Source organism: Paenibacillus sp. GQ49, assembly GCF_059759055.1.
Genome location: NZ_JCAXEL010000017.1, coordinates 1 through 57,671 on the forward strand (window position 1 = coordinate 1; position 57,671 = coordinate 57,671).

General features: G+C 46.5%; 53 protein-coding genes and 2 pseudogenes (1 of these 55 running past the window's edge). 26 read left to right on the forward strand and 29 right to left on the reverse strand.

The features are described from left to right. Positions 1-206 precede the first annotated feature (206 nt). Positions 207-1,241, reverse strand: coding sequence for an NADH:flavin oxidoreductase/NADH oxidase (locus tag AC6CIF_RS23660; RefSeq protein ID WP_100528202.1), 1,035 nt, complete (start codon positions 1,239-1,241; stop codon positions 207-209). 48 nt (positions 1,242-1,289) lie between these two features. Further along, the gene (locus AC6CIF_RS23665) at positions 1,290-1,481 is read right to left on the reverse strand and encodes a tautomerase family protein (protein WP_017691642.1); all 192 of its coding nucleotides are present in this window, start codon (positions 1,479-1,481) and stop codon (positions 1,290-1,292) included. A 486-nt stretch (positions 1,482-1,967) separates the two neighbouring features. On the opposite strand from AC6CIF_RS23665, the gene pepT reads away from it, so the two are divergent. Further along, on the forward strand, positions 1,968-3,206 hold the full coding sequence (gene pepT / locus AC6CIF_RS23670) for a peptidase T (protein WP_498201741.1): 1,239 nt from the start codon (positions 1,968-1,970) through the stop codon (positions 3,204-3,206). A gap of 136 nt (positions 3,207-3,342) precedes the next feature. On the opposite strand, the gene AC6CIF_RS23675 is transcribed toward pepT, so the two are convergent. After that, the gene (locus tag AC6CIF_RS23675; protein WP_498201742.1) at positions 3,343-4,035 is read right to left on the reverse strand and encodes a Crp/Fnr family transcriptional regulator; all 693 of its coding nucleotides are present in this window, start codon (positions 4,033-4,035) and stop codon (positions 3,343-3,345) included. A gap of 665 nt (positions 4,036-4,700) precedes the next feature. Between AC6CIF_RS23675 and AC6CIF_RS23680 the strand changes: the two genes are divergently transcribed. Beyond that, positions 4,701-5,159, forward strand: coding sequence for a methyl-accepting chemotaxis protein (locus AC6CIF_RS23680; protein ID WP_260632679.1), 459 nt, complete (start codon positions 4,701-4,703; stop codon positions 5,157-5,159). Between the two features lie 146 nt (positions 5,160-5,305). Here AC6CIF_RS23680 and AC6CIF_RS23685 read toward each other — a convergent pair whose 3' ends face one another. Next, positions 5,306-6,742, reverse strand: a complete 1,437-nt coding sequence (locus tag AC6CIF_RS23685) for an alanine/glycine:cation symporter family protein (RefSeq protein WP_498201743.1) — start codon at positions 6,740-6,742, stop codon at positions 5,306-5,308. Positions 6,743-7,069: 327 nt separating this feature from the next. Here AC6CIF_RS23685 and AC6CIF_RS23690 point away from each other — a divergent pair, with 327 nt between their 5' ends. Beyond that, positions 7,070-7,999, forward strand: a complete 930-nt coding sequence (locus AC6CIF_RS23690) for a response regulator (RefSeq protein ID WP_076213946.1) — start codon at positions 7,070-7,072, stop codon at positions 7,997-7,999. A gap of 173 nt (positions 8,000-8,172) precedes the next feature. Here the strand turns inward: AC6CIF_RS23690 and AC6CIF_RS23695 are convergent, their stop codons facing one another. After that, on the reverse strand, positions 8,173-8,349 hold the full coding sequence (locus tag AC6CIF_RS23695; RefSeq protein WP_017691636.1) for an aspartyl-phosphate phosphatase Spo0E family protein: 177 nt from the start codon (positions 8,347-8,349) through the stop codon (positions 8,173-8,175). Between the two features lie 435 nt (positions 8,350-8,784). Here AC6CIF_RS23695 and AC6CIF_RS23700 point away from each other — a divergent pair, with 435 nt between their 5' ends. Next, positions 8,785-9,408, forward strand: coding sequence for an acetate uptake transporter (locus AC6CIF_RS23700; RefSeq protein ID WP_036671640.1), 624 nt, complete (start codon positions 8,785-8,787; stop codon positions 9,406-9,408). Positions 9,409-9,617: 209 nt separating this feature from the next. Further along, a complete protein-coding gene (locus tag AC6CIF_RS23705; protein WP_124116913.1) occupies positions 9,618-10,130 on the forward strand; it encodes an acyl-CoA thioesterase in 513 nt (170 codons plus the stop codon). Between the two features lie 41 nt (positions 10,131-10,171). Here AC6CIF_RS23705 and AC6CIF_RS23710 read toward each other — a convergent pair whose 3' ends face one another. Then, positions 10,172-11,248 carry an anthranilate phosphoribosyltransferase gene (locus AC6CIF_RS23710; protein ID WP_498201744.1) on the reverse strand — a complete coding sequence of 359 codons (1,077 nt, stop codon included), beginning with the start codon at positions 11,246-11,248 and terminating at the stop codon, positions 10,172-10,174. Between the two features lie 18 nt (positions 11,249-11,266). Then, positions 11,267-11,860, reverse strand: a complete 594-nt coding sequence (locus AC6CIF_RS23715; RefSeq protein WP_498201745.1) for an ANTAR domain-containing response regulator — start codon at positions 11,858-11,860, stop codon at positions 11,267-11,269. Between the two features lie 590 nt (positions 11,861-12,450). Between AC6CIF_RS23715 and nirB the strand changes: the two genes are divergently transcribed. From nirB to cobA, 4 genes are read left to right on the forward strand one after another with little or no spacing between them, the layout of a single operon-like run. Then, complete coding sequence (gene nirB, locus AC6CIF_RS23720) at positions 12,451-14,892, forward strand: nitrite reductase large subunit NirB (RefSeq protein WP_498201746.1); 2,442 nt, start codon at positions 12,451-12,453, stop codon at positions 14,890-14,892. Between the two features lie 16 nt (positions 14,893-14,908). Further along, positions 14,909-15,226: a nitrite reductase small subunit NirD gene (gene nirD / locus AC6CIF_RS23725; protein WP_458462208.1), complete on the forward strand. Its 318-nt coding sequence runs from the start codon at positions 14,909-14,911 to the stop codon at positions 15,224-15,226. 37 nt (positions 15,227-15,263) lie between these two features. Beyond that, positions 15,264-16,145, forward strand: coding sequence for a formate/nitrite transporter family protein (locus tag AC6CIF_RS23730; RefSeq protein ID WP_498201747.1), 882 nt, complete (start codon positions 15,264-15,266; stop codon positions 16,143-16,145). Beyond that, positions 16,142-16,912, forward strand: coding sequence for a uroporphyrinogen-III C-methyltransferase (gene cobA / locus AC6CIF_RS23735; protein ID WP_498201748.1), 771 nt, complete (start codon positions 16,142-16,144; stop codon positions 16,910-16,912). Before AC6CIF_RS23730 ends, cobA begins: the two co-directional genes overlap by 4 nt. Before the next feature lie 233 nt (positions 16,913-17,145). Here cobA and AC6CIF_RS23740 read toward each other — a convergent pair whose 3' ends face one another. After that, positions 17,146-17,784, reverse strand: a complete 639-nt coding sequence (locus AC6CIF_RS23740) for a TetR/AcrR family transcriptional regulator (protein ID WP_498201749.1) — start codon at positions 17,782-17,784, stop codon at positions 17,146-17,148. A 195-nt stretch (positions 17,785-17,979) separates the two neighbouring features. Here AC6CIF_RS23740 and AC6CIF_RS23745 point away from each other — a divergent pair, with 195 nt between their 5' ends. Beyond that, a complete protein-coding gene (locus tag AC6CIF_RS23745) occupies positions 17,980-18,747 on the forward strand; it encodes an SDR family NAD(P)-dependent oxidoreductase (RefSeq protein WP_498201750.1) in 768 nt (255 codons plus the stop codon). A gap of 459 nt (positions 18,748-19,206) precedes the next feature. Here AC6CIF_RS23745 and AC6CIF_RS23750 read toward each other — a convergent pair whose 3' ends face one another. The 3 genes from AC6CIF_RS23750 to AC6CIF_RS23760 all read right to left on the reverse strand — a co-directional run bounded on the left by AC6CIF_RS23750 (position 19,207) and on the right by AC6CIF_RS23760 (position 21,773). Next, positions 19,207-19,461, reverse strand: coding sequence for a hypothetical protein (locus AC6CIF_RS23750; protein ID WP_124116914.1), 255 nt, complete (start codon positions 19,459-19,461; stop codon positions 19,207-19,209). 285 nt (positions 19,462-19,746) lie between these two features. Beyond that, positions 19,747-21,096: a sensor histidine kinase gene (locus AC6CIF_RS23755; protein WP_498201751.1), complete on the reverse strand. Its 1,350-nt coding sequence runs from the start codon at positions 21,094-21,096 to the stop codon at positions 19,747-19,749. Continuing rightward, positions 21,096-21,773 carry a response regulator transcription factor gene (locus tag AC6CIF_RS23760; protein ID WP_047841085.1) on the reverse strand — a complete coding sequence of 226 codons (678 nt, stop codon included), beginning with the start codon at positions 21,771-21,773 and terminating at the stop codon, positions 21,096-21,098. The genes AC6CIF_RS23755 and AC6CIF_RS23760 overlap by 1 nt, the downstream gene beginning before the upstream one ends. Positions 21,774-22,214: 441 nt before the next feature. On the opposite strand from AC6CIF_RS23760, the gene AC6CIF_RS23765 reads away from it, so the two are divergent. Genes AC6CIF_RS23765 through AC6CIF_RS23775 form a run of 3 tightly spaced genes read left to right on the forward strand, consistent with a single transcriptional unit; the run spans position 22,215 to position 26,031 of the window. Next, positions 22,215-23,033: a polyphosphate polymerase domain-containing protein gene (locus AC6CIF_RS23765; protein WP_221819970.1), complete on the forward strand. Its 819-nt coding sequence runs from the start codon at positions 22,215-22,217 to the stop codon at positions 23,031-23,033. Then, the gene (locus AC6CIF_RS23770; protein WP_100528189.1) at positions 23,026-23,706 is read left to right on the forward strand and encodes a DUF4956 domain-containing protein; all 681 of its coding nucleotides are present in this window, start codon (positions 23,026-23,028) and stop codon (positions 23,704-23,706) included. Before AC6CIF_RS23765 ends, AC6CIF_RS23770 begins: the two co-directional genes overlap by 8 nt. Positions 23,707-23,733: 27 nt before the next feature. Then, complete coding sequence (locus tag AC6CIF_RS23775; RefSeq protein WP_498201752.1) at positions 23,734-26,031, forward strand: carbohydrate-binding domain-containing protein; 2,298 nt, start codon at positions 23,734-23,736, stop codon at positions 26,029-26,031. Between the two features lie 229 nt (positions 26,032-26,260). Here AC6CIF_RS23775 and AC6CIF_RS23780 read toward each other — a convergent pair whose 3' ends face one another. Beyond that, entirely contained in the window at positions 26,261-26,839 is a 579-nt protein-coding gene (locus tag AC6CIF_RS23780) for a class I SAM-dependent methyltransferase (protein ID WP_498201753.1), read from the reverse strand. Between the two features lie 26 nt (positions 26,840-26,865). Continuing rightward, positions 26,866-27,537, reverse strand: a complete 672-nt coding sequence (locus tag AC6CIF_RS23785) for an FHA domain-containing protein (RefSeq protein ID WP_036671661.1) — start codon at positions 27,535-27,537, stop codon at positions 26,866-26,868. A 234-nt stretch (positions 27,538-27,771) separates the two neighbouring features. Between AC6CIF_RS23785 and AC6CIF_RS23790 the strand changes: the two genes are divergently transcribed. The 3 genes from AC6CIF_RS23790 to AC6CIF_RS23800 all read left to right on the forward strand — a co-directional run bounded on the left by AC6CIF_RS23790 (position 27,772) and on the right by AC6CIF_RS23800 (position 29,074). Then, positions 27,772-27,927, forward strand: coding sequence for a hypothetical protein (locus AC6CIF_RS23790; protein WP_282319905.1), 156 nt, complete (start codon positions 27,772-27,774; stop codon positions 27,925-27,927). A 260-nt stretch (positions 27,928-28,187) separates the two neighbouring features. After that, positions 28,188-28,691, forward strand: coding sequence for an SMI1/KNR4 family protein (locus tag AC6CIF_RS23795; RefSeq protein WP_076213909.1), 504 nt, complete (start codon positions 28,188-28,190; stop codon positions 28,689-28,691). Between the two features lie 56 nt (positions 28,692-28,747). Continuing rightward, positions 28,748-29,074 (forward strand): hypothetical protein, encoded by a 327-nt coding sequence (locus AC6CIF_RS23800; protein WP_498201754.1) that lies wholly within the window; start codon positions 28,748-28,750, stop codon positions 29,072-29,074. 134 nt (positions 29,075-29,208) lie between these two features. Here the strand turns inward: AC6CIF_RS23800 and AC6CIF_RS23805 are convergent, their stop codons facing one another. After that, entirely contained in the window at positions 29,209-31,797 is a 2,589-nt protein-coding gene (locus AC6CIF_RS23805) for a DUF2339 domain-containing protein (RefSeq protein ID WP_498201755.1), read from the reverse strand. 188 nt (positions 31,798-31,985) lie between these two features. Next, positions 31,986-33,029 (reverse strand): LCP family protein, encoded by a 1,044-nt coding sequence (locus AC6CIF_RS23810; protein ID WP_498201756.1) that lies wholly within the window; start codon positions 33,027-33,029, stop codon positions 31,986-31,988. A 295-nt stretch (positions 33,030-33,324) separates the two neighbouring features. On the opposite strand from AC6CIF_RS23810, the gene AC6CIF_RS23815 reads away from it, so the two are divergent. Beyond that, a complete protein-coding gene (locus AC6CIF_RS23815; protein WP_498201824.1) occupies positions 33,325-34,299 on the forward strand; it encodes an aldo/keto reductase in 975 nt (324 codons plus the stop codon). A gap of 144 nt (positions 34,300-34,443) precedes the next feature. Here AC6CIF_RS23815 and AC6CIF_RS23820 read toward each other — a convergent pair whose 3' ends face one another. The 3 genes from AC6CIF_RS23820 to AC6CIF_RS23830 all read right to left on the reverse strand — a co-directional run bounded on the left by AC6CIF_RS23820 (position 34,444) and on the right by AC6CIF_RS23830 (position 36,109). Further along, positions 34,444-34,905 (reverse strand): MarR family winged helix-turn-helix transcriptional regulator, encoded by a 462-nt coding sequence (locus tag AC6CIF_RS23820; RefSeq protein ID WP_076213897.1) that lies wholly within the window; start codon positions 34,903-34,905, stop codon positions 34,444-34,446. A 134-nt stretch (positions 34,906-35,039) separates the two neighbouring features. Then, positions 35,040-35,717 (reverse strand): TIGR00266 family protein, encoded by a 678-nt coding sequence (locus tag AC6CIF_RS23825; protein ID WP_017691614.1) that lies wholly within the window; start codon positions 35,715-35,717, stop codon positions 35,040-35,042. Further along, the gene (locus AC6CIF_RS23830) at positions 35,714-36,109 is read right to left on the reverse strand and encodes a winged helix-turn-helix transcriptional regulator (protein ID WP_017691613.1); all 396 of its coding nucleotides are present in this window, start codon (positions 36,107-36,109) and stop codon (positions 35,714-35,716) included. Before AC6CIF_RS23830 ends, AC6CIF_RS23825 begins: the two co-directional genes overlap by 4 nt. A 164-nt stretch (positions 36,110-36,273) precedes the next feature. On the opposite strand from AC6CIF_RS23830, the gene AC6CIF_RS23835 reads away from it, so the two are divergent. The 7 genes from AC6CIF_RS23835 (at position 36,274) to AC6CIF_RS23865 (ending at position 44,681) form a co-directional block, all read left to right on the forward strand. After that, positions 36,274-37,488 (forward strand): MFS transporter, encoded by a 1,215-nt coding sequence (locus tag AC6CIF_RS23835; RefSeq protein ID WP_498201757.1) that lies wholly within the window; start codon positions 36,274-36,276, stop codon positions 37,486-37,488. A gap of 196 nt (positions 37,489-37,684) precedes the next feature. Then, positions 37,685-38,542: an aldo/keto reductase gene (locus tag AC6CIF_RS23840; RefSeq protein ID WP_498201758.1), complete on the forward strand. Its 858-nt coding sequence runs from the start codon at positions 37,685-37,687 to the stop codon at positions 38,540-38,542. A 572-nt stretch (positions 38,543-39,114) separates the two neighbouring features. Beyond that, positions 39,115-39,825: a response regulator gene (locus tag AC6CIF_RS23845; RefSeq protein ID WP_498201759.1), complete on the forward strand. Its 711-nt coding sequence runs from the start codon at positions 39,115-39,117 to the stop codon at positions 39,823-39,825. Next, positions 39,822-40,823 carry a sensor histidine kinase gene (locus AC6CIF_RS23850; RefSeq protein WP_282319900.1) on the forward strand — a complete coding sequence of 334 codons (1,002 nt, stop codon included), beginning with the start codon at positions 39,822-39,824 and terminating at the stop codon, positions 40,821-40,823. The genes AC6CIF_RS23845 and AC6CIF_RS23850 overlap by 4 nt, the downstream gene beginning before the upstream one ends. Before the next feature lie 97 nt (positions 40,824-40,920). Next, on the forward strand, positions 40,921-41,691 hold the full coding sequence (locus AC6CIF_RS23855; protein WP_221820000.1) for an ABC transporter ATP-binding protein: 771 nt from the start codon (positions 40,921-40,923) through the stop codon (positions 41,689-41,691). Beyond that, positions 41,666-43,561, forward strand: coding sequence for an FtsX-like permease family protein (locus AC6CIF_RS23860; RefSeq protein ID WP_498201760.1), 1,896 nt, complete (start codon positions 41,666-41,668; stop codon positions 43,559-43,561). The genes AC6CIF_RS23855 and AC6CIF_RS23860 overlap by 26 nt, the downstream gene beginning before the upstream one ends. A gap of 547 nt (positions 43,562-44,108) precedes the next feature. Continuing rightward, positions 44,109-44,681: an undecaprenyl-diphosphatase gene (locus AC6CIF_RS23865; protein ID WP_498201825.1), complete on the forward strand. Its 573-nt coding sequence runs from the start codon at positions 44,109-44,111 to the stop codon at positions 44,679-44,681. 309 nt (positions 44,682-44,990) lie between these two features. Here the strand turns inward: AC6CIF_RS23865 and AC6CIF_RS23870 are convergent. The 3 genes and pseudogenes from AC6CIF_RS23870 to AC6CIF_RS23880 form a co-directional block, all read right to left on the reverse strand. Beyond that, positions 44,991-45,293, reverse strand: a pseudogene (locus AC6CIF_RS23870) (ABC transporter permease); the annotation flags it as partial. A gap of 86 nt (positions 45,294-45,379) precedes the next feature. Next, a complete protein-coding gene (locus AC6CIF_RS23875; protein ID WP_498201761.1) occupies positions 45,380-46,135 on the reverse strand; it encodes a hypothetical protein in 756 nt (251 codons plus the stop codon). A gap of 77 nt (positions 46,136-46,212) precedes the next feature. Next, a complete protein-coding gene (locus AC6CIF_RS23880) occupies positions 46,213-46,959 on the reverse strand; it encodes a hypothetical protein (RefSeq protein ID WP_498201762.1) in 747 nt (248 codons plus the stop codon). Between the two features lie 105 nt (positions 46,960-47,064). On the opposite strand from AC6CIF_RS23880, the gene AC6CIF_RS23885 reads away from it, so the two are divergent. After that, positions 47,065-47,250, forward strand: a complete 186-nt coding sequence (locus AC6CIF_RS23885; RefSeq protein WP_498201764.1) for a hypothetical protein — start codon at positions 47,065-47,067, stop codon at positions 47,248-47,250. A gap of 215 nt (positions 47,251-47,465) precedes the next feature. On the opposite strand, the gene AC6CIF_RS23890 is transcribed toward AC6CIF_RS23885, so the two are convergent. Further along, positions 47,466-48,149, reverse strand: coding sequence for a hypothetical protein (locus AC6CIF_RS23890; protein WP_498201765.1), 684 nt, complete (start codon positions 48,147-48,149; stop codon positions 47,466-47,468). Between the two features lie 138 nt (positions 48,150-48,287). Here AC6CIF_RS23890 and AC6CIF_RS23895 point away from each other — a divergent pair. Then, positions 48,288-48,428: pseudogene (locus AC6CIF_RS23895) on the forward strand (aldo/keto reductase); the annotation flags it as partial. Between the two features lie 138 nt (positions 48,429-48,566). Here the strand turns inward: AC6CIF_RS23895 and AC6CIF_RS23900 are convergent. The 7 genes from AC6CIF_RS23900 to AC6CIF_RS23930 all read right to left on the reverse strand — a co-directional run. Continuing rightward, positions 48,567-48,743: an aspartyl-phosphate phosphatase Spo0E family protein gene (locus AC6CIF_RS23900; RefSeq protein WP_433748828.1), complete on the reverse strand. Its 177-nt coding sequence runs from the start codon at positions 48,741-48,743 to the stop codon at positions 48,567-48,569. A 371-nt stretch (positions 48,744-49,114) separates the two neighbouring features. After that, positions 49,115-50,524: a transcriptional regulator gene (locus AC6CIF_RS23905; RefSeq protein ID WP_498201766.1), complete on the reverse strand. Its 1,410-nt coding sequence runs from the start codon at positions 50,522-50,524 to the stop codon at positions 49,115-49,117. A 617-nt stretch (positions 50,525-51,141) separates the two neighbouring features. Further along, positions 51,142-51,636: a GNAT family N-acetyltransferase gene (locus tag AC6CIF_RS23910; protein ID WP_498201767.1), complete on the reverse strand. Its 495-nt coding sequence runs from the start codon at positions 51,634-51,636 to the stop codon at positions 51,142-51,144. 143 nt (positions 51,637-51,779) lie between these two features. Further along, positions 51,780-53,879 carry a glycosyl hydrolase family 18 protein gene (locus tag AC6CIF_RS23915; protein WP_498201768.1) on the reverse strand — a complete coding sequence of 700 codons (2,100 nt, stop codon included), beginning with the start codon at positions 53,877-53,879 and terminating at the stop codon, positions 51,780-51,782. Further along, positions 53,880-55,451 carry a chitinase gene (locus AC6CIF_RS23920; RefSeq protein WP_498201769.1) on the reverse strand — a complete coding sequence of 524 codons (1,572 nt, stop codon included), beginning with the start codon at positions 55,449-55,451 and terminating at the stop codon, positions 53,880-53,882. 371 nt (positions 55,452-55,822) lie between these two features. Continuing rightward, the gene (locus AC6CIF_RS23925) at positions 55,823-56,887 is read right to left on the reverse strand and encodes a pectinesterase family protein (RefSeq protein WP_498201770.1); all 1,065 of its coding nucleotides are present in this window, start codon (positions 56,885-56,887) and stop codon (positions 55,823-55,825) included. Then, on the reverse strand, positions 56,884-57,671 hold the 3' portion of the coding sequence (locus AC6CIF_RS23930; protein WP_498201771.1) for a glycoside hydrolase family 88/105 protein. 325 nt of this gene lie beyond the right edge of the window; 788 of the gene's 1,113 nt are visible here — the last part of the coding sequence; its start codon lies off the right edge, out of view — the gene reads right to left on this strand; it ends in the stop codon at positions 56,884-56,886. The genes AC6CIF_RS23925 and AC6CIF_RS23930 overlap by 4 nt, the downstream gene beginning before the upstream one ends.

A 57,671-nucleotide genomic window follows, 5' to 3' on the forward strand; every position in this document is an offset into this window, starting at 1 on the left:
TTTAACCATGCTGTGGCCTTTTTTTATTATATAAAATTTGCACTAACATTTACACGAAAACGAAGAGGACAGAAATAACTTGAAGAAGCGAAGCTACAAGCTTTCTGCAAGAAAGCTACATCGAAAGCATACACTTCGCCTTTATCCTCAGATCGGAAGGTTATTCTGTCATCGGAGTGGCAAGTGTAAGTATAATTTAGATCAAATTAGTATCCACGAGAATATTGCTCTGCAATGGCAGCTTGATCCTTGCTGACGCCCAGTTCCAGAGCGGCATGGTTCGCCCAGTACGGGTCACGCAACATGCCTCTGCCAACCGCAACCAGATCCGCATCGCCGTTGCCAATAACCGCCTGAGCCAATGCTGCATCCTCCAGCATACCCACTGCGATTACAGGAACGTTCAGTTCTTCACGGAAACGACGGGCAAATGGTACCTGATACCCTGGATAGTTCCCTGGTTTCCGCTGACCGGAAGGTCCTTCGCCGCCTGAACTGATATGGAACATGTCCACGCCTGCATCTTGGTAGGCACGAGCGATAGTGATGGTGTGGTCGATATCGTATCCACCATCTGCATATTCTACGGCCGAAATCCGCAAAATCAATGGCATATCTGCTGGCATTTCTTTTTTCACTGCACGAATGACTTCTACGCCAAAACGGGACAGATCCTGCCCATATACATCCTCACGATGGTTCATCAGCGGGGAATGGAACTGGTGGATCAGGTATCCATGTGCACCGTGCAGCTCAATGGTATCTACTCCAGCCTGTACTGCGCGGCGAACACCGTCTGCGAACTTCTGCACCATGGCTTCTACCTCTTCCGTACTTAACGCACGAGGCTCCTTGTACTTTTCTCCCGGGAATGTAACTACCGATGGGGCAACCGGCTGCGGTGCATCCTCTGCTTTTCGTCCTGCATGTGCGATCTGAATACCTACTTTGGAGCCGTAGGCATGGATTCCATCTACAAGTTTGGTGAAGGCAGGCACATGCTCATCTGACCATATACCCAAGTCATTATCGGTAATACGTCCATCCGGATCTACATCGGTCATCTCAATTACAATCAGTCCTGTTCCTCCAACCGCACGGCTCACATAGTGAACCTGATGCCAATCGTTCGGAATGCCGTCCTTCGCAGTGACAGAATATTGGCACATTGGTGCCATGACGACACGGTTATTTAATTGCAGGCTCTTGAATTGATAAGGGGAAAATAATTGTTCAGTCATTGATGTTACATCTCCTGTTCCATGATCATGATATATATGAACCCTTACTTATTTGTCTAAGTCCGAAAACAGTTTTCCGTTCTTGCCGTAATTGTCCTTTTCCAAATCCTCAATGAAGATAAAGACTTTGCTCGGATCAACATCCAGTGTCTCACAAGCCACCTGAGTCATACGTTCAATCAACTGACGTTTCTGCTCAACCGACTTGCCTTCCAGTACCTTAACCGTGATAAATGGCATGTCTTGAACACATCCTTTCTTCATCATTTATTATGAACCTCAGTTATAGAAATACAAGTACGTACATTTTTGTGACCTAGTACCCTTTTTGATACCTAGTCATCCTCATATTTCGGATCTGCCCCATTCTGGAAATGACTGCAAAACATGATATGATAACCGTAGAGAACCACAATAATTACTATACCCAATTTACATAAGTTGTGACTAACGGTTACACGATAACGAAGAGGGCAGAAATAACCTGTAGAAGCGGAGCTAAAAGCTTTCTGCAAGAAAGCTACTTCGAAAGCATACACTTCGCCAAAAGTTTTCTGAAAGAAAGCTGCATCGAAAGCATACGCTATCCTCAGATTTTCACCTTTGTAAAAGTGGATCAAAAAATCTGGGATAACAGCGATCAGAAGGTTATTCTGTCATCGGAGTGGATCAGTGTAAAACAAGTAGCTCAACTTATATACTACTCAAGCTAGGGAGCGATAATAGATGAAAGATATATTAATTCAAAGACTGAGTACTTATGTTCAGATGGATACCCAATCCGATGAAAATAGCGAGACATGCCCTTCCACACCCGGCCAACTGGCCTTGGGCAAACTGCTCGTTGAAGAGTGTACTTCCATTGGTCTGCAAGATGTGACGATGGATGAGAACGGTTATGTCATGGCTACATTGCCATCCAATACCGACAAGGATGTTCCTGTAATTGGTTTCCTGGCTCACCTCGATACAGCGACCGACTTTACTGGCAAAAATGTCAAACCACAGGTTATCGATAACTATGATGGTGCTGACATTGTGCTGAACTCGGAACTGGATGTCGTACTGTCCAACAAGGATTTCCCGGAGCTGCACGAGTATAAAGGCCACACCCTGATCACAACCGATGGTACAACATTGCTTGGTGCAGATAATAAAGCAGGCATAGCCGAGATTATGACCGCGATGGCCTATCTGATTGAACACCCGGAAGTGAAACACGGTAAGATTCGGGTTGCTTTTACCCCCGATGAAGAGATTGGCCGTGGACCGCACAAGTTCGATGTAGCTGCTTTTGGAGCCAAATATGCGTACACGGTCGACGGCGGGCCGCTTGGCGAGCTGGAATACGAGAGCTTTAACGCAGCTGCCGCCAAAATTACCGTACGAGGTACCAATGTGCATCCCGGAACTGCGAAGGATAAGATGGTGAACTCTCTGAAAATTGCGATGGAATTGAATCGACGCCTGCCTGTGGAGGAAGCTCCTGAATTCACGGACGGTTATGATGGTTTCTATCATCTGTTGTCTCTGGAGGGTGATGTTGAGCTGACAAAGATGAGTTACATCATCCGTGATTTCGACCGGGCGAAGTTTGAAGAGCGCAAAACAAATCTATTGAATATTGCAAACGAACTGAAGACCAAGTATGGGGAGAAAAGCATCACAATTGAATTGAATGACCAGTACTATAACATGCGCGAGAAAATTGAACCCGTACGCCAGATCGTCGACATTGCCCATGAAGCCATGACCCGACTGGACATCGAACCTGTTATTCGCCCCATCCGGGGAGGAACAGACGGTTCCCAGCTATCCTATATGGGTATGCCAACACCAAATATCTTCACTGGTGGTGAGAACTACCACGGCAAATTCGAATATGTATCGGTAGACAATATGGTGAAGGCAACCTGTGTCATTGTAGAGATCGCTCAATTGTTCGAACAACGCGGAGATATCTAATCCACTTGAAGTGCAGAGCAAAAAGAGCACCCCTCGGTATATTCGGGAGGGTGCTCTTTGTTGTGCCATATTGTATTTTATTGTGTCGCGTCATGTCGCATAGATATGCAGGCTTGGTCTTTATTTTAAAATGCCATCACTCATATATATTGCCTCCTGCGATGACACGCAACTGTTCCAGATCACAGATCACTAGCTTTCGCTGCACTTTGCGAATAATATCTCGATTACACAGATCTTGAACGACTCTATTAAGATGTCTATAGCTAGTGCCCAGCATATCGGCCAGTTCGGTGAGCTTGGAGGTCTGGATCTCTTCCGAAGAAGACTCGTCCTGGCCCATTGTGGACAACAAATAGCTGGCAAATCGGCTTTCGACCGGATATAACATATTCAGACTCGACAGGTTGGAAAAGGTATACAATTTATGCGTAACTTGACTCAGCATAAAGTGGAGAAACTTGGGGTTCTCTGCATACGTACTCTGGAGAGCGCGATAGCTGATACCCAGCAGCAAACTTTTGCTCACAGACTCTACCGTATTCATAGCCTCCTTGCCATTTACCAGTTCCAAATCTCCCACAAGCGCAAGTGGTGTACTGAAACGAAGCAACAGAGACTTGCCGTTAGGCAGGGTGGTATAGATCTTGAGCTTGCCCTGCACGAGAAAATACAATCGCTCGGGTCTTTCACCTTTCGCACATATCATCTCGCCCTTTGCAGCCTCAAGTAGTCGCAACTCAGCGAGTGCAGGCTCGTCCAGCACCTGATCCAACCCATTCTCACGGCCGAGTTGCCGCACAAGTCCAAAGTCCATAATTTCTTTCATTCCGACTTCCCCTCCGTTGTCGAATATAACGCATGCAAAAGGACATATGTCCCATAATTGATGTACATTCGTACAAATATCTTGATATAAAAATAGTTACAGCTAACACTTATATCCAGTAAATCATTTCAAATGGGAAATATTTTAAAATTTAATCATAAAATGTTCATTCTTTCATGCAAAATGCCGTTCACGAAAATCCATTTCCGTCCGATGAAAGATAGAGCATTCCATAGATCGTTAAAAATAATACATTCAAATATTGAAAGGATGGTCCTTCTTCCATGAACGTTGTAGATGCCCTGCTTAAAGTAATGCCTTATATCAGCCTGATCCTTAGAGAACCAGCTAGTTTAACTGTATATGATCACGAAAAGGTGTTAGAGGTTATTACCACTGACAAGTTTGACCTTGGTTTTGAAAAAGGAATGCCACTCTTGGAGTCGTATCAAAACTTTTCCATCTTAAAAAACGGAAGAGAAGCTACCCTCGCTACTCTCTCCAAGGACGTTTATGGTATCGAACTGGATATTTTGAACATTCCGATCTTTGATGATCACCAGAAAGTTGTTGCTGTTTTCTGTGTATCTTACGACCAATCTAACCAGAACCAACTTGAGGATATTATACAAGAAAATCAAACCATCAATGGTAACCTCGTTGATATGGTGCAGCATGTCGCTGCTCATGCCGAAGAATTGCAAGCAACCAGTGAGCAGATCTTGCAGAACACAAGACTTGCTGTTCAGAACTCTTCCCAAATCAACAAAGTAGCCGGGTTCATTCGTGAAATCTCTGAGCAAACCAACTTGCTTGGCCTGAATGCCGCTATTGAAGCCGCTCGTGTTGGTGAAGCTGGTGCTGGTTTCGGTGTGGTTGCTTCGGAAGTACGCAAACTCTCTGTGGATGCCAAACAAGCTACAAGTGATATCGATACCAGTCTGAGAGATGTACAACAGGTCATCAAACAGATGGAAGTTGAAGTCTCCCAGATTGCAGCCTCTTCACAGGAACAAGCAACGCTTGTATCCTCCTTTACGGATGTGATTGAGCAGCTTAATGAAACAGGGGAGCGAATGAAAGTTCTGTCCGAACAACTGATCAGCTATTCCGTTAAAAATTAATCAAAACATATCTTTTGATGAACTTTGGCTAGTGCAAAGATACATCTTACATGCAACAAACAGGACTCGGGTTGCCCATGATGGATAATCCAAGTCCTGTTGTTTGTTGTGCCCATTTTATATAACCAACTACTTCAGATAAAATCTTAATTGGCTACATGTTTTGATTTATCTCCAATAACTTCTTCTTCCGACTGCCAGCATTCCACTTCACCCGGAATATGAATCCGGTCCCGCGTAAAGACAGGATCACGTCCTTCAGCCTTTTGTTTCTTGTAGTCCTTCAACGCTTCGAAAGTCACCTTGGACAGCATCAGAATTGCAATCAGGTTCACCACCACCATGAGCCCCATGAACAGATCAGCCAAATCCCATACCAGCTGCACTTTGGCTACCGCACCAAACACCACCATCGCGATAACGCAAATGCGGTATACCCACATCCAAACTTTGTTGGATTTGATAAACTCAATGTTGGTTTCTCCATAGTAATAATTTCCGATTAGTGTACTGAAGGCAAACAGGAACACCATAACCGCCAGGAATCCCGATGCCCATGAACCAATATGTACACTTAAAGCAGCCTGAGTTAATTCAATGCCACCCAGATCGGAACCTTTGTATACCCCGGATAGCAAAATAATCATGGCTGTACTTGTACATATCACTAACGTATCTGTCAGCACGCCAAACGCCTGAATAAGTCCCTGTTTCACCGGATGTGTTGTATCCGCCGTTGCAGCAGCATTTGGCGCGCTACCCATTCCTGCCTCATTGGAGAACAATCCGCGTTTCACACCGTTCATCAGTGCAGCACCCAACGTTCCGCCAGCAACCTGTTCGATGCCGAAGGCATTTTTGACAATCAACGCAATCATGGCCGGAAGCTGAGTTATGTTCACCAGCACCACAAAAGCCGCCACCCCAATGTACAATACGGCCAGTACAACAACGATGTATTCCGATGCTTTTGCAATCCGCTTGACACCGCCCATGATAATTCCTGCAAATATCACAGCCATAATGATACCCACCGTTAACCGATCCGTGCCAAATGAGTTCTCAAATGCAACGGTAATCGTGTTAGACTGCACCGCATTAAAGACCAAACCGAATGAAAGCGTAATGAGAATGGCAAATAAAATCCCCATCCAGCGTTTGCCCAACCCACGTTCCATATAATATGCCGGACCCCCGCGGAATCCGCCCTTATCCTTCACTTTATAGATCTGAGCCAACGTACTCTCGACAAAACTGGAGGCTGACCCGATAATTGCAATGATCCACATCCAGAATATGGCCCCAGGTCCACCCAGTGCGATAGCCAGTGCAATACCGGTAATATTCCCCGTACCTACACGGGCCGCCATACTAATACAGAATGCCTGAAAAGGTGAAATTTTGCCCGGCACCTTGCTTTTCGGCTCTAGAAGCACCTTCACCATGTCTCCAATCATGCGGAATTGCATGAATCGGGTCTTGGTGGTGAAGTATATACCACATACTACCAATAGTATAATTAACACTTTGGACCATAGAAAATCATTGAAAATGACGACAATATCTTGTATTGTTTGCTCCATCGGTATGCCCCTTTTATGGTGTATTTCAAACACAGAGATGGTCACGTGAAAAGTTTGTACCATTCTGCACAACACTAGCCCCAGACTTCAGGATGTTACTTATACTACAAGGGCATCTACGGAAATCGACAAATACCTACATGCAATTCCTACATTTATTTTAAAATTGGGCTTTGTCGCCCAATCATTGTCATTTAACCTGACATATCAGGTTCTATGCAAGAAGGAAAGGAACGATTACACTGGAACGAGAGTTCATGGCGGAGTTAACCACCTTTACCATAGATTTATCAATCACACCATTCGCAGAGAAAGGGAATGACTGACATGCGTTATTTTATCGTGGATGATGATCCTGGCGTTCGTTCCATGTTGATGGATATTATTGAGGATGAAGGCCTTGGCGATATTGCCGGGGAAGCTGAGGACGGAGCACATATTCACGCGGAAGTGTTGGAAATGCATAAGGTGGATATCCTGCTGATTGATCTGCTGATGCCACAACGAGACGGGATCCAGACTGTGCGGGCGCTTGAAGGAAGGTTCGAGGGCAAGATCGTCATGATCTCCCAGATCGAGTCGAAAAATATGATCGGAGAAGCCTATTCACTAGGCATTGAATATTATATTACGAAGCCGATTAACCGGTTAGAGATTCTATCTGTTCTGCGGCTGGTGAACGAAAGGCTTCGGATGCAGCAATCCATCGCAGATATTCAGCGGACATTGCAGGGATTGTCCGGTTTGAATTCTATCGAACGTGCTGCGGCTCCTGTTCCGGACAAAACAATCACGACTGCAGGACATTTCCTGCTGTCCGAGATGGGCATGATCGGCGAAGCAGGCAGCAGGGATCTGCTGGACATGCTGGAATATCTGGAGCAGGTAGAGACAGATGAGCATAAGCTGTCCCCCTATACGTTCCCATCCCTCAAAGACATCTTCCAGAATGTAGCGATACGTAAACTGGGAGAAGACGCCTCTCTCGCAGAGGTGAACAAGGAGATCAAGGCATCGGAACAACGTGTTCGCAGGGCCATCTTCCAGACTCTGAGCCATGTGGTTTCTCTGGGATTAACAGACTATACACATCCCAAATTCGAGAACTATGCATCCAAATTTTTCGATTTCACTGAAATTCGCAAGAAAATGCTGGAGCTGCAAAACAATGTGGAGCCTTCCTTGTCCCAGACACGCATTAATACAAAAAAATTCGTACAAGTCCTATATTTGGAAGCCAAACGATTGCTGCATTAAATAGATGCATGATGGATACGATGCAAAAACAAACGGGCATGAATATTACGCCGGTAGGAAACCGCCTCTTCAACTGAGGCTGTCCATACCGGCTATATTCATGCCCGTTTGTACGATCAAGCGTTACAATCTATATGATTTGTTCCGTGTATAAAATTAAAATCGCTTTGGGTTCAGGCCCGTGAATGGTTTCGGCTAATTCGGTTATACTCATTAATCAATTCGTCCAATGCCATAGACTGCCGAATCACATCGGGATGCCCAAGACCACCCTTGTTATGCTCTACCAGCATATGAAGGTTATGTCTGGCCTTCTCTATTTTATTTTTCAAATCCAAACTCATAACCATGACCCCTGATACCTCCTTATTCTGTGAACCATTTTAGTTTTTCCTGTCAATCTATAGTTGGATTAACATATGGCATAGGAGACAAGGATGTTTTGTATTCTTCTCCAAATTTTGATAAAGATTATTTTATCACACAAGAGCTTATCCGAAAATGGCTGATATGACGCAATTTTAGTGGTATTATCGTGGGTTGGATTCTAGCGTCTGGCCTCACCATTCACCGCCAGAATGGATTGTGTCGTAAATGTGTATATTGAAAAAACAAAAAGTACATTGGTTCAAAAGGTAATAAAATCCCTTTCCATAACGGGGTCATTCAGGTACAATAGGGCGATGTGTGTGTCCGGACCCGGCGGATACAAATGATGTAATTTAGAGGACGGCCAACGACGGCCATTGATCCTGATTTGATATTATTGGAGGCTTATCATCACCATGCAGACCGATTCACAGACTAAAGTCAAAATTGTTAACGCCGATCCCAGCGCAATGGGATTATTTGGGTTGGCTATCGTAACCCTGGTCGCTTCTTCCCAAAAGCTTGGCATTACAGAAGGACTTAGCTACGCTATTCCTTGGGCGATCTTCCTGGGTGCCTTTGCCCAGCTATTCGCATGTATTCAAGATTCCAAACGCAACAATACCTTTGGCACAACGGCTTTTGGCGCGTACGCATTCTTCTGGTTTGCCATGGCGGCCAACTGGATGATCAAAATGGGCGTATTTGGTTCCACTCTCGCTGAACAGGCCGATGGCAAGCAGCTCGGATTTGCTTTTGCCGGATACCTCGTATTCACCCTGTTCATGACGATCGGTGCGATTGAAGCGAATAAAGTATTGCTTATCATCTTCATTCTGATTGACTTCCTGTTCCTTGGCTTGACCTTTGACGCTTTCGGCGTAGCTCCTCACATTTTCCACACCATTGCAGCATACGCTGAACTGGCGATCGGAATTGTGTCCCTGTATGGTACAGGTGCTTCGGTACTGAACGCTCACTTCGGGTATGCGTTCTTGCCGATCGGCAAACCGTCCGGCATCTTCAAGCCCAAGGCTTAATATACAGCAGTAAACCGCCAGCGCGCCGGTCCGCGCCTGGCGGTTTTTTTGCAGTCCAACTTCATTTGAATATGTATCAGACCGACACCTATACTAGGGATAATAGATCAGAAATATACCCTTCAACACCTGAAAAGAAATGTCACAGCGCCATACTGTAAGGAGGAAAAAGCATGAGAGAGATACCGAAACCAACGGAGATGGATCAGGTGGAGAAAAAATATGTACGCGAAACACGTTGTTTCAAGACGGCACGGGTGTTCCCAACCGATGTCAACAATCATAATACGCTATTCGGCGGCAAGCTGATGTCCTACATCGATGATATTGCATCCATCGCCGCTTCCAAGCTATGCCGGGTCAATACCGTAACGGCTTCAACTGACTCGGTCGATTTCCTGTACCCGATTAACCCAACGGATTCGGTTACGCTGGAATCATTCGCGTCCTGGACAGGACGCAGTTCCATGGAGATTTTTGTGAAGGTGATTCGAGAGGATCTGAAGACCGGAGAAAAGAAAATTGCGGCGACTGCATTTCTGACCTTTGTGGCCCTGGACGAAAATAATCGCAAACTGATCGTACCTCGCATTATTCCGGAGACGGAAGAAGAGAAGAAATTATACGAGACCGCTCCGGATCGGGCGGCCATGCGGAAAAGGCGGCGGGAAGAGAGCAAGAAATTCGCTGACTTCCTGACCGTTACTTATCCTTGGGAATAAAAACACGCTAAACAATAACAAGATTGAACACCAGCATTACATTATCTGGACGATGCCGGATAGATGGACACCGCTCTACTATCCGGCAGTTCGCCACCCATGGAGACACACCACTGCTGATAGATGCGATACGCTGCACCACTCTCCAGCAATCCCTGACAAGTGTATATGCCCTCTTCGATGGAATTAACACGCCCCGTTGCGTACAAGCGGAACCCTCCATTTAACAAGACCTGATTCACAAAAGCAATATGACCATCCCCACTTAACACACTTTCCGCCACTTCAAGCTGCTTGGCAGCCGTCCAGACCAGTTCCGGCACAGGCATATCCAGCTCATAAGCCGCAGGATCAATCAATTCCAGCTTCATATCGCCGTCTTCCACGGCGTATACGCGGGTTGGCCGATCAATATACAGATCCTCAGAACCTTCCATCCCCTGTACAACATAAGCACGACGATAGTTAAACCGGGTGAGCAACTTCGCAATTCGATCCAGAAAGGTATTATGAAACACACCAAACACCAAATACGGTGAATGGTTATAATCAATCAGTTTCTCTGCTGTGTTAAACACCGTTCGAAAACCCAACTCTTCCCGTAACGGACGAAGCTTACGAAGAGGTGCGCACCAATCCTCGGAGGACACGTACATGACACCCGAACGCAATGCAGCGCTCCGGGCATCTTCCCGATCCATCTTGTGTGTATCAATGCCCACTTCCTTCAAAAGTACCGACAGCGTGACGCCCCACTTGGGCGGTAAAGGATCACTCCCGTGCAAAGTCACCGGCAACCCGGCCGCCGCGAGTACAAACGCAACCGGAAACGTGGCCATGAACGACTTTGTCCGTCCATCATAAGGACCCGCACAGTCCAATCCATCCTGAAATATGGAGAAACGTTCCGCACTGTTACGACAAGAATGAACAAAAGCTTCCAGTTCCTCGACGTTTTCCATTTTCATACGTTCAGCCATAAGAAACGCAGCCGTCTGGGCAGGGGAAACCTCCTGTTTCAGGATTTTCTCTGCTACGGTCAGTGCCTCTGTATAATTCAGATCACGCGAGCCTCGTTTCCCACGTCCGACCTCTCGGAGTATCTGAGACATATCCATGGAGAATCCTCCTTCCAATTAAGACTGGAGCAGTTGATGGGCCTTCACAATCGCTGTGGCTACATCGACCATCCGTTTGCGTTCATCCATCGCTTTCTTGCGTAACAGGTCATAGGCTTCGGCCTCCGAGATCTGCTTCAAATCACTAAGGATAGCCTTCGCCATATCAATCCACTTCCGATCCTCCAGCCTGGATTGCAGCTGCTTTCGTTCCTGCTCCCACTGTTTGCGTTCCATGTAGCGCCGTGCTGCAAAGTGAAGAGTCCAGTGAATCTCGGGTCCGGTCATGGATGGAGTAAGTATCCCATCAAATGAGGTTTCGACCTCGCAGGATTCTGCGGAGGAAGTGGCTGTATCTGGCGCGCACCACCAAAGCAGCGCCGAATCCGACTTTCCCTTTCCCAGGCAGTTCACCCAGTACTCCACATCAGCCAGTGACAGATGCAAAATGGACGCTTCGGCCGCACGAGCCAGCTTCACCGCTTCCGCTTCATTGCCCGCCACCTGTACATGGTACCCGTTTGCTCCCAGCAGCCTCTCCGGTGTCAGAGGGATTGCATCGGATGAGGCAGCTATCGTTGGTTGTACACGGATGACCAATAAAGATCGCATGATGGATCAATCCCTCCCTATTACGTATAGTCAGAGTCCATAACATTTAAGATATTAACACATGAAAGCGATAAACATGTTATATTACCTAACAAAAATGAAGTAGTGACGATTATGCGTCTTATTTTTAACATTAGAATGATCTTTTCATGCCTCATCATGTTGCAATAAAAAAGGGTGAAACACTATACATGGCACCTTTTCTACAGTATTTATCGTATCCAGCATGCTAACGTTATCTAAAAGCCTTTAAACTAAGAAGATATACTCGTAAAACTTCGTCGTCCATTCGATATTCCAATAAACTCATGTAAACATAATTAACTTTAAATTTCAAATACTTTTTTATGTTAACTATATTGACATGAATAGATCGATCTTTTATAGTTAAGCCATAACAACTCCATATTTGAATCGATCACAGTTACAACGGCGTAGCTGGTTGAAACGGCAATGAAGCCTGTTTTGCAATCTCGGAGCAAGGGATGCGTATGTATATGCGCAGTCCTCCGAGGCATAACAGGCTTTTTCGATTTTAGAGACAAGGTTTTGAGGCAGTTTGCAGAATGGACCTAAGGGGGCTAATCATAATGAGTACAACGAAAAAACTGGTGCTGGTCGGCAATGGCATGGCGGGAATCCGCACAATCGAACATATCCTTAAGCTTGCTCCACACGCTTATGAAATTACAGTCTTCGGCGCAGAGCCGCATCCCAACTACAACCGGATCATGTTATCTTCCGTACTGGCTGGCGGAACATCCATCGAAGATATCGTAATCAATGAGTGGAGCTGGTACGAAGATAACGGCATTCGGGTGTACCCGGGTGACCCCGTCGTTCAGATCGATACCAAGCGCAAGGAAGTTGTATCTCAGAATGGTGTACGCGCAGCCTATGATGAGCTGATTATGGCAACCGGTTCACAGGCGTTCATCCTCCCTCTTCCCGGAGCTAACAAGGAAGGCGTGATCGGTTTCCGCGATATTAAAGACTGTGAAACGATGATGGCAGCATCACAAAAGTATCGCAAAGCTGCCGTCATTGGAGGCGGATTGCTAGGACTGGAAGCAGCGCGGGGGCTGCTCAATCTGGGCATGGATGTCACGGTCATCCATATTAACGGCCATCTGATGGACCGGAACCTGGATCTCCCGGCAGGCCTTATGCTCCAGCGTGAGCTGGAAGAACAGGGCATGAAGTTCCTTTTGAATAAACATACCGAAGAAATCACAGGCAAACAACGGGTAAAAGCCATTCGTTTCACTGATCAAACGGTACTTGAAGCGGATCTGGTTGTCATGGCTGTCGGGATTCGTCCGCAGATTGAACTGGCTCGCAATACCGGCCTAGATGTGAATCGTGGAGTCATTGTAGATGATTATATGCATACCAGCATCCCTGGTATATCTGCCGTTGGCGAATGTGCAGAACACCGCGGTATTGCCTACGGACTGGTTGCTCCATTATATGAACAAGGTATGGTGCTCGCAAAACGTCTGGCTGGTGCGGCAACCGAAGGATACGCAGGTTCAGTCACGTCCACGAAGCTCAAAGTATCTGGTGTGGACGTATTCTCTGCCGGACAATTCAAAGACGCTGCGGACACTCGCAGCATTCGTATTCAGGATGACGTTGATGGCGTGTACAAAAAGATGGTGATTAAGGATGGGCAGCTCATTGGAGCTGTATTGTTCGGGGATACCACGGATGGCGCATCGCTGTTTTCCCTCATTAAGAGTGGTGAGAACATCAGTGGCAGGGAGAAAGAAATTTTGCTCGGCGTACCTTCCGGCGGTTCAGGCTCGGGTCCATCTGTTGCAGAACGCATGGCAAGTATGCCGGATGATGAGATCGTCTGTGGTTGTAACGGTGTTACCAAAGCTTCCATCGGGGACGCTGTTCTGAATAAAGGCTGTAATACGCTCGGTGCAATCAAGTCCTGTACCAAAGCTTCCGCTTCTTGCGGTGGATGCAAACCCATTATCGAAAACCTGCTCACGTATTATGCGGGTGATAATGTAGGCGAACAGACCAAAGAAGGCATCTGTGGCTGCACATCCTATGATCGGGATGAGATTGTTGCTCAGATCAAGGAAATGGGACTCAAGAGTGTGAAGGAAGTCATGAATGTTCTCGGTTGGAATGAACCGGAAGGCTGCTCCAAGTGCCGTCCTTCCCTCAACTATTATCTCGGTATGATCTGGCCGGCTGAATACACAGATGAGCGTGTATCCAAATTCACCAATGAACGTTATCACGCCAATATCCAGAAGGACGGTACCTACTCCGTTATTCCACGGATCTATGGTGGTGTCACTTCCCCGGCCGAATTGATCAAGATTGCAACTGTCGCAGAGAAATACGATGTGCCTTTGGTGAAATTCACGGGTGGACAACGACTCGATCTGCTCGGTGTACAGAAGGAGAACCTGCCGAAGATCTGGGAGGAGCTCGATATGCCTTCCGGCTTTGGTTATGGCAAAGCGCTTCGTACGGTGAAGACTTGTGTAGGTAATACGTTCTGCCGATTCGGCACACAGGATTCCATCGAGATGGGTATTCGTCTGGAGAAAAAACTCGACAAGATGGTGGCTCCGGCCAAAGTGAAACTCGCTGTCTCCGGATGTCCGCGGAACTGTGCTGAAGCGACCATCAAGGATCTGGGTGTTGTCGCCATTGATGGCGCTTGGGAGATTCATGTTGGCGGTAACGCGGGAGTCAAGGTTCGTGCAGCCGAGTTGCTGTGTACGGTGAAGACCGATGCGGAAGTGGAAGAGTGGACTTACTCTTACCTGCAATATTATAGAGAGAACGCAAAATGGAATGAGAGAACAGCGGCTTGGATTGAACGGGTTGGTCTGGATCATGTGAAGGAAGCATTGGCGGATCGGGATGTACGTCTCGCTCTGGTTGAACGTCTGGAAGTTACACTGGGTCACACGGTTGATCCTTGGAAAGAAATCATACAAGACGAGAAATTACGTAAAAACTTCACCCCACTGTCCGGTGCCGAGCCGGTAACCCACTAGAAGAGGAGGAACAGCGATGAACAAATTCCGGATTGGACACCTTGCAGATATTGATGAAAAGGGAGCACGGACCTTCCTGATACAGGATACCGAAATTGCAGTCTTCAAACTGAGCGACGGAAGTCTGCATGCCGTCGAGAATCGCTGCCCTCACAAGGGCGGCAAGCTGTCGGAAGGCATGGTGTGCGGGACAGCGGTTCATTGTCCTTTGCATGATTGGAAGATTGATCTGCGTAACGGTAAGGTACAAGAGCCAGATGAAGGCTGCTTGAATACCTACAAAACAGAAGTGGACGGCAACAGCGGAGAAATCTACATCACAATTGCGGGTTAAAGGCTAGAGATACCCTGACATCAAGGAGGCGTGCGCTATGGATTTTGTTAAACCTGCAGAAGTGCTGCAATCGATGGTCGAAGCTGGTGAGAGCAAAGCCAGAATGAATCGGGTACAGATGCTGATCCGCGGTTTTCTGGCGGGGGCTATCCTTGCCTTTGCAACCACACTGGCATATACCGCTGTATCTCAAACTTCCGTTGGTTTGGCAGGTGCACTGATATTCCCGGCGGGATTTGTCATCATTATTCTGCTGGGTCTCGAATTGGTGACAGGAAACTTTGCGATGCTTCCACTCGCAGTGTTGAAACGCAGAGTTACATGGATGGAGATGCTCCGAAATTATTTTTGGGTGATCACAGGGCATCTAATCGGATGTGCATTCTATGCTCTCTTATACGGCCTGACCATTACCAAGATGGGTACGGATATGAGCAACCCTCTAATTCAAACGCTGATCCAGACCAGTGAAACCAAAACATTGGGATATCAGCACTTGGGTGGGGCTGGCATTGTACTGGTCACCATCAAAGCCATTCTATGTAACTGGATGGTCACACTCGGGGCAGTGATGGCACTGACGTCCACTTCTACACTGGGTAAAATCGTAGCGATGTGGCTGCCCATTACCATATTTTTCGCTCAGGGATTTGAGCATGCTGTGGTAAATATGTTTGTCATCCCGGCAGGCATGATGCTCGGTGCACAGGTCAGTCTCGCTGACTGGTGGCTATGGAATCAGATCCCGGTGTTGTTGGGTAACCTCATTGGCGGAGCTGTATTTACAGGCCTCGGTCTATATGCTGCACACCACTGGGGAAATCCAGTAAAGCTATCGACCAAACTGGCAACCATTCAGGGTGGGCGTTCAGGATTGGCAAGTTCTGATGCTGCATCCAAATTGGGGACACGATCATGAGCCGGGGCCTGGTTAGTATTGTTGGCGCTGGTCCTGGAGATCCGGATCTGATTACGGTAAAAGCCCTGAAACGTATTCAGTCCGCAGATGTCATTATGTATGATCGGCTTGTGAATGATCAATTGCTCGCCGAAGCTCGTGAAGGAGCACTCCGCATCTACTGCGGCAAGGCTCCAGGCCTTCATTCCATGAGTCAGGAGATGATTGGACGGATGCTTGCTGCACATGCGGCGGAAGGCAAACAAGTCGTACGACTCAAGGGTGGCGATCCGTTTATCTTTGGTCGTGGTGGTGAAGAAGCGCTTGTGCTGGCGGAAGCAGGGATTGCATTTGAAATCATTCCTGGCATCACTTCAGCTGTAGGTACATCCGCTTCATCCCTTATTCCGTTAACCCATCGCGGGGTTGCTTCATCCTTCGCATGTGTCACGGGAACCGGCAGTGATGGAAGTGTATCTTCGGTCCGCTGGGACCTGCTCGCCCATAGTGTAGATACATTGGTCGTCTACATGGGTATTAGCCAACTGCCCCAGATCCAACATGAATTGCTTCACCATGGCAAAAGTGGAACCACCCCCGCAGCTTTAGTCGAACGGGGAACCACTTCGGAGGAACGCATTATTACCGGCACACTTGCCGAACTCCACTCCCTCGCCAAGTCGCATAAAGTGAATAATCCCGCATTAATTATGGTCGGAGAGTCTGTCCTGATCCGCGAACAGCTGCTTCAGATGCAACAGGCGGCGAACGCCTCCATGACCGGATAATCGAATTGGATTCCTTCATCTATATCAATTGAACTAAACATTTACACAAAACGGAGAGGACAGAAACGACCTGAAGAAGCGGAGCGTTCGCCTTTATCCCCGGATTTACCCTTTATAAAAGGAATCAAAAAAATCTGGGGATAACAGCGATCGGAAGGGTGTTCTGTCATCGGAGTGTGCAGTGTAAATATTCTTTAGTTCAATTGATATAGAACAAAACTCTCATTCGACCTTTAATCCAACAGCATACGCTCGTGAATAGTCCGGCCCTTCTGCCCTGGTTCAATCAGCAGACGGGTCGGTTTGATGTTAATCAGTGCCGTCAGCTGCTCTCCCATATAATGCGCAGAATACTTGAATCCAATCTCCGCCCAATGCATAATCACGCCCACGGTAGCAGATATCAGATAACTTAACATAATGTCGTAATTAATGGTCTGCTCGCTATCTTCGGTCACCAGTACAAAATCCTCGGTTAAGTACGTTCTAAACATATTGCACAGCCGGGAACCCATATCGGAATGCATCGTCATTAATGCTCGGAAAATATCCTGATGGGCTTCTATATATTCAAATACCGGCATCGTGGATGGCAGCAATGCAGTCATATCCACTTCTTTGAGCTGTGCGTATGGTGCCGCATAAGCCTGTCCTACTCCCTGCATGAAATCATCCAGAATGAACTGCAACAACTCCGGTTTGCCGGGAAAATGTAAATAGAAAGTTCCGCGGTTGTAATCCGCCCGCTCCGTAATATCCCGGATCGTGAGGGCATCCGCTCCCTTCTCCAATATCAAAGAAACCGCCGCAGCGATGATTGCATCCTGCGTTCTTCGTGCTCTCCGGTCCTGAGGATGTTCAATGATCAACATTCTCGCCTCCTTTGTTCATTATTGTAATATAAATGAACACCGCTTACACCTCTGTCCGATAGCTGACATATGCGATGTCAATGATTATTGTCACATTGCTATGTATATCTTAACATTGAGACAGGAAAGATAGACGACAGGTTGAAACTTTTTTTGAGAAATACCTGCCAATAATGAATAAGGAGCGGATAGTTCATGAGTACATCTTATACACATACAGCCGTTATTACAGGAGCAGCTGGAGGCATTGGTAAAGAATTGGCACGCCGCCTTACTGAGCGCAAAATCAACTTGGTTCTGGTCGACCTGAATGAAGAAGCCATTCAACAGACAATTACTGATCTGAACCTCGACAAAGAGCACGTCATCGCCGTAAAAGCGAACGTATCCCAGGAAGCAGACGTGAAAAACTATGTGCAAAAAGCATTGGATGCTTTTGGCCGAATCGATTATTTTGCCAACAATGCCGGAATTGAAGGTCCTACAGGGCTGATTGAAGACCTGAGTGTTGAAGCACTGGATACGGTATATAACGTCAACATTCGCGGGGTATTCCTTGGTCTGCAAAATGTCATTCCAGTGATGAAAAAACAAAAATCCGGTGCGATTCTCAATACCTCTTCCCTCGCGGGTCTGATGGGTGCACCTGCTGTGTCTCCATATATTATGTCCAAACATGCCGTAGTTGGTCTCACGCGTACTGCTGCAAATGAACTGGCACCTTATAATATCCGGGTTAACGCTGTATTGCCAGGTACAATCAACACACGTATGATGCGCCAGATCGAAGCAAATTCCGGTAACGTGGAAGATTATCAATCAGCAACCGTGTCCAGCATTCCAATGGGCCGTTACGGTGAACCGGAAGAAGTTGCTGCTGTGATGAACTTCCTGTTGTCCGAAGAAGCATCCTATGTAACAGCTTCCCTCTACACTGTAGATGGCGGCATGATGGGTCAATAAGAAGCTGCAAACGGTAGGATTGATAAAGATTGGGTCGATAGAACTTCAAGTCCATCCTTAGAAAAGTTATACCGACGGGTATTCCCGAAGGAACGCCTGGTCGCTACAATCTAAAAAAGGCCTCAACACCACAGTATTGTGGAGTTGAGGTCTTTTTGACAGTACAATACTTGCCATGCAGAAGGCTGCATATGAAAATTTCACTTTTGAAACAGCTAGTTAACGTCTCGTTGCACCATGTGATACTCGAACGAACCTAGGGCACCTTATATCGGCTAAAATCGCTTATTTCCCAAACTAAAGAATCTCAGAGACGCTAATTCTGCATAAATGCTGCAATTGCACCGAAAATTCCTAAAATCCAGAGAATAACGCGTCTGAGATTCGTTACATTCCCAATCGAGCGAGAAATACCCTTATAAGGCGTGTGAGATTCGTTAGATTTTGCCTACACTTAACTTAATCTACGTACCCTGCGTGACCCTTGTCCATCAAGTAGTCCATCTCAGCATCCAGGATGCTTTCCACGGTCAACTCATCCAGCTTCACATCTTTGCGACTAAGGATGTAGTCAGCCAGATCATCGCCGTCAATATCCACATCGTTACCTTTAGCATTTTCATGCGCCTTGTTGATGTACGCTTGCTCATGCTTCAGCACAAGAGCGATGTTCGCCTGGCTTGCCTTCGTTTTATCTGCAATATACTGCATCATTTCTTGTTCATTAATTGCGTTTGCTTCTGCCACGTTCAGTTCATCTCCTTGATTCATACATACTGTTGCCATTGTAGCATAGGTTAACCCATTACAGGCAGAACTTATGCCTAATTGCCGATTATAGAGCCAGACTTAAGGGGTAGTGTGGAGCAGGAGCATAGAGGGGATGTTTTTCATTTAGGTGGAAATCAGATTTCGGTGCATAGTAGCGAGTAGCAATCCCCTCACTACCTATCTACGCTCTAAACTTTCATCCTACTCTACGCCAGCCCATCTCCGCCCCTACGATAACCGCACGTAAAATGTAGCGCCCTCTCCGACTACACTTCGAGCATACACCTCTCCTTTGTGCTGATCCACAATAGAACGAGCAATCGCGAGACCCAGACCATGCCCACCATGTTTTCGTGCTCTTGACGAATCCGTACGATAGAATCGATCAAAGATCCGATCCAGATGTTCGGGTGCAATGCCTTCACCTGTATTGGACACGGCCAGCATGACATCATTATTCTGTTTCTGGAGCGTAACGTTTACGGACCCTTTGGGACCGGAATACTTCACCGCATTATCGAGCAGGATCAGAATGACCTGTTTGATCTGCTCACTGTTTCCATGAACCGTAAGATTCGGCTCAATGTTGTAATCGAGGGAGATGTTTTTCTCAAAAATAACGGCCTCCATCGGCAAAATAATACTTTCTACCGCATCACTCATATTAAACTTCGCATGAATCATCGTGGAGCGTGAGTCATCCATCTGGGTCAGATAGAGCAGATCATTCGTAAGTCCAGTCATGCGCTCGGTTTCCGACTTGATATAGTGAAGCCACTTCGCCTGGTTGGCTATGGTATCCTCCTGATTCGCAAGCAGTACATCGGCATTGGTATTGATGATCGCCAGAGGTGTCTTCAGCTCATGAGAAGCATCTCCGATGAATTGTTTTTGCTTCTCAAACGCTTCCCTCACTGGTGCAATGGAACGATTGGCAAAATAACGGCTCAGGAAGTAGATCACAATCAACATGACCAGTCCAACAATAGCAAATGTATAGATCAGATTCGTCAGAATGCCTTGTTGTGCCGTCACATCAATAAATACGATCATATGCCCGTCACCGCTCGGATCAACCACATAGGCCCAGTCCGTTCCATCCAGCGCAAATTGTCCAGTCTGCCGTCCCGAATCACCAACTTTATTCTGGTCAACCTTTTGCAACGCCTCGGTGTAGAACGTATCTTCCATATCAAATCGGGAATGTGTATCCGTAATCTTCCACTGATCATCCGTCTTGATCATGAACGAAACGGAACGTGCCGGAGGTGAGTTGGGATCCCCTCCCGGGCCTCCATTATCACCACCCATGGCATTAGAGGGAAACGAATCTGAACCGGAACTTGAACCTGAGCCTGTATTACCACCTGTACCGGAACCCTGCCCTTCCCCGCGCGGCATCTTGGATGAATTATAAGGACTATGATAGAAATCAGACACCTTGTACAACTCCATATTGGTCTCACGCTGCACATTCTGATAAGTAATTGTATAGATCGTCGCAAATGCCACCAGCATCATAATAGATATGGACACCAGATTCACGATCAGGAATCGATTTCGGAGTTTCTTGAACATCAGGACGTCACCTCAAGCACATACCCCACACCCCGAATCGTGTTAATGCGGACAGCCGAGTTCAGGAAGGTTAATTTTTTGCGTAAAAAAGAGATATATACCTCCACATTGTTATACTCCACTTCCGAATCAAATCCCCACAGCTTCTCAATAATCTGCTCTTTTGAAGTAATCGCCTGTTTGCGGGCAATCAACAGCTCCAGCAGTTCATTCTCCTTCAGATTCAGCTTGATCTCCTTACCCTGTACGCTCAGCTTCAATTGAGTTGTATTCAGCTCAATGTCGCCAAACTTCAGCCCATCCTCGGGAACCACTTCGCCCTTCCGCCGTAAGGCTGCTCGAATCCGGGCCAGCAATTCCTCTGTGGCAAACGGCTTGGCGATATAATCATCGGCACCATAATCGAGCCCTGTGACTTTATCTGATAATTCACCCTTGGCAGTGAGCAGAATGACAGGCGTATGAATGCCTTCACTGCGAAGTTTCTTCAGGACGGTGATCCCGTCCATCTCCGGCATCATGATGTCGAGTAGTAACAGGTCGTATATACCGCTCTGCGCATAATCCAATCCTGATCTGCCGTCGTGGACCATGTCCACGGAGTAGTTGTTTTTTTTCAAAATCTGCGATACAGCCTCTGCCAAATGAACCTCATCTTCCGCAATTAATATTCTCATCATCTATTCATTCCTCTGCTTGAATTATTCGTCTTCATGAACCCTTTATGGTATCACCTATTCTATCAATTAAACCTTGAATCAATCTTAATATTTTTTTGTGCAGCAACTATATAAATTGAACAAAAGAATATTTACACTTGCCACTACGATGACAGAATAACCTTCCAATCGCTGTTATCCCCAGATTTTTTGATTCCCTTTTGAGAGGTGAAAATCCAGGGATAAAGGCGAACGCTCCGCTTTTTCAGGTTATTTCTGTCCTCTCCGTTCTCGTGTAAATGTTTAGTTCAATTTTTATATTATAGGAAGGTAAAAAAATGTTAACGCAATGTAAAACCATTTAAGATTCATTCAAGGTTGGGGCTCTAAGATACAGACATGGAAGCAATACACGATGCAACAAAACATACAACGCACAGACGAAAGGAATGAGTCCCAATGGCTATTGAAGTATTCAACCGATATGAGAGCAAGTATCTTCTGACGGATGAGCAGTACGCACATTTCTACAATGACCTGCTGAAATACATGGAGCTGGATGCCTACAACAAGAAACATGAGTATTACTCCATCAGCAACTTGTACTTCGACACTCCACAAGATTCGCTGATCCGCGCCAGTCTCTCCAAACCAAAATACAAGGAGAAGCTGAGACTGCGGGCTTATGGAATACCTGAAGAGAATGCCAAAGTGTATCTGGAGATCAAAAAGAAAGTCTTTGGCCTGGTGAACAAACGCAGAACAGCCTTGAAGCTGGATGAAGCTTACGAATTCGTCCGTTCGGGACAGGCGCCGGAGCTGGCCGATTACATGAATAAACAGGTTGTCGAAGAGATCAAATATTTCCTTCGGGTATACGATCTGGAACCGAAAGTATATCTGGCGTATGAGCGCAAAGCGCTCTTCGACAAGAACAGCCGGGATCTCCGCATTACCTTTGACACCAACATCCGCAGCCGCAGATACGATCTGAAGCTGGAACAGGGAGATTACGGTGAGCCGCTGGTGAAGGACGGTCGATGGCTGATGGAAGTAAAAGCCGAGAAAACCGTTCCGCTGTGGCTGTCGCAACTACTCTGTGAGCATGGTCTATACCGCACCGGATTCTCCAAATACGGTAACGAGTACAGGCATCTGGTGAGAACAACGAACCTGAATTACCAGACAGAGCGCATTCTTGTGCCAGGTACCGATTTCAACCCATCCATAGAACAAGATAAAACGATTATAGAAAGAGAGCGTGTCCTATATGCTTGATTCACTATTCAGTTCAGCCCTAACCGATACCAACCTGACGTTTAACAACGCAGTCATCACCATTGGTCTTGCCATCATTCTGGGGTTGATCATCAGCCTCACCTACATGAAGACTAACCAAAGCACATACTCCCAGAGCTTCACTTTAACGATGGTTGTCCTGCCCGTCATTGTCGCCATCATCATCCTGCTTATCGGCAGCAACATCGCTCGAGCATTCAGCTTGGCAGGTGCCTTCTCGATCATTCGTTTCCGCAGTGCACCTGGTGATCCAAAAGACATTGCTTACGTATTGTTCACGATGGCTTCCGGTCTTGCCTGCGGTGTAGGCGCTTTTGGATACGCGGTTCTGTTCACCATTATCCTGTGTGTACTGATGTTTGTCCTGAGTCGCTTTAACTTTGGCGGCAAGAAAAGTCAGCTGAAAACGCTGAAAGTCACCATTCCCGAGAACTTGAGCTATGAAGAAGCCCTTAATGAAGTGTTCCATACATTCAATGTACCATTTGATCTGAAAAAAATCAGAACGACCGAACTCGGCAGTCTGTATGAGCTGGTCTACAGTGTAACCATTCACGAAAGTGTTAGCCAAAAGGAATTCCTTGATGCGATCCGCACACGGAACGGCAACCTGGATATCTCATTAACCATGAGTCCAACAACGGAATATTAATTTGTAATTCGAAGGGAACGATCTAATATGAAGAAAAACATGATAACAGGTAGCAAACTTTGGTCCATCGCCATGATTACCAGCCTACTCGCAGCATGCAGTTCACCAGCAACCACAAGCTCAACTGCCAATGCCGCAACGTCAACGACAGGAACAACCAAAACGGTATCTGTCAGCGAACAAACTTCTGTGAAATATGCAGATCTGGTCTCTCTGGATGCTGACGATACCAACATTAGCTGGAGTGAGGCAGATTCCACAGCGATTAAGTTGAACGGTACAACTGCAACGGTAACCGGTTCGGGCGCCAAAGCAGCGAATGGCTCAGTAACCATCTCGGAAGCAGGCACTTATGTACTTAGCGGTGAGCTAACGGATGGCCAGATTGTGGTCAATGTTGCCGATAAGGGTACTGTGCATCTCGTATTAAACGGAGCAACCATCCATGATAACGACAGCGCCGCGATCTACATTCAGAAGGCTGGTAAAGCGGTGATTACACTCGAAAAAGGAACCAAGAATACCGTTTCCGATGGTAAAACATATGTGTACGCCGACGCTACGACAGATGAGCCGGATGCTGCGATCTTCAGTAAAGCGGATCTTACGTTCAACGGTGCAGGCCAATTGACCGTCACAGGTAACTATAATGAAGGTATTACAAGCAAGGATGATCTGAAAATCATTAGCGGGACCATCAGTGTCAAAGCAGCCGATGACGGCATCAAAGGTAAGGATATGGTTGCCATCCAAGCAGGTACGATTACTATTCAGGCCGAAGGCGACGGTATTAAATCAACCAATGACACAGATACCACCAAAGGTTACGTTGCTATCGCTGGAGGTACTTTCGATATCCAAAGTGGCAACGACGGTATTCAAGCCGAAACCGCACTTGTTGCGGATGGCGGCACATACAACATTGTAACGGGCGGCGGTAGCGCCAATGCACCAGCCAAAGTAGAAGAAGGTCCATTTGGCGGCGGCGGATGGGGTGGCGGCACACCTCCAACCGATATGGGCACACCACCGGATGGCGAACCTCCTGCAGATATGCCGGAGATGCCTACTAACAGCGGTACGAATGCAGGTGCTAATACAAACGGCGCAGCAGCATCCAACTCTGCCAACACAACAACAACGGATAACAATGCCGATGCAGACACAGCAACAACAGCAACCGAGTCCACAAGTGCCAAAGCACTCAAAGCAGGTACAGACCTTACGGTTAATGGTGGTACGTATACCATTGATTCCATGGATGATTCCCTGCACAGCAATAATAACGTGACAGTCAATGACGGAATATTCAACATTGAATCTGGTGATGACGGCATTCATGCAGATCAGGCCCTTACGATTAACGGCGGAACCATCACGATTGCGAAGAGTTATGAAGGACTTGAAGGTGCAATCATCACCCTGAACGATGGGGATGTAGATGTAACGGCATCCGATGATGGCGTAAATGCTGCAGGTGGCGAGACGGAAACAGCTGCGAATACAGCGGCAAGTACAGATAGCGCGACTACAGCAACCGATGCCGCTGCTACATCCAACATCTCTGTAACTGAAACGACAGGTACAACATCAACTACCGATCAGGCATCCCAGGGTACAGCTACTACTCAGCAAGGACGTGGACCGGGCGGTATGGGCGGTGCAGCAGCGAGTAATAACGAGTTCCACATTAACGGCGGCTCCCTCACTGTGAACGCAGGTGGTGACGGACTGGATTCCAATGGTTCCATTAACATGACTGGCGGAACGGTTATTGTGAACGGACCGACGGATAGCGGCAACGGAGCATTGGATTATGATGGCACATTTGAAATCAGCGGTGGATACCTCGTGGCTGCTGGCAGCTCTGGTATGGCACAAGGAACATCCGATGCATCTACGCAAAACACCATTGTGATGACATTCCCTGCCGCGCAAAAAGCTGGAACACTTGTACATGTACAAGATAGTGAAGGCAACAACATTCTGACGTTTGCACCAGCAAAAGATTATCAAACCGTGGTTGTCAGCTCACCGGATCTTGCAAAAGATGGTTCCTATGTGATCTACTCCAGTGGTACATCAACAGGTAAAGCGGTAGATGGACTCTACACAGACGGTACGTATAGCGGTGGAACTCAAGTGGTTGCCTTCCAATCGACAAGCAATGTAACTTGGGTCAATGAATCTGGTGTAACTACAGCCAATTCAGGTATGGGTGGTCCAGGAGGAGGCCGTGGTCAAGGCAGCTTCGGAGGCGGTAGAAATCGGACGCAATCCGGTACAACCTCCGACAGCACAGGCACTACCGATTCTGCAAAATAATACGTGCGGTAAGCAATAATCAAGCAATCTCTTGCCCTAGCTCAAAGGCGAGACAAAAAGGCCCCGAATCACTTCATAGTGAGTTCGGGGCCTTTTTCGCATCCGCGTTCTTACGTGGTATCTGAATCACTATGATATGGAGCACACTCTTTCATCCATTAACGTTATGGCAGAAGGTTTACAGCACTCCAGCTGAGCAAACCTGATGATCACTTTCCTGTTCTTTTCTTTAAAAGGAATACACATACACCTTGGTGCGCAAGGCATCCCGGCAAGTAATGGTACGCAGCGGTTCTTTTCCTGGCAGGGCAAAACAGATGCTAATCACCTTGGCACCCGGTGGAAGCTCTCGATTGAACTTGTCCAGAAGCCGGGTCATGGCTCCCGGGAACAGATAACAAATCACACAATCTGCATGTTCATAGGAACTGGTGTAGATGTCTCCGCGCATGAAGCGCAACCTGCCCTTGAGAGAGTGCTTGTTTCCCTTGGCTCGACGTAAGCGAACACTGAGATAGGCAATTATTTGGGAAGACCATAAGGGGATGATCGAATTCTCAATCCCGGTCAGTCTTTTACCAGGGCAGTGTCTTACAACATCCAATCCCAATGCGCCCCATCCAGAGCCCGCTTCGAGCACATCCCCGTACCCTGGAATCCGGTTTACCTCCTGAATGACCACCTGTCTGACACGACTGGATGTGGGCATCGGGGAAATCCCGTTTTTCCAACTCACGAGTACGATGGATATGACACCGATCAATGTCACCACGGCAATCAGCCATGGAATCAGGTAAATGATGAACATGAACTCATCCCTTTGTTATCACTCATTCATTCCGGCACATGAGACTTCATATATACACCTTTTTTATAAACGGACTTGATGGTAAAGTGTACACCCAGCTTACGATTCGTCCGATAGATTAGCGAGTTAATCTCGTCGATCCCTACCGCTTCGCTCTCCAGCATACTACGCTCCGGCCACACCTGTGCCACAATCTGTTCCCTTGTCACAAAGTGGTCCAGTTGACTATACAGCAGCTTGAACAGCTGATACTCCTTCTTGGACAGCGGAATCTCCACTTCGCCGATCTGTACGGTTTGCAGGTGATCCAGTAAACGTACGCCCTCACCCAGCAGATCCGACACACGATATTCCCTCGTCTCTCCAAGATCGCCTTCCGTGCGAAGCTGGATCAAGCCGTTCACCAACGTCAGGCTGTCTCCTTCGCCAAACGGATATTTCTCATAGGGAACGAGGCGCTGCCCGTTCAGTTCGGTTCCATTTTTGCTATCCAGATCCTCGATCCATAGCTGTTGCTGTACATCATAATGAATGCGGCAATGCCGCTTCGATATCATCTGATTATAAACAGACAAGTCCAATTCACTTCCGCCTGTATAACGTCCCACCGTAATGGAGCGCCCCTGGCTTACATAAGCGAATGAGCCGTCACTTTCCTGTCCTGGCGTACGAATGACGATTTTTGCCGTCTCCCGCATGTTATTCTCCCACCTTCAATGATCACTCACTCGATCTCTATAAACATTTCATAACAATAATGATAAATTCATCAGATTTGTTCCATTGTTTGCACCGCTATAGTTCAATATAGTGGTATACAGGAACGATTTATGTTCGGTTCTACTCACTCTACTATACCAGACGTTGTGCTTTTTTTCTCATGACGGCCGGATGTCTACTTTTAGCTCATTCAACAAGAGAGGTACCTTCCAATGAATAAAAAAAACATTTTCATATACGTGTTGCTCGCCTTTGCCCTGTCCATGACATTAACCGTGCTCTCCCGTATGAATGATGATCGCGGAGAATCACTGAAAGGCACATCGGCTGCCGAAACCTCATGGTTACAAATGAAGATCCAACCCTAAGTCTACTCTATTATAACGTGATCTCTGCGCAAAACGTTTCACGAATGTCATATTAGGCTGAGCCATAGACTCACATCAATAAGGCCCCAGATTGCTGTTTACAGCAGCCCGGAGCCTCATTTTGGATTGAAAAATAAAGCCGAAAGTATAGATGATTGCATGATTTCAATCATAAACTGCCCGTACGTAAAACGGGTAATATGATAAACTGATTTTACAGAAATCTGTAAAGTCAGTTTTTTTGAGGAGGAGCTATATAGATGTTAATTAAAGCATTTAAGGAATGGTCGGACCAAAATGAAGGTCAGATTGAAATACTTGCTCCTACTGGGAAAACGACTGTTATGAATAAATTCAAACCAAGTGCATCCGAAGATAAAATTAAAGAGCTTTCCGAGTATTTTTCTACTCCATTACCTCCAGATTACATAAGCTTTTTACGATTATGTAATGGAGCCTCCTTGTTCGAAGACCCCGAATATGGCGGGGAGAGCTTCTTATACTCAGCCCAAGATGTTATACATTACAATGAAGCATCAGATAATAAGATTGTGGTCGCCAATATTCTTGATGATCGAATCCTAATAGATTTAGAGCTTTGGAGTTCAGGTAATGAGCAATATCTGTTGCTTTGTGAGAGTTTATATTCTGTTGAACATACGGGATCTTTTTACAGTAACTTTGAGACATGGTTAGAACGTTTTATAATCTCTCAAGGATCGAAGTTCTGGTATTGGAAAACAAAGCGTAGTTTTGAAGAATAAAAGATATGATCAGCAGTCTGACCCGTAATTATAGCTTAATTTGCGGAGGTGTGAGTATGCTCGATGAAAGAGAGCTTCAAATTAAAGAGAGAATACAAGAAAGATACGATATTACGGAGCAAATATATTCAGCTTGGTTTACTGAAAATTCTGCAGTGCTTTTACCGAGTAATAGATTCTATCAAAAGGAAAACATAGAAAAGTACAGGGCAATTTCATATCTGCTAGACAGAGGATATATTGTTGCACAACCCGCAGAGAATGATCCGGAGACAGTTGCAGTAACTATAACCCCTGACGGGATAGACTTCTATGAGCAAGGATATCTTAATGGAAAAGCAAACGGCTTTCAAGTCGTCGAAGAGATTAAGAACAAGGAATAAAGAATTGTGAAGGAACTCTGGATATGAAACACATCCGGAGTCCTTCCATGTTAGTTCAAACAAGAACATACACCAGCAAGAACGTCCGTTCAAACCGCCCACACACATCATGGACTGGAATTAGAATCATTACATCAATCTACTTCTTCCTCCGGCACAGTCGGCTCGTCGTCAGGCTTCGCTGTCACTCTGGACTGTACTTCCTCCATCCGGCTGGACACCTTCTGATACAGGTAAGAGATCCCAAGCAATAGAACGCCGAAGCTGAAATAGGCAAAGATTTTGCTGCCTGAGGTAAGCATCCCCACATCATAGAACACCATCTTCCCCGTAGCGAACAACGTTAGGCCAAGGCCGAGACGCCGAATCATGACATATTTTCTACGGAATCCATAGGCAATATAGAGAATCGCGAGCAGCAGATAGATCAGGCTGAACATCAGCCCCACATCACCCCACTGGAACTGAATCGTCAGGAATACGGTGATGACACCGAGCAGATACACCCCTGCGATAACCGGGTACCATTCAATGCTCTTGAACTGCCCGCGGATGCCTGCAATTAGCAGATCCCTTCCTGCAAAGAATACCCCTACGTTAAAGATAATTAGCACCAGCAATCCAACAATCTCCGCCGCCGTATGCTGCTGAACCTCCGGCTGAAGCGCTGGCATGGTTAAGGTTACGGCCAGTGCAATACAGCAGCCAATGGCATGCAAGAAGGTGGTATACACTTGCACGTATCGATCACGCAGCAGCTTCACCTTGTTCAGTCCATAGGCCAATGCAATGGTGAGCGCTGCGAACATGAGCAACTTGTAGAACATGTATAACAGGAACGTCCCATCGACAGCTCTGGTATACAATTCATTCGACTCATACAGCACGTATAACCACAGATTCGCAAGGGCTACATACTTGAATCCGTTCAGGAAACCCAGCTCCAGCGCGCTGTAATTGAATCTCTCTCTGGAAGATGAGCTGCTGTGAACTGCCCAGGCATAATACAGTGTAATAAGCAAGGTTCCCAGCGTGATGCTGGTGTATTTTAACATAAAGTAAGAACGTTCCCCGATGAAGAGTAGCGTCAGCAGATCATAGTACACAAAAGTGGTTAAACATAGAAGAACAATGCCCCATCCGGCACGTTCCACCGACTTGAGTCGTTTCAGATGTCCAAGCGTAACCAACAGAACCCCTTCGATTAACCAGCCCATCGATAACCACTTGGCCCCGAACTGGAACGGAATAATCAGAATGGCGAACGTCAGGGAAGTGACATAGAAGAGTAATATCGTCTGTTTCTCCTGAGCCATATGGCGCTGGACGAATCGTGCGAGGCCCAGATACACCACGCAGAAGATTAACGCCAGCAAGCCCTGAGCATCATTCCAACCCGCCACATCAAATAACACGTATAACATCAGACAGCTGATACTCGTATTCATGGCGAGCAGAGCGAAATCCCACCAGGTTAACTTCATCCGGTGTTTGAACGGATACGCCAGTGTAATGCCCAGATATAATGCAAACGTCACAATGGAATACAACATGCCAATCTTCTCACTTGGCGACAGCCATAATAAGATGAGCATGGATGGTGTGTTAAACAGAAAACTGATATAGTGCACCACCGGCCACCGTTTGCCAAACGAAATGAACACAATAATGCCGTTTAAGAGCAGCAGGTAGATCATGGCTACATAAACAGCAGGGCCCTCAAGCCCGAACGAGAACATATAGGAGAATAACGGAAGATATCCGCCCACCAAACCTAGTGAACAGATGGTCTTCGACTGGTATCTCAAGGACAACAATACGGAGATTGCCGATACCAATACAGACAGGGCAAGTCCCGTATATAACCCGATAATATGCAGTAAAAAGTAACTATAGAAGACGGAGCCGAATAACACGGAGATCCCACCGCCGAGCAGCCCCATTGCAAACGTCTGCTTTTTGCGACGGAACAGCAACTCTCCTCCAGCGAGCATCAGAGCACCGAGCAGGAAAAAGGCTCCGCTCTTCATCTCGTCATTAAACCAGGTCGAGTACGAATATTGGAACGCTGCTCCAACGCCCAGAATGAGGAGCAGGATGGCTACTTTGTTGATCCAGCTGAGTCCAATCTTCATCTCCATGCGATTCTGCTTGATCCGGCGTTGAATAGTCTCTTCGCTCAACCCTTCCTCCGCCATATGCTCATATCCACGTTCCATGTGCCCACGCAGAGCCTCTTCTCTCTCCCGTACGGCCCGCTTGTGCGATTCAATGCGCTCATTCACCTCTGCGGCAAGGTAAGCAATCCTCTCCTTCACCTCATCGGAATCCTCTTGCAGCTCCTGTGCTGCCTGGTTGTACAGCGCGTTCAGATTGGATTTGGTTCGATGTTCATGGAATGCAATTCGATCATTATGTACTGCTGTTTTCCCTTGAAAATAGGTCTCCATCTTCTCTCGCGATACCCGGATCAGATTCAGTTTCTCATCCAGCATCTGTTCGGATAACGCCATACGAAGACGTGCATTCTCTTCTTCCATCTTGCGTGAGCGAAGTTCGAGCTGTTGCAGCTTGAGTTTGTGAGCTTCATACTGTTCCTGTAACTGTTCATTCTTAACAATCAGGTCATCGGACTGGTACTCCTGGAGCAAGGCGTGATACTCCTTCGCCAGTTGTTTCTGCTGCTCCTGAACCTGCCCAAGCCGTTCCTTAAACTCCTTCATGAGCTTCCTCCGTTGGTTGATGTTTAATCTTTTCCCTATATTTTACTATATGTATGCCATAAAAAGAGGTTTAAACATTAGATATATCTGTGCAATATTTCATCCGTAGGATCTCAACGCAAAAAAGCCGGGAAGCAACTGCTTCGCCGGACTTATATTCATATGAGCATTTGCACAAGATTGGATGCTTATGCCGCATCACTCGTCTCCGATTGTTCCGCTGACTCCGGTTCAATTATCTCGGTCGCATCCGGGTCTAGCCAACTGGCGATCATGCCACGCACATACTGCAGATCGTCCTCCGACAGATCGTAGTACCATGTGCCACTGCGCGTTGCACCCTCCCCCTTCAGCATGTAATTGCTGATCGTGGGTACACTGTCTTTCATATATAAGGACTCGGCAAATTTCACGATAAAGTCCGATGTCATGTTGGTTGTAAAATTCGATCCGGCAATCTGGATTACGTCCGGGATCTTGGTCAGATTTTTGACTTCCAGCGCACGATTCATGAAGGCACTTAGGAAAATCCGGTGACGCATCGTCCGATTGAAATCGGAATCTTCCCGGTAACGCACATATCCAAGCGCTTCTTCGCCGTTATAGATCGGTTTATTCGCTTCAACAAACAGCTTCTCATGAATTTTGAGCTTGTTCTCAATATTCTTTTTGATTGGCAGTTCCACACCGCCCACCGCATCAACAATATCCTTGAGCCCGTTAAAATTAATCGCGGCATAAAAATCCACTTTGTTCCCCAGCAAATTCTCCACCGTATCCATCGCCATCTCGGCTTCACCGTGGGCATACGCTGAGTTGATCTTCGACTTCACATCCCGGCCGACAATCTCGGTATAGGAATCACGTGGAATGGACAGCAGCAGCACTTTATTGTCTTCTGGACGCACGACGGAATAGATGATGGTATCCGAACGGCTTGGTTCGTTATCCCGTTGGTCAATCCCTAGCAGCAACAGCGAGAATGGGTCCGTATGTTCCACGACAGGGGCATCCTTATCGCCCGCTGGTACAAAGGAGTCATCCAAGGCTTCCTTCACCGTAGTTGAAGCGAACATATTAAAGGCAAACACGACGAGTTGCTTTTGATAAATAAATCCGAGTCCTCCCAGCACAAGCAGCACACTTAGGGTGATGATTAATGGCTTCTTCCATTTCTTCTTTGGTTTCTTCGGCTTCCGTCTTGTTAAATGTGCGGCACTGTTTTCCATCATATCTCCTTTAATAACGGGTTCTTAGAATCATTTAACTATATTAATAACACGTTTTCAATAGATTACGTTATAATCTGCTATACAAACGCATGTTCAAAAAGTCTGATTTTCAGTACCGAGAAGATGGAATGAAGCTAGAAATGGAGTAGCGGAGCGTAGGGAAAACTACGTGAGCAACGGACATTTCGGCTGAATTTCATATTCGATGCTGATGATGCCACCAGGCATCATTCGTAATCAAAAGTGGACTTTTTGAACTACCTCTATAAGATGTACATAAAGGGAGCGATGAATGATGGAATACCGACGTTTGGGCAATAGTGGTTTGCGTGTGTCGGCACTGGGGCTTGGCACCAATGCATTTGGCAAACGCGCGGATGAAGCGGCTTCCACCCGCATTATTCATGCAGCGATGGATCAGGGCATTAACTTTATTGATACCGCCAATATCTACGCAGGCACGGAATCGGAACGTATCATCGGACAGGCTCTCACAGGTCGACGGGAAAACGCGGTGCTTGCCACCAAGGCCGGCTTACCCCGGCATGATGGTCCTCATGGGCGGGGTTCCTCCCGCTACCATCTGCAACAAGAGCTGGAACATAGCCTGCGGCGTCTGCAAACGGATTATGTGGATCTGTACCAGATCCATACCTTTGATCCGCATACACCGCTGGATGAAACACTGCGCACACTGGACGATATGGTCACTTCCGGCAAAGTCCGTTACATCGGAGCCTCCAACTACGCAGCCTGGGAGCTGATGAAAGCTCTGGGGATCAGTGAACAGAAAGATTATGTGCGCTACATCTCCACCCAAACCAGCTACTCTCTGGCTGACCGTACACCCGAGCTTGAACTGGTACCGTTGTGTCTGGATCAGGGTGTAGGCATTATTCCGTACTTCCCGTTGGCAGGTGGTATTCTCACGGGTAAATATAACGGACAGACCCGTGTGCCTTCTGGTTCCAGAGCAGACACCGATCCGTCCTTCAACCGTTTCCTGCTGGAGCATAATATCCAACTGAGTGATCAAGTGAGTGCTAAAGCTGCCTCATATGGTTGCTCCCCGAGTGTGCTGTCACTCGCATGGCTGCTGACACGTCCAGCTGTATCCACAGTGATTGTTGGCGCTACACACACCGATCAATTGGAACATAATCTGGCTAGTCTGGACATGTCACTGCCCGATGAGCTGTTGGCCGATCTGGACCAGATCAGTGACTCTTTCCGTCGCCGCGAGCCGTTTGCGTCCTACCGAATCGATTGAGCAACCGAAACAGACCTCCCGACAAGATGAAGTCAGGAGGTCTATTTGTATTTTGCAGAGGTGCTATGATTATTAATAATCAGAAATTTTCCCAGTTCCACTACATTCTGTAGTTTAATAAATTAAAAAAAGATATATTACGGATCAACTCTCTGTTTTTTGGCGAAGAAACTCCTGCATGATCTCCATATACTCTTCCTTACGATGATCCAAAGTTTCGAAGAATGCCTTGTCCGACTCCTCGACCAGATGAATTCCCTCCACAGCCAATCGGGTTCCTTCTTCCGTTGTTGTGATAATGTTGGCACGCGTATCTGTCTGATGACGGGCGCGGGTAATTAATCCCCTTTTTTCAAGCGCACGTAGAACCTGAGAAGTTACGTTAACATCCACCTTGGCAAAATGAGCAATTTGAACCTGAGTAACTCCTTTGCCTTCCTCATCGTGTTCATTGAGCCACAAACAGGCGTGCAATAATACAAATTGAGGTTGTGTCAGTTCGAGGGGCTCCAGCACCCTGCGTACTTCCTTTTGCCACATGGATGTAACCTGCCATAACAGATATCCCGGGCTTTCTTGTGCGTTTTTATACCTTGAGCTTGTCATCTCATACCTCCATGATGTGCGACCTTATGCAACAGAATATGTACCCGTCAGTCAATGAAGTAAATCCATTATTCATATAACGATGATGGAAACATATCCGTTGCAATTCTGTGTGTTCTTTCTCAAAAAAATAATTAGCGGGCAGGAATAAACTGCTTCACCCATTGTCCGAATCCTTGCGGATTGCGGCTCTGTATAAGAATAGTTCCTTCTCCCCGGAACCGACATACCAGTCCTTCTCCACTTGTAACACTGGATAACCAGCCCTGTGAAGCTTTCTCAATACGGTAATCTACATAATGAGGCCATGCCACCAAATGGGCGTTATCGACGATCATTTCTTCACCTGCTGCCAGATTAATCGCATGGATGGCACCATAGGAAGACAGAAATACAGTTCCACGTCCGCTGATCTCAATAATGAAGAAACCTTCTCCCGAAAAGAGACCTTTCTTCAGGTTTTGCATTTTGGTATTCACCTGAATGCCCTCGGTTCCCGCCAGAAATCCGTCTTTCTGCACATAGAGTGAATAGGAACCGTCCAATTCAACAGCTTCTACATCGCCCATGCTTGAAGGTGAGAGCAGAATCTCTGCCGACCCGCCCGCAGCCGTCAGTTCCTGAAAGAAAAACTTCTCCCCGCTCAACATCCGACCGAACCCGGCAAACATCCCGCCTTCTGCTGAACCCTTCAGTTCAACCGTAGGCGTCATGGATACCATCGCACCACTCTCGGCCTTGAACCGCTCTCCCCGCTGCAAATGTACCTTGAGCATCGCAAAAGCACCATCATATAAAATCTCATAGTTCATGGTTGCACCAGCTCCCTATTGTCAGAGTTAAAATCATTGAGTCCATTATCTTCCAGAACTGCTGATTTGTCTCCGTATTCCTTCACAATATGTTGATCTCCCCAATTACAGAGCGCATTGAGAATCGGTTCAAGACTTCTCCCGTAATCACTCAATTCGTATTCTACTTTGGGAGGGACCTGATTATATACGATACGGTTTACGATTCCGTCGTTTTCAAGCTCTCTGAGTTGCTGTGTTAACATTTTCTGTGTAATTGCGGGCATAATACGCTTGAGATCACTGGTTCGTCTTTTCCCATGTGTCAGATGACAGAGAATGACGCATTTCCACTTGCCACCGATCACTTCTAAGGTCGCTTCAACCGAGATGTTATATTTTTTTCTTACCATAACTTGCTTCCTCCCTGATGAATTGGATTACCTCCGTCGCATGCTGTATAGGCACCAAAAAGTACGTAGGGTACTAAAAAGTACGTACTATTCAATCTATACCGAATAACTCATAATAGCATTTGCCGGTACGTAAATCTACATTCGGGGGAGTTGAGCATGAAATGTTACAAGATTCAAAACGCAGCACGTGGGCACTGTTAGCACTGGCCATTAGTGCATTCGCAATCGGTACCACAGAGTTTATCAGCGTTGGGCTACTGCCCCTCATTGCAGATGACCTGGGCATTTCCGTAACTACAGCGGGACTGACCGTTACTTTATATGCATTAGGCGTTACCTTTGGGGCTCCTGTTCTGACCTCACTGACGTCTACCATATCACGCAAAACGCTATTGCTTGCCATCATGATTGTCTTCATTGCGGGTAACACGATGGCTGCATTATCGACGGGCATCACCATGTTACTCATTGCACGAGTAGTGTCCGCTCTGGCACACGGGGTGTTCATGTCCATCGGCTCCACAATTGCAGCCGATTTGGTGCCTGCCACCCGTAGGGCGAGTGCTATTGCCATCATGTTCTCCGGTCTTACCATTGCCACAGTAACCGGTGTACCTCTCGGTACACTCATCGGCCAACATTGGGGCTGGCGCGCTGCCTTTATCCTGATTGTTGTGGTTGGCATCGTTGCAATGATCAGTAACCTGATACTCGTGCCATCCACGTTGAAGCGAGGAACACGGACGGCATTTCGGGATCAGCTGAAGCTCGTTACAGGTGGACGCTTGCTGCTTGCTTTTGCCATAACTGCTGTTGGGTACGGAGGAACATTTGTTATCTTTACGTATCTGTCCCCGTTGTTGCATGATATTAGCGGATATTCCGAGAAAACAGTAGCGTCCATCCTATTGTTGTACGGAATCGCCATCGCTGTTGGCAACATCATCGGCGGTAAAGCAGCCAATCGCAACCCGCTCAAGGCGCTCTTCTATATGTTCATCATTCAGACCATCATTCTCGGCGTAATGTACTTCACCGTCCCGTTTAAGTTGGCAGCACTACTCACCATTATGGGTATGGGCCTGCTCGCCTTCATGAATGTGCCTGGTCTTCAGATGTACGTTGTAACCTTGGCTGAACGATATGCACCACAGGCCAAGGATGTAGCCTCAGCCTTTAACATCGCCGCATTTAATGCAGGGATCGCTATAGGTGCCTATTTGGGTGGAGTGATCAATGATTCCATCGGTTTGATTCACACGACATGGGTCGGAGCCTTGATGGTACTCGTAGCTGTAATCCTGACCGCATGGGCTAAAACGCTGGAAAGCAAGGATCAACATGCATCAGTCGAAATGGAGAAAGTTTCGTTCTAATTTCCATTCCGACCATAGGTCTCACTCTTATATATATCAGTTCCAGCCTTGGAGGGGAACCGGTTTCACAATGTAGTTTATTATACTATAATACGTTGAACCCAATTTGATCTACTATGATTTAATTTTGTATGATAAAACAACAAAAATTCAGCTTAATATGACTGATTTTTACACACTTTAAGGAGGAAATCTCATGACAACAGCTCAAACCGCACAACATTTACAATCCACAGTAACTCTGCATAACGGTGTTTCTATGCCTTGGTTCGGACTTGGTGTATTTAAGGTAGAAGAAGGATCTGAACTGATTGAAGCCGTGAAAAATGCGATTAAACATGGCTACCGAAGCATTGATACTGCTGCAATATACGGCAATGAAGCCGGTGTTGGTCAAGCGATTGCAGAAGCTTTGCAAGAAAATAACCTGAAACGCGAAGATCTGTTTGTTACATCTAAAGTATGGAATGCAGACCTTGGATATGAAGAGACACTTGCCGCTTTTGATACCACATTGAACAAACTGGGACTGGAATACCTGGACCTGTATCTGATTCACTGGCCTAAGGCAGGCAAATACAAAGCAGCCTGGAAAGCAATCGAGGAACTGTACGCGGCTGGTCGCATTAAAGCTATTGGTGTAAGCAACTTCCAGATTCATCATCTCGAAGACCTGATGCAGGATGCCAAAGTGAAACCGATGGTCAATCAGGTGGAATACCACCCTCGCCTGACTCAGGTTGAGCTTAAAGCTTTCTGTGAGAAGCATGGTATCCAGCTTGAAGCTTGGTCGCCTCTAATGCAAGGTCAGCTGTTGGACAACCCAGTGCTCACGGCGATTGCTTCAGACAAAGGCAAATCGGTTGCACAAGTCATCCTGCGTTGGGATCTGCAAAATGGAGTCATTACGATTCCGAAGTCCACCAAGGAAAACCGGATTATCGAGAATTCCTCCATCTTCGACTTTGAACTTTCAAATGAAGAGATGGATCAAATCAGTGCTCTGAACGAAAATGTACGCGTTGGACCTGACCCGGACAACTTCGATTTCTAATTGAAGTTGTCCACATGATTCAGGGTTGATTTACAGCAAAATAAGTAGGGCAAAACCTCCAATTCTCATTATGTACGAGAGTTGGAGGTTTTTTGGCGTGGATTCACATCAAAGCCTATATTTCTATAAAGTCTGTTCTAAGCACACGCACTTTCGAATCATGTACTCCACTCCCTGTGCCTTGGATCAGAACAATGACAACTTCATCTTCCTCATCTGCATCTAAATCAACGACCGATATTTGAGGATAAAAGGAGGGATTTGCTATATTGCCCCATTTGAAGGTTTTCATTTCACCATTTATTACGATCTGCTGAATTTTAGCTGCCTCGCCTTCCAAATCCTTAAGGCTAACGTCAGTAAATTATATCCATTATAGCGAATGATGTTCGTTCTCCTATCCTTAGATTCGATGGGTTTGTAACGATTATCAGCAATTATGTTTATGTTAATATAGAGACAGTCGCTCCATTCACTACCTCGGTTGCGAGCGGGTATGCCGCGCCAGGGGCAAGTAGAGCAAACAAGCTGTGCTTCTTATGGACACGATGACGCAGAGGAGGAGAGTTGCAATGTATCGCATATGGATTGTGGAGGACGATCCGAATTTGGCTTCGCTTTTACAGGCTTATCTGGAAAAGTACAACTTAACAGCGCAGTACGCGGACGATTTTGAAGATATAATGGCGCAATTTAAGCATTACGAGCCCCATCTTGTACTGCTGGATGTCAATCTGCCGAGTTACGACGGGTATTACTGGTGCCGGCAGATCCGCAAAGTGTCTACCTGTCCGATCATCTTCATCAGCGCCCGCTCAGGCGATATGGATCAGGTAATGGCGCTGGAGTACGGAGCCGATGACTATATGACCAAGCCGTTTCACCATGAGTTGGTCATTGCCAAGGTGCGCAGCCAGTTGCGGCGGGTGTACGGTGAATATGCGGGGGATGCGCGGGAAAAAATGGTCGAGCAAGGCGGGCTCGCCCTCTATCCGGAGCGGCTGGAGCTGAAGTGGCGGGGCGCGACTGTCGCATTGGCGCGCAAGGAGGCGGATCTGCTGGACCTGCTGCTTCTACGCTACCCGCTGGTCGTTACCCGCGAAGCACTGCTGGATAGGCTGTGGGACGACCAGCAGTTCGTGGACGAGAACACACTGAACGTGAACATCGCGCGTGCCCGCAAGAAACTTCAGGAGATCGCGGTTGCGGGCAGTATCGAGACGGTGCGCGGGTCCGGATACAAGCTAGTGCTGGAAACGGACGAATTGGGTGAACCCAAATGAAGCTACTAATCCGTGAGCATTGGCCCATGTTTGTTATGCATCTTGTTCAGTTGACGCTGGTTGTGGCGATCTACTGGCTTGATGGCTATCGCAACGTGTACACCGCCCTCTATTCGATATTTCTTGGCATGGTCACCTTGCTAGTTTATACTGGTTGGCGCTATATCAGCCATCGCAAGATGTACGATCGGCTTGCGGAGCCGCTAAATGAGCTGGATAAGTCTGCGGCTGGTTCCGGCAGCAGTGCCCCCATCGCGCAGGCAGTCGACCAACTGCTGCAGGCGCAGTATGCACTGTACATGACTCGTATCACAGAGATGGAGCGGCGCCGCCGTGAGCATTCGACATTCATTACCCAATGGGTCCACCAGATGAAAACGCCGCTTTCGGTTATCCACCTGCTGACCGAAAACGAGAGCGACCGGCGGCAGGTCGACATCCGCGACGAAGCAGACCGAATCCAGTGGGGGCTAGAGACAGTACTGCACGCGACCCGGTTGGAGACGTTTGAGGAGGATTTCCAAGCGGCGCATGTGCCACTTAAGCGTGTTGTGCGAAAAACGGTCAATGAACACAAGCGGCTGTTCATTGTCAATAATCTATACCCTCAAGTTCAGATGGACGATGAACTGACGGTGCCGACCGACGAGAAGTGGATCGGGTTCGTATTGACCCAATTGCTGTCGAACGCGATCAAATACTCTGCTGGCTGCGGCCGGACCGTCGCCATTCGCGCCTGGCGGCAAGGCGCGAAGACGGTGCTGGAGGTGGCAGACGAAGGCATCGGTATTCCGCTAGCCGACTTAAAGCGGGTGACTCGGCCGTTCTACACTGGTGAGAGCGGCCGCAAGTTCAGAGAGTCGACGGGAATGGGGCTGCATCTGGCACAAGAAGTTTGCAACCGACTGGGCCACGAGCTGGAGATCGATTCTACCGTTGACGTTGGCACCCGGGTGCGGGTTTATTTCTTGACTGCGGTCAAGCTTACATCGATGTAAGCTAAATGTAATCTTCGTCGATTGGTCTGCTCGGCGAGCCCGCCGTATACTTGAGGTGGAGAACAAGAAATCACCAGCTACATGAAGGAGCGAGGATATGGAACTTCTGCGAACAACTCATCTGGGCAAGATTTACAGCGGCCAGGTCATGCACCGGGCACTCGGCGATATATCGTTCAGCGTCGAGAAGGGCGAGTTTGTCGGCATTATGGGGCCATCGGGCAGCGGCAAGACGACGCTACTACAGTTGATCGCGACGATCGACAATCCGACTTCCGGTGAAGTGCTCATCGACGGCCAGAACCCACACCAATTGGGCCACAACGCGCTCGCCCGGTTCCGCCGACAACAGCTTGGATTTATTTTTCAAGACTACAATCTGCTTAACACACTGACAATTTTAGAAAATATCGTGCTGCCACTGACGCTGGAAGGTGAGAAGGTGCGCACGATGGAGGAGAAGGCGCAGAGAATCGCTGACAGGCTTGGGATCGCCTCCATTCTGGACAAGTGGCCCTATGAAGTATCTGGCGGACAGGCGCAGAGAACGGCCATCGCCCGGGCGATCATTCACGAGCCGAAGCTGCTGCTGGCTGATGAACCGACAGGTAACCTCGACTCCAAATCATCTCGGGACGTTATGGAGACGCTGACGGCGATCAACCGGGCGGACGGGGCGACAATGCTGCTTGTCACGCATGACGCACTAGCTGCCAGCTACTGTCACCGTGTGCTGTTCATCAAGGACGGTGAACTCTACAACGAGATTCACCGCGGGGACAGCCAGCAGGCGTTCTTCCAAAAAATCATCGATGTACTGTCACTGCTTGGAGGGAATGCGCATGACCTTTCAACAATTCGCGTTTAATAACGTCATGCGCAACAAACGCCTGTACATAGCGTATTTTCTCAGCAGCGCATTTGCAGTGATGGTGTTTTTCGTCTATGGCGTTTTCGCCTTTCATCCGGGGCTAGCAACGAGAGAAATCGGCAGTCCGGTAACGATCGGATTACTAGTGGCGCAGATGCTCATCTACCTATTCTCATTCTTCTTTGTCCTTTATTCAATGAGCGCTTTTATCAAGTCGCGCAGCCGAGAGTTCGGATTGCTGGTCATGTTCGGCATCACCAATATGCAGCTCCGGAGGCTCGTATTTATCGAAAATATTGTGATTGGTTTCGGCGCCACGCTGACTGGCGTCGCGTCCGGGCTGGTACTATCCAAGATATTGTTGCTTGCGGCGGAGTCGCTGATTGGGATGGAGGAAGAGCTCCCCTTCTACATGCCGTACCGAGCGCTCGTTCTGACCTTTGCCGCGTTCATGCTGCTTTTTCTGGGGATCTCGCTATTCACGGTGCTGTTCTTTCGCGGCAACAAGCTGATTGACCTACTCAAAGGATCCACCAAGCCCCGGCCTGAGCCCCGCGCTTCGATCTGGCTGTCACTCGCGTCGCTCGCACTGATCGGTTGTGGATATGGTGTTTCGCTGGTCGTCGAAGGCTTGATGGTCGTGTATGCATTGCTGCCAGTGACAGTGGCGGTCGTCGTCGGGACGTACTTTTTGTTCACTCAATTGAGCGTATATACGATCCGCGGCTTGAAGCACAACCGGAGGCTATACTGGCGACGAACGAACTTGTTGTTTTTCAACGATCTTGCTTATCGGATGAAGGACAATGCCCGCACTTTTTTCCTTGTGACGATCCTGTCGACTGTCGCTTTCTCAGCAATCGGTGCCCTAGTCGGGTTCAAGACGATCCTTACTGAGTCGATTGAAAAACCGTTCGCCTTTGAATATATCTCGTATGCGGGGAACTCTCCGGAACAGGCCGCCTCGGCGGTGGATGTGATCGAACATAAACTTTTCGTGGAGGGAATTCCCTTCACGAAGCTACAGGCCGAGCTGCGCTCTTACAAACGAGCCGAGAGCAACGAAACGGTGATGATCGTCAGCGAGTCAATGTACAACACATTTGCCGTTGTCGCCGGGGATCAGAAGTTGAAACTAGGAGCAAACGAAGCGGCTATCGTCCAGTACAACTCAATAGACGGAAGAGGCGAATCCTTCGACGAGCAGGAGCTGGCCGTGGAAGGCGGCGGGAAACCACTGTTGATCACACAGAGCGCCTCCTTCTTAATGTCGGAGTACATGTTGAAGTACAACAAGTACTATGTCTTGAATGATGACCGCTACGAGCAGCTGCCGGAGCCGCAATCGTCCGAGGGCTACTATGTGTTCGCGGTCAGTGACTGGGAGGCAACAGAAGCAGTCGGCCAGCAGCTGGACGGTGAGATTGGCCTTTCCAAGAATGATAGCTTCTTCTCACTGGCGTTCCACATCAAGCAGTTGCTTCAGAGCTATAGCGCAGTGATGTTCGTTGGGTTGTTCATTGGCGTGGTGTTCTTTGTGGCGTCCGGCAGCTTCCTCTATTTCCGACTGTACACGGATCTGGATGATGACAAGGCGAAGTACGCTTCAATCATGAAGCTCGGGCTGACCAGCCATGAGCTGTCGAAGATTGTCACTCGCCAGATGGCTATTCTGTTCTTCCTGCCGATTGCCATCGCGATCATTCACGGTGCAGTGGCACTGACGGCACTGCAGGGCATGTTCAATTTTTCGCTCATCAAAGAGTCGATAATCGTGTTGAGTGCATTCGCGATCATTCAAATCGTGTACTTCCTGGTTATCCGCAGCGGCTATTTGCGGCAGCTTCGGTCCGGTGGAACCGGATAATCTCGTATTAAAGAACGGTTACAAGGGGACGATTTGTACGACCTTTTCATGCAAAGAGACAGAAGAGTATAGCAGATTGCTGATAGAGGACGTCCTGTAAACGTATTATTGTAACGTTGATATTCCTGTTTTTCGGGATTACGCCATGAGGCGTCATCTAACAGCTAAGAATCGCTATTATGTTGGATGAAGTTAGCTGTTTAGCTGTTTCTATTGTCGGCCCCGACGATGTTTATTACAATATGTGCAAAAAAACTAACTGCGTAAACCATTATTTTTACAGTTGTGTTTGAGATGGGGAATATAGTATCGCAAACTATGACTATAAAGCGATTTTTCCATAGTCAGTCGTACATTTGATTGCGGAGTTCCTGCATACCCTTCGTTCTATTCCTATGTGTCTCTTTATGCTGCTGCCGTTAGGACTAGTGGCAACAATAGCCTACTTTAAAAAATTGGATAATCACTGAGGTAGGCTGGTTGGAGTTCTCCATTGGAAGTTGGAAATTCAGGTGGAGGTGGGATTTTGTTTCAATGGGATATTGATATGTTCCGGACGATTAATGATCTGGGCAAACAGTTTACTTTTCTGAATCCCGCTGCTGTCTTTGTGGCGGAATATATGCTGTATGTACTAGCGTTAACAATGCTTGTTTATTGGTTCACCCGCAGCAGCCGGAATCGGATGATGGTTATCCAGGCAGGGCTTGCTTTTGTTTTGGCAGAGATCATCGGTAAATTGGCAGGCAAGTTTTATGAGCATTATCAGCCGTTCGCGGTATTGCCAAATGTCAACAAACTCCTAAATCATGATATAGATAATTCTTTTCCGAGCGATCATACGATTTTGTTTTTTTCCATCTCTGTCTCCTTCTGGCTTGTCCGGAGAAAGGGTGGGTGGCTCTGGCTGGCGCTTGCTTGTTGTGGTGCTGTCTCCCGCGTTTGGGTTGGAGTTCATTATCCAATAGATATTGCAGTGGGAGCGTTGATTGGCATCATTTCAGCTTTGTTCATCTATTGGTTGGCACCAAAGCTTGGGATTATCAGGCGGTTTCTGGCTTTATATGAAAAAATGGAACAGCGCGTATTACCTGTCCAACGTAAGTCTGGTAGTATGTAAATTCCCGCCAGTGCCAGGTTTGTTACGATATGTCGAAACAATTGCTATGTATCTGGTCTTAAACAAAAATGCGAAAAACGTAAACTGTGTAATTAAATCCAGTAAACTCATCGATTTCCGTACACTAAGGAGAAATAAGCAGATATTATCTTTAGTGGTTTGTAGCGCACAATAAAAAGCGGTAGCAGGTCTAGAACTTCTTGGTTCCTAGATTGGCTACTGCTTTTTTAACGAGTCTGTAATAAGTGGATTTATGATTTTGATCCCTATATTTTGCGAATGATTGTTCCTTTCAGCGTAGAATGATATTTATTCTGCCCCTCTCTCTTTAACGAAGAACCATAATCCAATTGCAAAGAAAAAAATAGTATAGATGTTGTCTATCATTACCGATATAGGTAAGCCAACTAATTCTGATTTATGTTGTGAAGTGCTCCACTAGACACTTAAATCATCATGATGAATGAATAGAATGTGCGTCCATGATATGGATAAGAGGATATTTCCAAATATTAACTAAAAAAAGTATAACACTAAGCTTCCGCCTCCCCCGAAAGCAGCTGATCTCGTCCATACGCCTATAAAGGATGCTAAGCTTGCATATAGGCAGCTTGACAGGAGTAAGACCACATCGAGAAAATTTGAAACAGGAACTCTATGTCAAACGATTGAGGTTATCCAAACTTTTTATATTAACTTCAAAGATCAATAGGTTTAACTTCAATTTGATCCGCAAAAAATTCATTCTCGGCACTGTCAAATTTGTAAGTGATATTGAATTCACACACATATGTGGTAGACACGCCTACCGACCCCACAAGGTTTAATTTTATTTTTTGATTCTCCAAAAAATATATGTATACACCACCAAAACCAAGGCTATCTTGCTTGTGATCCGGCACTGGATCAAATCCATAATTGAAATTGTGTTCTTTTCCTTGCGCTTTAACCGAAATCGCTAGTGTACCGTCCCCCTTTTTAGCAACATGCGTTTCAATCTGTTCAGCAACAATCTCCTCATAGCTTTGGACTTTAATTTCGGTTAAGTCCTCGGAATTCACCACATGAATATCGAAGTTATCTAAGCCTGTCCCTTTTCCAGTTTGGATGATAATTACGGCTTCTTCCTTACCATCACCCGTAAGATCAGTGTAGAATACCTGCGGTTCAGTCCCAGTATCAGGAATTTTCCAATCAAAGTCCTTCTGACTTCCACTAATATTTAAGGTTACCCCTTCGATTCCATTCTTCGTTTCTTTAATACTATAGAGTTTAACTTCTTCATTTTGCGATGCCTTAATGATTTTCAAATCATTTTCTTTCTCAGACTGTGCTGTTACTTGTTTACTGGAAGACTCCCCCGTATTTTGCATAACCATTGCAGGCTTATCTGATTCACATCCTGAAAGCAATGCGGCAATCAACACCATCACTACACCAAACTCTTTTTTCAACACTATATTCCCCTTTCCACCTACCTGCTTATCTAATTGCTGAATTAACTGATCCGCTCGACCCCGTGACACTCCAATCAGCCCGAATAATCCTTTGTCATTTCTATTTCAGAAGGTTCAAATCTCCCATTAATCAATGCATATCTAACGATAGCTTCTCCTAAGTAATGCCCTGTTGAAATCTGAATTGGTAACTCCGCAATAAGATGACTATCCTTTATCTCAAATCTCAATATATTTTGAACTGTTGGTTGTTCAAACCAATCGTTAGAATCGTTCTCACTGAATTCAAAGGAGTGCTTCCGGCCATCAACTGAAACTGTATACTGTCGAATTTCCTTATCTGCTTTTAGGTCAACTTTAATATGACTTAGAACATATTTTTTCGGATCGGAAACCGTTATTTCTGTAAAATCCGATTTAAGCACATACACTTCTGAATCATGTACTCCAGTCCCTGTGGCTTTGGTCAAAACAATAACCATTTCATCTTCTCCATCTGCATCTAAATCAATGACCGATAGTTGAGGATAAAAGGAGGGATTCGTCACATTGTTCCAAGTAAATCTTTTCGTTGCTCCGTTTATTACTACATCTAAAGATGAAAATATATCTTTTTGTGCTTTTTCCTGAACACCATAAATAGCAATTCTCTTATCTGAAGTCTCGAATAGTAGTGTATGGGAAGTCGATGTATCAAGGGTTGTTATACTTTCTTTGGGGGTGCTTTCCTCAATCTGTGGTGGACTTAAAGACTGATCATTTGCCCCACATCCAGATAACAAAATAGCTCCTACTGTTGCGACAATAATGATTTTTTTCAAAAAGTGTATCCTCCATTTCATGTTTTTTTCAGTATATATATTGTTCTAATTGTAGATTATAATGTAAATATATTCTAAATATCAGCTAACGAAAGGGTAAACTTTATGAAAAAACTAATCATTCGAAAAAGACTATTATTTGTTGGGATTCTTTTATTTGCTGCAGGATTTACTTGCTTCAATATTGAAGAACTTTATGCTTACAAATCATTAGGAATTACCTCAATCACTTTTGGGTTGATTTTACTGATCTTATCAGGTTTTATTAGAGAAAAAAGAAGCCCGGATTGAATCTCAGCTCCTTCTTTGTCAGCTTTTTTGATTAACATTGATACCCAGTCCAACCAAACCATAGATCTTTTTAGAAATACCCTTTATATAACCTTATTTTGAATCAATTTCATAACTCACTAAAATGGAGTTTTGTAACTAGATATAGGCAAATTGAACCGTTTTGATCTATATCCAGCCTTGATTGAAGCAGCTAAAGGTATTATGAAATTGATTCATTTAGCAATTAATTGCTTTGTGCTCAGATTGAGCTTGTAAAAAACAACTTTTGTATCTTCTTCAGGGGTGCCCGCACCAACGGGAGGATGAACAACCAAAGTATTATTTTCGACAATTGGCATAGGCTCAGATTCAGAATACAAAAGTTTCTCAGAAACTTGACCCTTTTTAACAATCTCTAATAGGAATGCATCTCCACTTTGTTTGGTGACCGCGAATAAATACCCTTCCAATCCATGCCCTGTTTGGTATTGTGGGGTGAGAACATAAACATCAGCTTCTTTGAAACTTACCTTTTCAAAGGTTAATGTTTTGTCAGAAGGCTGGATAAATACATAAGCTGGCAGCTCTAATAAAACGGTATCCTGGCCATCGTATCTATAGATGATAGAATAATTACTCTGGAAGGACTGATCCCCTTCTTGTCCCTGTGTACTCGATACATTTAAATGGCCTCTCTCTTCCTTACCATTGGAAACCATAAGCAAGGTTCCCTGATCCGTTAGTTCAGACTTTGGAAATACACTAGATATATCACCTGAGGAATTTTGTTCTGGAGCAGAGGAATTATAGATGGTTTCTTGATTTATATTATTGCCAGATGTAGTCGCTCCAGTGTCTTTTTGATTATTACAGGCGAGGAGCAAACTAAATAGCAATACAGATGACGTTAATAGCAAAACATATTTCTTAATTGTAAACTCCCGCTTTCATATACATATTTTCCTAACATTATACCAATTCATTTATCCAATAAGTTTAAAAAATGTATTTCTTTGTTGAAAAATACGTAACATTTTATTCGACTCTATCACCATCCGAAGTCTACCAAAGAGCGTCGCATTATCGAGAATTCGTCTATCTTCGACTTCGAATTGTCCAATGAGGAGATGGAACGCATTAGCGCTCTGAACGAAGATGTACGCGTTGGACCTGATCCAGACAACTTCGATTTCTAAAATGAATCGGAGTGCTGATGCTTCATCATATTCTAAGTTGAAATTTATTTAGAAGATTTCATCCCGTTTTTCCTCATGATCTGTTAAAATTAAAGGGCGAGTGAACCCGGCAAAAGTCTCTCGCCCAGAGTCGATTGTTTACTCAATCGGCTTTTTTTGTGTTCCTTCTTTATTGTACTGATTAATTAAATCATCCAGTATCATAGACTGTTTGATTACTGCGGGATGTTGAACCCCCCTGTGCTTTTCTGCGAGGGCGTAAAGGCGATTCCTGGCACGTTCAATACGCAATTGCATGAGCACGCTTCTTTTCATAGAACCCAATCCTCCTTTGTGATATTTTAGGATTTGCTGTCAGATAATAGAATAATATTTTAAAGGCACAAAAAAAGTATTTAGACCTTCATTCTTCCAGATCTTTTTCTGAATCAGTTTCAAATTAATCAATTAAAAGCGTCCAAGTGAAGATTCACTTGGACGCTTTTGATTGATTGCTAATTTAAGAAGTTTTTGATAATTCCCCGCTCCAATTTAAGGCATGATCTAATCCATACCGAAACCATCCTCAAAACAAGAAAAGGATGTTCCCGAAAATCAGGAACATCCTATGTCCGCATAATAATTAAGTCCCCCAACCATGTCCCATTGCAGCCAATATTATTGGTGTAGATACGACAATCGTAACACTACAGAGAGCCAGGAAGTGTAACGCTTTTTTTCGCATTGAGCCGATGCACCTCACTTGATAGTTTTTTGAACTTCTCCTTTGCTTCAATATCCGCACACTTTCTGTATTGCTCAAAAAGAGTCATGCAAGTAATAATATTTTTACTACTATTAATTATAATCGATAAATTCAAACCTTCTAACACAAGTTTTATTGCAGTGTCAGCATCCTTGCTTGCATCGAAACGATATACGGCTAGATCACTGAGGAATTGGGCGTAGCTCTCTTTTAGAATAGTTGGCTTATACTCGCCAAACTCGGTTTTGTCCGACTGATATGGTATATATGCTGCAAAACGATCCAGGATGCCATCAATATTCAACCCATATAAATTCGCTGCTTGGACCATGTGCCGTACAGCAATGAATATTTCATCTTCATGGGACGCTATGTAATCAGCATACTCGTACATTACACCCACTTCTCCGGACATTAAGCGATAGAGAAAGGTGTTTGCAATGGCCCATTCCGAAAATTGTCCAAGAATTCGTTTGGCTTCCTCATCCTTTTCATGAACCCAACTTTCTCCGCCTGCATACAGGGATACAAATTCCAATGCTCTTTTGTAGTCTCCACACTCTTCACTGGCCGTAGACCGAGCCAGATAAGCATACAGAATATAGTAATACAAAGGTCTTTCCGTCCGTTTCTGGACTTCTTCTGATCGCTCAGATCGGCGTTGTAAATCATACTGAATCGTTGCAATCCTATGCATTTCCTTGGCTAAAGCATCGACTTTTGCCCATTTGTGGACCATTCCAAATACGTGCATCAATTGCTTTAATGCTTCAAGCTGATCCGCTTCATCAAGACGATTAACGTATAACTCAAATTGAGTTGCCGCACGTACATTCTCTTCCAGGTCCTCTCCCAAATCAATTAGGAACAAACGGTAATGGCACAGCGCGAGCCTTTCAGAATGCTGATACTTCTCCGCTTCACGAACACTCCTGTATAAAATCCCCGCAGCCAAACGTTTGTTATTGGAAAATAACTCTTCAGCTATATCAAAAAGCACGGAGACATAGGAGAGATCATCCAATAGACGATTAACAATTTGTTCGACACAATCTAAACGATTTAATTCAGCGCAGCGAATAATAAACGGCCGTATGCGCCTGATAGAGATCAAAGAGGAAAAGCATTCCTCTACGTAATCATCAAAAAAGAAATCTTCGGGTAACCCCATCCCTGCGGTAATGGCGACGAGTTGGCTCATAGATATGGGTTTATTCCCCTGCAAAATACGGCTAAGTGTACCGGAATTGATACCCGATATTTCTGAAAATTGAGAATGTATAATATGATTACTTTGCATATGCTGCAAAAGTTTTTTCCGAATTGAATTTGTAGACTCCAATACAAACACCTCCCGCACAAAACCAAAAATAGGATTTCATACCTATATATAACTTATCTTAGTTAGAAATCAACCATCGGTCAACAATAAATGTATTTTGAACATATTTAAGTTTAGAAGACGTTCCTACAGAGAAATTGTAAGAGCTTTCCTCTATATTCACCCGGCATAGGTTTCTCGCAAACCGATAATGTCGGCATATATAATTATACTTAACGAACTATAAGACGACAACTATAGATCATGTCTAATAGATCGTTATAACTTCAACGTAACTCATATACAATTTTGCTATACCATGTATAAGGGGTTATAACGTGAAACTAATAGAGGCACGCGAAGCAGCAGGATATACACAAGAATCTCTAGTACTGAAAATCAACGAATTTATGAAGTGTACCCTACGACATTATCAGAATATTGAATATGGATTAAAAATCCCCAGTGTTGTCCTCGGCCTGCTTATTGCCAGATTGTGCGGGATCGATGCAAATACTGTGGATGAGTGGAAAATCAGGAAGACGAAAATATAACACAAAAAGGATCGTCAGCATCTCTGCTACGATCCTTTTTGTCAACCCTGTCGTTGGATCACAATGACTTCACCAAGGAGTCCGATATCTTCCTTACGTATAAATTTCATCGAATTCTTTATTAGTCAGGCCATATACATATTCGTCATAGTGTCGTCCCTTAGTAAAGATCATATTTCTGATTCTTCCCTCTTGAACGAAGCCTAAATGCTCATGTAATGCTGTAGAACCGTCATTAAATGCATATATATGAGCATTGACCTTTACATATCCTAATTCCTCAAAGTAATATCGCAGTAAAATTTTTATCGCATCAGATGCATAACCATTGCGCCAATGCTCACGGAATATCGATACTCCATATTTGAAATTTCCACATCGAAGATTGCAGCTATTTGTGGAAATGCTCCCAACGAGTGTCCCGTCAAGCGTTTCTATTGCCATAAAGACGTTATCACCATTAGAACTATAAGCAGATTGATTTTCAGCCCAAGCCTTCGTACCCTCTTCTGATCTTGGAAAATGGATCTCGTCACATAATCTAGCATTCTCCGAATCAAGGAGGTGGAAACCTTGCCCGAGGATCACAATTATTTGTGACTACATGGTTCTCATTCCTTTCATATATGGAAAATTATAACATTATCTTTTATTAATGCAAAATAATTTCTAAAAACTTTTCGGTAACTCACTCACCAAGTCGTTGTTTGTGTTGTAACGAAAATCCCCAACTATTGAACCTGCCACAATGCAGGGACATTGGATGGTTCCCATCCAGGCAAGGAAGTGTGGGATTGCAAACATTTATACGTCTTGCCGCTATACGTGACCAGCTGTCCTACAGTATAGGCTGTATTCGCCTGCCAGGCGGAAACGCCCGGATTTGTCGTTCCTGCTGTTGTTTTCACGGTCACCGCATTGCTCGCAGTAGAACCATTACCCGCCGCATCCTTTGCTTTTACCGTAAATGTATATGAGGTATCCGCAGCAAGCCCGCTGATGGTTGCTGTCGTTCCGGTCACGGATGTCGCCAGAGCCGCTCCATTGTACACATCATAACCCGTTACACCCACGTTATCCGTGGATGCCGCCCAGCTCAGCGTTATGCTGGATGTTGTTTGCGCCGTTGATACCAGGTTGGTTGGTGCAGTTGGCGCTTGCGTATCACCTCCCGGCTGAGTCGTAGTGCTCACGGTTACAACATTACTGGCTGCAGACAGATTGCCTGCCGCATCTTTTGCTTTGATCGTGAAAGTATAGGAAGTGCCTGCAGTAAGTCCACTGATCGTTGCTGTTGTTCCGGTGACGGATGTTGCAAGATTATTGCCATGATAGACGTTATAACCGGTAACCCCTACATTATCCGTTGAAGCATTCCACGCGAGCGTCACTGAGTTGGCCGTCACACCTGTCGAACGGGCATTACCGGGTACGCTTGGTGCCGTCGTATCTGCTGGAGGTACTGTGCCTCCGGTAGGCAGGTCGGCTTTCAGTTTATTTTGGAGTGTTTTGTTCCGGTCACCGCTAAGCTCCCAGAACATCGCTCCGCCGAGTCCTTTGCTTTTGATATAAGTGGTTTTATATCCAATTGACTCCGCATCGTCATAGCTAATAAATCGCTTGTTGGTCGCATTATAGAGATATGGCACCTTGGCAATGTCATTCCAGTAACGCGTGTACCCGTTTTTGTTAATGTAGTTGGTCTCCAGATCATAAAAATCAAAGGAGCCTGCTTCCCATGTTCCAACGGAAGAACCTCCCGCGCAGGTCTGATACTGGCCATTACTCGCCTGTGCGCATCCATCCCAGCCACGGCCATAGAACGGAACACCAAGCACAAGTTTAGCGGCTGGTACGCCTGCATTCAAATGTCCTTGTGCTCCGGCAGCCACATTAAATGTATTGGCATCTGGCACCCCAGCAGCCGAAGCCGCAGGGTCATAGTTCAACGGCGCGTTATGCGCGCTGACTTTTTGCCAGGCCCCGTTAAAATCGTATGTCATAATATTAATCCAGTCGACGATGGCAGCTATATTGGCAAGCTCAGTATTCGCAGCATAGGTCGTCGATGCACCGCTTGCAATCGTAAGCAGATACTTCTTGCCGTCCACAGCTCCGGCAGCATCCAGTTTCTCACGGATTTTGCTCAGAAGCAGTGTGTAATTCTGCTTATCCTCAGGACGTTTGCTGTTACCATCAAGCCCCCCTGATACCGGGTACTCCCAGTCCAGATCTACCCCGTCAAAATTGTATTTCCGCAGGAAATCGACGGCAGAGTTTGCAAATACCTCTCGCGTTGCAGCAGTCGCAGCTACATCGGAGAAGCGGTTGGACCATGTCCATCCTCCCACGGAGATGATTGTCTTCAGACTAGGATTGATCTGTTTCAGCTTGTTAAGCTGATTGATATTGCCTGCAATGGGCTGATCCCACGTATCCCCTGCAAATGTCTTGCCTGTATCAATCCATGGATCGCCAAGCACGATCGTGCCATTCGGTACATTGATTGTCTGGCTCTTCTCATTCTGACACGTCCAGGTCACCGGATTAGGGCCCGAAGGGTCCGGGTTTCCATGAACGCCGTTCCAGCAAATATCGGCAAAAGCATAGTTGATATGCGTGACTTTGGTTGGGTCGATATCCGTTACATTATAGTTTCTCCCATACGCAGCCCAGGACGGGTAGTAACCAACAATTTTATAAGAATCTGCTGCTGCTGCCGTAGCGGGTTGGAGTGCAAAAGAAGGAATAATGACGGATAAGAGCAGGGATAGACCCAGGAGAAACTTTGCGGTTTTCTTGAAAGCAGTGTGTTTATTTAAATATATCATCTAATACACAACCTCCTTTGTCGTTTGCGTGCTAAAACCATTCAGGAATGAACGATGTGCATTTGAGAACTGGTTGTTTGTGTATGCATCCCAGTTGATGGACCAGGTCATCATCCCTTTTATCCCCGCATAGCCCGCAGGCTGGAGCAAAGTATAGGAACCACCGTATGACACACCTTTGATCAAATAATTCAATGCCTTTTGCAAATCGGCTGGCGTTGTATAACCACCTCCCGCAGCCTGTTGGGAAGCCGGTACACCGATTGCAATCTGGTCCGGTCGCAAGGGACTAAAGAAAGGGCCTGTGCTGCCACCTACATGAAAGCCTTGAAGCAACATCTCCGCCATGGCCACATGGAAATCAGCCGTTCCTTGGGCGTAAGAGCGCCCATCCAGCCCCACCATGGAGCCCGTGTTATAGTGCTGTACATGAAGCAGGGTCAGATCATTACGCAAGGCATGGATGACTGGCAAGTATGCTCCCCAAGGGCCCCCGTAGCTCAGATATCCACCCTGTACATAGGCCGTCTCCGGCGCAGCCGTCAGGATGAAATTGGCGCCGAAGTGTGACTTAACCGCTTTCACGCCTTGGATGAGGTTAACAATTTTCGGTGTAGTTGGACTACGGAAATCGGTATCCCCTGCATTCAGAGACAGGGAACTTCCTTCCAGATCGATATCTAGACCATTGAAACCATACGTGGAAATGATTGATTTTAACGAATCTTCGAATTGCTGTCTCTTGGTCGCATCGGTGAGCTCAATGGTACCGTTGGCTCCCCCCATGGAAAGAAGTACTTTTTTCCCCTGGCTTTGCAGATAGGCAATATCGGATTTGAATTCGGCTACCGTCGCATTGTATGGAGTAAAAGCAAGCGTTCCGCTGCCATGTGAAATCGGTTCGGCAAAGGAGACATTAATGACGTCATAGGCTGTTGATACGTTACGAAGTCTGATATTCGTTGAACCATTATCGAAGTTATGCCAGTAGCCAATCAGCCATTTGCCGCCGGTTGGCCCCGGATTGGATGATCCATTGGAAGTTGTCACACTGAGGGAGGTGCTCGCAGCGGATATATTGCCTGCGGCATCTTTGGCTTTTACAGTAAAAGCATAAGTCGTGCTGGCTGTCAGTCCAGTGACTACAGCTGTTGTAGTTGAAGTACTTGTCACAAGAACACCGTTCCGGTACACCTCATATCCCGCTACGCCCACATTATCCGTGGATGCATTCCAGGAAAGACTCACGGAGTTGTCCGTGATGAAGGATGAAGTCAGACCCACAGGAACAGAAGGTGGTGCCGTATCTGGCGTTGGCGTTTCCCCTCCCGAACCTTCCCCGACGTATTTCCACAACGCGGGCACAACAGAGGGCTCCCATCCGGTCAACGCCGTGTGGGCCTGAATACACTCATAATCTTTATTTTGATATGTTACGAGGTCTCCTTTCTTGTATGCGGTGCCTGCCTGCCACTGGGCGGCGGCATCGGCTCTCGGTGCAAACCACGAAATAAGAAGAAGAAATGCCAAAGCAAATGTAATGACCGGGCGGAATCGAACAGCTTGATTCAAGCAAAATCCCTCCTAAGGATACCTTCACCTTGCAAACAAAAGCTTTAATAGTCCACCTGCATCTGATCTGTGATCGATTAGAGCCAACCTCATTCAGCCATCTGATGTTGCGTGTCACTTCACTCCCTTCCCTTACCAAAATGGACCTTCCCTCTCGTGTTCTTTTTTTGCAGGCACCATCCAAATTTTACAGGGAATTTACAGATCCTCACCCTGTATTTAATCAGTAAAATGCAAAAGAGATAAGGGATAAAATAGTTCTATTGGGGGCGAAAAATGTAATATAGCGCACAAAAAAGGTTTTCTTTCAACTCCTTAGGAGACTTGAAAGAAAACCTTTGTTAGATATTGCGCAGAAAAGAGGGCGTATCTTACTGCCGCTGCTCCCCTCTCCTTTCCAAAGGCTGCCATCCATCCACGCTGGACAGAATCAGAGGTACAGTGTACTCGGCCGCTTCCTGTTCGGTCAGTATTTTGGCCCAAGGCACACGATCAGCAGCACTTCCGGCACCAGGCCCGGCGCTGTTATATTCCGCATACTGAACGGTCTGCTCTGCATCTGTCTTGTTCCAGTTGTGCCATCCCTCCCGCTTCACATGAGCGCCGATCCAGCAGTTCAGAAAACAGACTTTGGCATGATGACGCCACGGTCTGCCCAGATACACCGACTGCGGCGGAGCATTGCTGGTCAGATCACAGTCCAGAAACACATAGCCGTAACGCACATCCTCCGGCGTAGAGGCTGCGGTAATCCAACCGTTCACTTGTCCATCTGCAGCCTCCGCTTCAGTCAGGCGATTCTTCGTAAAGATCTCGCAGCCCTTAAACACCACCGTAGCCGAACCAAAAATAAAATCGATATCACCTTCGATGTAACAGTCCTCGAAATACTGCCGCAGTTTGCGCCGCTCGGCACCATCGCGTGGCCCGCCAAAATAACTGCGATCCATGGGCTGCTCCGGCAGCGGGCCGGTGAAGATCGTATCCTGGTGACCGATCAAACGACAGCGGCGAAAGACCGCCCGGTCTCCATCCACATAAACGGCCAGCGCCTGACCAACCTGCTTGCCCGGCCCGGCAGCATTTACGAAGGAAATTCCCTCTGCCGTGAAATCATCAGCACCAATGAAAGCCGTATAGGAATGAAACGTATGATATGGCGACCCGTCCGGGAACTTCTTGAGTGCATGATCATCATACGTAATGATCGTCTGCTCCGCCCCCTCACCAATCAGGTGGATGCCCGGCTTCTCCATATGCAACTTCTCATGATACACACCAGCCTTCACTCGAATTGGAACGGTTCCGATGCCATTCTCCGGCAGTGCATCAACTGCAGCCTGAATCGTCACATAATCGCCTGTCCCGTCTGAAGCAACCGTCAGACAGGGAGCCGATGATTCCAATGCTGTATTTGGCAATCTCTGCTGCGTCATGGCAATCGCTCCATTTCCAGCGCTGCCAGCAGAAGCGGAGCCACCCCCATAAAGGAATCGCTTACAACCGCTTCGCTTACATAGTAGCTGTACGAGCCATCCCGATCTAGGCTTAGTCCTGCGCCATGACAGATCCCGTTTAACCGAACGCCGTCAGCCGTTTCCTCCACCAATCTGGACGAGAGTCCCTGCCATCCTTTCTCCGCTGCAGCTCTGAAATGCGGCTCCAGATAACGCAACCGTACACCCTTCGCAAGTGCATATACAAACATGCTTGACCCGGATGCTTCCAAATAGTTGCCTTTGCGGAAGCCCTGATCCAGCACTTGGAACCATAACCCGCTCTCCTGCTCCTGCACGCGTACCAAAGCATGACACATCCGTTCGAAGATGCCGATGATGGTGCCGCGCTTTGGATGATTCACGGGGAAATGCTCCACGCTGTCTACAATCGCCATGGCATACCAGCCCATCGCCCGGCTCCAGAAGTGTGGCGAGCACCCTGTCGATGAATCTGCCCAGACCTGTTCCTTCGATTCATCCCAGCCATGATAGAGCAGCCCGGTCCGCGGATCACGGGTCTGGCGTTCGATCAGCAGAATCTGATGTGCAACTTCATCCCATAACTCGGGACGATGAAATGTCTTCGCATACTCGGATAGAAAGGGAGAGGACATATACAGGCCGTCCAGCCACATCTGGAATGGATAGATTTTTTTGTGCCAGAAGCCGCCCTCCGACGTGCGGGGTTGCCCTGCGAGCTGTGCTGCCAGGAGATGCGCCG

Coding starts and splice junctions, on each gene's coding strand:
- AC6CIF_RS23915 (WP_498201768.1), bottom strand. CDS start 53,879: ATGATATATTTAAATAAACACACTGCTTTCAAGAAAACCGCAAAGTTT.
- AC6CIF_RS23795 (WP_076213909.1), top strand. CDS start 28,188: ATGTTAATTAAAGCATTTAAGGAATGGTCGGACCAAAATGAAGGTCAG.
- AC6CIF_RS23785 (WP_036671661.1), bottom strand. CDS start 27,537: ATGCGGGAGACGGCAAAAATCGTCATTCGTACGCCAGGACAGGAAAGT.
- AC6CIF_RS23900 (WP_433748828.1), bottom strand. CDS start 48,743: ATGAAAAGAAGCGTGCTCATGCAATTGCGTATTGAACGTGCCAGGAAT.
- AC6CIF_RS23865 (WP_498201825.1), top strand. CDS start 44,109: ATGTTCCGGACGATTAATGATCTGGGCAAACAGTTTACTTTTCTGAAT.
- AC6CIF_RS23760 (WP_047841085.1), bottom strand. CDS start 21,773: ATGAGAATATTAATTGCGGAAGATGAGGTTCATTTGGCAGAGGCTGTA.
- AC6CIF_RS23660 (WP_100528202.1), bottom strand. CDS start 1,241: ATGACTGAACAATTATTTTCCCCTTATCAATTCAAGAGCCTGCAATTA.
- AC6CIF_RS23665 (WP_017691642.1), bottom strand. CDS start 1,481: ATGCCATTTATCACGGTTAAGGTACTGGAAGGCAAGTCGGTTGAGCAG.
- AC6CIF_RS23730 (WP_498201747.1), top strand. CDS start 15,264: ATGGATTTTGTTAAACCTGCAGAAGTGCTGCAATCGATGGTCGAAGCT.
- AC6CIF_RS23715 (WP_498201745.1), bottom strand. CDS start 11,860: ATGCGATCTTTATTGGTCATCCGTGTACAACCAACGATAGCTGCCTCA.
- AC6CIF_RS23775 (WP_498201752.1), top strand. CDS start 23,734: ATGAAGAAAAACATGATAACAGGTAGCAAACTTTGGTCCATCGCCATG.
- AC6CIF_RS23690 (WP_076213946.1), top strand. CDS start 7,070: ATGCGTTATTTTATCGTGGATGATGATCCTGGCGTTCGTTCCATGTTG.
- AC6CIF_RS23850 (WP_282319900.1), top strand. CDS start 39,822: ATGAAGCTACTAATCCGTGAGCATTGGCCCATGTTTGTTATGCATCTT.
- pepT (WP_498201741.1), top strand. CDS start 1,968: ATGAAAGATATATTAATTCAAAGACTGAGTACTTATGTTCAGATGGAT.
- AC6CIF_RS23755 (WP_498201751.1), bottom strand. CDS start 21,096: ATGTTCAAGAAACTCCGAAATCGATTCCTGATCGTGAATCTGGTGTCC.
- AC6CIF_RS23750 (WP_124116914.1), bottom strand. CDS start 19,461: ATGATGCAGTATATTGCAGATAAAACGAAGGCAAGCCAGGCGAACATC.
- nirB (WP_498201746.1), top strand. CDS start 12,451: ATGAGTACAACGAAAAAACTGGTGCTGGTCGGCAATGGCATGGCGGGA.
- AC6CIF_RS23885 (WP_498201764.1), top strand. CDS start 47,065: ATGAAAAAACTAATCATTCGAAAAAGACTATTATTTGTTGGGATTCTT.
- AC6CIF_RS23675 (WP_498201742.1), bottom strand. CDS start 4,035: ATGAAAGAAATTATGGACTTTGGACTTGTGCGGCAACTCGGCCGTGAG.
- AC6CIF_RS23800 (WP_498201754.1), top strand. CDS start 28,748: ATGCTCGATGAAAGAGAGCTTCAAATTAAAGAGAGAATACAAGAAAGA.
- AC6CIF_RS23825 (WP_017691614.1), bottom strand. CDS start 35,717: ATGAACTATGAGATTTTATATGATGGTGCTTTTGCGATGCTCAAGGTA.
- AC6CIF_RS23790 (WP_282319905.1), top strand. CDS start 27,772: ATGAATAAAAAAAACATTTTCATATACGTGTTGCTCGCCTTTGCCCTG.
- AC6CIF_RS23810 (WP_498201756.1), bottom strand. CDS start 33,029: ATGATGGAAAACAGTGCCGCACATTTAACAAGACGGAAGCCGAAGAAA.
- AC6CIF_RS23710 (WP_498201744.1), bottom strand. CDS start 11,248: ATGGATATGTCTCAGATACTCCGAGAGGTCGGACGTGGGAAACGAGGC.
- AC6CIF_RS23815 (WP_498201824.1), top strand. CDS start 33,325: ATGGAATACCGACGTTTGGGCAATAGTGGTTTGCGTGTGTCGGCACTG.
- AC6CIF_RS23860 (WP_498201760.1), top strand. CDS start 41,666: ATGACCTTTCAACAATTCGCGTTTAATAACGTCATGCGCAACAAACGC.
- AC6CIF_RS23745 (WP_498201750.1), top strand. CDS start 17,980: ATGAGTACATCTTATACACATACAGCCGTTATTACAGGAGCAGCTGGA.
- AC6CIF_RS23765 (WP_221819970.1), top strand. CDS start 22,215: ATGGCTATTGAAGTATTCAACCGATATGAGAGCAAGTATCTTCTGACG.
- AC6CIF_RS23855 (WP_221820000.1), top strand. CDS start 40,921: ATGGAACTTCTGCGAACAACTCATCTGGGCAAGATTTACAGCGGCCAG.
- AC6CIF_RS23845 (WP_498201759.1), top strand. CDS start 39,115: ATGTATCGCATATGGATTGTGGAGGACGATCCGAATTTGGCTTCGCTT.
- AC6CIF_RS23835 (WP_498201757.1), top strand. CDS start 36,274: ATGTTACAAGATTCAAAACGCAGCACGTGGGCACTGTTAGCACTGGCC.
- AC6CIF_RS23805 (WP_498201755.1), bottom strand. CDS start 31,797: ATGAAGGAGTTTAAGGAACGGCTTGGGCAGGTTCAGGAGCAGCAGAAA.
- AC6CIF_RS23830 (WP_017691613.1), bottom strand. CDS start 36,109: ATGGTAAGAAAAAAATATAACATCTCGGTTGAAGCGACCTTAGAAGTG.
- cobA (WP_498201748.1), top strand. CDS start 16,142: ATGAGCCGGGGCCTGGTTAGTATTGTTGGCGCTGGTCCTGGAGATCCG.
- AC6CIF_RS23925 (WP_498201770.1), bottom strand. CDS start 56,887: ATGACGCAGCAGAGATTGCCAAATACAGCATTGGAATCATCGGCTCCC.
- AC6CIF_RS23695 (WP_017691636.1), bottom strand. CDS start 8,349: ATGGTTATGAGTTTGGATTTGAAAAATAAAATAGAGAAGGCCAGACAT.
- AC6CIF_RS23770 (WP_100528189.1), top strand. CDS start 23,026: ATGCTTGATTCACTATTCAGTTCAGCCCTAACCGATACCAACCTGACG.
- AC6CIF_RS23685 (WP_498201743.1), bottom strand. CDS start 6,742: ATGGAGCAAACAATACAAGATATTGTCGTCATTTTCAATGATTTTCTA.
- nirD (WP_458462208.1), top strand. CDS start 14,909: ATGAACAAATTCCGGATTGGACACCTTGCAGATATTGATGAAAAGGGA.
- AC6CIF_RS23780 (WP_498201753.1), bottom strand. CDS start 26,839: ATGTTCATCATTTACCTGATTCCATGGCTGATTGCCGTGGTGACATTG.
- AC6CIF_RS23700 (WP_036671640.1), top strand. CDS start 8,785: ATGCAGACCGATTCACAGACTAAAGTCAAAATTGTTAACGCCGATCCC.
- AC6CIF_RS23820 (WP_076213897.1), bottom strand. CDS start 34,905: ATGACAAGCTCAAGGTATAAAAACGCACAAGAAAGCCCGGGATATCTG.
- AC6CIF_RS23740 (WP_498201749.1), bottom strand. CDS start 17,784: ATGTTGATCATTGAACATCCTCAGGACCGGAGAGCACGAAGAACGCAG.
- AC6CIF_RS23680 (WP_260632679.1), top strand. CDS start 4,701: ATGGTGCAGCATGTCGCTGCTCATGCCGAAGAATTGCAAGCAACCAGT.
- AC6CIF_RS23840 (WP_498201758.1), top strand. CDS start 37,685: ATGACAACAGCTCAAACCGCACAACATTTACAATCCACAGTAACTCTG.